We start from the raw sequence: 57,671 nt of genomic DNA, 5'->3' as shown, positions 1-57,671 counted from the left end.
GGAGGTCGCGGGGACCCGGGTCAGTCCTCGCGCTCGGTCGCGGCGGCGACCGCCGCCGCGAGCGGGGTCGCGCCCTCGGACAGCTCGAGCACCAGGCCGGCCGTGCGGGGCTCGTCCAGCAGCCCGACCAGCACGGCGGCCACGTCGTCGCGCGGCACCTGCCCGCGCGGGACCTCCGCGCCCAGGCGCACGTGCCCGGTCCCGGCGTCGTCGGTCAGACCCCCGGGGCGCAGGATCGTCCAGTCGAGGTCCCGGCCGCGGAGGTCGTCCTCGGCGGCGGTCTTGGCGCGCAGGTACGCGGCGAACACCTCGTCGGTGCCGGCCGGCGGCTCCGCGCCCGCGCCGACCGAGGACACGAGCAGGTAGCGCCGCACCCCGGCCTGCTGGGCCGCGTCGGCGAGCAGCGCCGCGGCGCCCCGGTCGACGGAGTCCTTGCGCTCGGCTCCGCTGCCCGGGCCCGCGCCCGCCGCGAACACGACGGCGTCCGCGTCGGCGAGCTGCGCCGCGAGCGCGTCGACGCCCGCGGACTCGAGGTCGAGCAGCACCGCGGTGGCGCCGTCCGCCTCGACGTCGGCGACGTGGTCCGGGTTCCGGACGATCGCGAGCGGCGTGTCACCCCGCTCCGCGAGCAGCCTGCTCAGTCGGCGGGCGATCTGACCGTGGCCTCCGGCGATGGCGATGCGCATGCCCCCACGGTAGGAGCGCGGCCCGGGCGCCGCACCCGCTGCCCGGGCCGCGCGTGCGGCGCCGGTGGCGCCGCACGTCGAGGTGGCCGGTCCCCGGCCCGTGGCAGGGGGCCTTGTCGTGCTCGGACCGGGGGCCGGCCAGTGCCGTCCGACGCCAGGGGGGCGAACGCCGGACGGCTGCGGGACCTCGCGGTGGTCGGTCCCGGGGGACCGGTCCGCGGTGGTCGTCGCACTGCTCACGCTAGGCCCGATCGACACCCGTTCGACGACCGATGAGTAGCATCTCGGGCCTCGTTGGGTGGTGATCCGGCGCGGACTGAGGGGTAGGACGCGCGACCGGGTGGGCACCCAGGTGCTCCCCGGCGCCGGGTGGTGCGGGCGGCTGGGTGCTCGGGAGCGCTCCGGGTGCGCCGGGTCAGGCCGTCCCGGCGGCGGCCTCGAGCGGCTGCAGCCCGGCGAGCCGCCGCCGGATGCTCTGCACGTCGTCCTCGCGCCCGGACGGCACCAGGGACAGCGCCGTGAACGTCTCGGCGGTCGGCAGCAGGTCGCGCGCGAGGTCGCGCAGCGCCTCGGCGACCTCGGCCAGGTCGGCGGCGTGCGCGGCGTCCAGCGCCGGGGCGTCGCCCTGCAGGCCGACGTACAGCACGAAGCCGGCCCGGTCGGCGGCGGCGTCGCCGCGCGGTGGTGCGGGGACGGGCGGGGGTGCGGGGGTGCGGTGACGTGCCACGGGGATCTCCGGGGGGTGCGCGGGGGCCGCTGCGAGCGGCGGCCGGGGTGGTGGTCGGGGGACGGCGGGGCGTCAGGACCAACAGCGCGTGCGGGGCGCTCCCGGGCGTACGCCGACGGACGCCGGGGAGGCGTCGGTCGGGCGTCGGTGGAGGCTCACGCCCCCGATGGTGGCAGCAGCCGTGCCGGGGACCAAGGGCTTTCCGCGCGCGGTCTCAGCGGCCGAGACCGGATGACCGCGGTCGGGGGCGGGACGGACGGCCCCGCTCAGGCGTCAGACGACGCCGTACAGCCGGTCGCCCGCGTCGCCGAGGCCCGGGATGATGTACGCGTTCTCGTCCAGGCGCTCGTCCACGGCCGCGACCACCACGGTCACGTCGCCCCGGTCGCCGACGGCGTCCTCGACGACCTTGAGGCCCTCGGGCGCCGCGAGGAGGCAGACCGCCGTCACGTCGCGGGCCCCGCGGGCGAACAGGTAGTCGATCGCCGCGACCAGCGTGCCGCCCGTGGCGAGCATGGGGTCGACCAGGAAGCACTGCCGGCCGGTGAGGTCCTCGGGCAGCCGGTTGGCGTAGGTGATGGCCTCGAGCGTCGTCTCGTCGCGCTGCATGCCCAGGAACCCGACCTCGGCGGTCGGCATGAGGCGGGTCATGCCGTCGAGCATGCCGAGGCCGGCGCGCAGGATCGGGACCACGAGGGGCAGCGGCTCGGCGATCTTCACGCCGGTGGTGGTGGCCACGGGGGTCACGACCTCGACGGGCTCGGTGCGGACCTCGCGGGTCGCCTCGTACGCCAGCAGGGTCACCAGCTCGTCGACGAGCTTGCGGAACGTGGGGGACGACGTGTCCTTGTTCCGGAGCACCGACAGCTTGTGGGCGACGAGCGGGTGGTCGGCGACGTGCAGGCGCATGGGCTCAACCTACCGTGCGCACCCCGGGACCGACGTCCCGGTCGGCGCGGGGTGACGGGGACCACGATGGCGGGCAGCGCGCGGCGACGGCGCAGCCCCCTGCCTGCACCGTCGCCGCTGCGCACCCAACGCCGCGGGCACCGGGACCGACGAGGGCCCCGAGGAGAGCCCGGGCGGCCGCATGCGCGGACGGCAAAAAGTGCCTCTGACCAGCGCATTCATCCGGCCGAACCCCTCAGGACGGGCCGTCGCCGGTCGAACCTTCCTGCTGTACCCCCTGAAGGAGGAAGGCCTCGACATGGACCGTCACGCCACCCCGCTCCGCCGCTCGCTCGCGACCACGATGGTCGGGGCGGTGGCCGTCGCCGTCGTCGCGGGAGGTGCGGCCGGCGTCGTCGGCCTGCAGGCCCTCGCGGAGCAGCGCGGCACGCTCGCCGACCTGCGCGACACGCAGGTGGAGCTGGTGCAGGCGGCGGGGGAGCTGCAGTCGGGCATCAAGGGGGCCGTCGCCTACAACACCGCGCTGACCCTGGCGCCGGAGGTCAACCCCACCGCCGAGCAGGACCGCGACGCCGAGGTGGCCGCGGCCGACGCCGCGCTCGCGACGCTGCAGGGCCTGGCGATCCCGGCCGACCAGCAGCCCGCGCTCGACGAGGTGGGCACCCAGTGGGGCGTGGTGCGCCAGATCGTGCTGGACGACCTGTCGGCGCTGCCGCCCGCCGAGATCGCCCCCGTGACCGAGCGGTACCAGGCGGCGAACGCCGACCTGACCGACGCCCTCGGAGTGCTGCTGGACGACGCGTACGGCGCGATCGACGCCTCCATCGAGGCCGCGTCCTCGACGAGCACGCGCACCACCGTCGAGGTCGGCGCGCTGATCGGGGTCGGCGCGGTGCTGTCGCTGGGCCTGGGGCTCGGGCTCGGGCGCCGGGTGCGCCGCCGGCTGGCCGCGCTCGAGGACGTCGTCGACGGGATCGCCGCGCGCGACCTGACCCGGTCCTGCGACCTGGGCGGGTCCGACGAGCTCGCCCGGCTCGCGGCGTCGCTCGACGTGGCGCAGGCCGCGGTGCGGGACACCCTCGCGGGCGTCGTTCGGACCACCGACGAGGTGGGGAGCGCGGTCGCCGCGCTGTCCTCGGCCTCGACCCGCGTGGGCGCGGGCTCCGACGCGACCAGCGCGCAGGTCGGCGTCACGGCCGTGGCGGCCGAGCAGGTGTCGCGGAACGTGCAGGCGGTCGCCGCCGGCGCGGAGCAGATGGGCGCCAGCATCCGCGAGATCGCGCAGAACGCGAACGAGGCGGCCCGGGTCGCCGCGCACGCCACCGAGGTGGCGGAGACGGCGAACGGCACGGTCGCGCAGCTCGGCACCAGCTCGACCGAGATCGGCAACGTGGTCAAGGTCATCACCACGATCGCGGAGCAGACCAACCTGCTCGCGCTGAACGCGACCATCGAGGCCGCCCGTGCGGGCGACGCGGGCAAGGGGTTCGCGGTCGTCGCGGGCGAGGTCAAGGAGCTGGCGCAGGAGACGGCGAAGGCCACCGAGGACATCGCGCGCCGCGTCGAGGCGATCCAGGCCGACTCGGACCAGGCCGTGACGGCGATCGGCGAGATCGCCCGGATCATCGGCGACATCAACGACTTCCAGGTCGCGATCGCGTCCGCCGTCGAGGAGCAGACGGCCACGACGGCGGAGATGAGCCGCGGCGTGGCGGAGGCCGCGGCCGGCTCGGGGGAGATCGCGGCCAACCTCACCGGCCTGACCGACGCCACCGCCGACGTGGCGTCCGTGGTCGGCCAGGTCGACACCCAGGTGCGCGGGCTCGCGGGCACCTCGGAGGACCTGCGCACCCGGGTGGCCGCCTTCACGTTCTGAGTGGGGGCGCGCGACCTAGACTGCCGCGGTGCCTGGTCCCGCGCCCGAGCCCGCGGCCGAGCCGCTGCGGCTGGCCGTCCTCGGCCAGGTCCGCGCGGCCGGCCCCGACGGCGCGCTGCTGCCCGTGGCCGGCCTGGGCGCGAACCTGCTGCTGGCGCTCGCGCTCGAGCCGCGCGGGCTGTCGAGCGCCCGTGCGGTGGACGAGACCTGGCCGGACGGCGCGCCGGCGTCGGGCCGCGCGGCGCTGCAGACGCTGGTGTCCCGGCTCCGCGGCGCCCACCCCGGCCTGCTCGCGTCCACCGCCGCGGGCTACGTGCTCGGCGTCGCCCGCGGGGCGGTGGACCTGCTGCGGGGCGCGGACGCGCTCGACGCGGGGCGCGCGGCGCTGGCGGCGGGAGACGCGCCCGCGGCCGCCGCCGGCACGGGGGCCGCGCTCGACCTGTGGGACGGCGAGCCCGGGGCCGGCGCGACGTCCCCCGACCTGGTGGCCGCCCTGGCCGCGCGTGCGGACGGCCTGCGCCGCGACCTGCTGCGGGTGCGCGCCGCCGCGCTGCTCGACCTCGGCGACGCCGGGGCGCTGGCGGCCGCGCAGGACCTGCTCGCGCTCGCGCCGCTCGACGACGGGGCGCACCTGCTGCGGATGCGCGCGCTGCACGCGGCGGGCCGGAGCACCGAGGCGGTCGCGGCGTTCGGCGCCTACCGGGAGCGGCTGCGCGAGGCGCTGGGGTCGGACCCGGCGCCCGAGGTGGCGGCGTTCCACCTGGAGCTGCTGGACGGGGCCGCGCCGGCGCCCGCCGACCGGCCGGTCGCCCGCCCCGCCCCCGCCGCCCACGGGCTCCGCGTCGCGCCCAACGCGCTCATCGGCCGGGACGCCGACGTCGCCGCGGTCGAGGCGCTGCTCGGCGCCGCGCCGGTCGTGACCGTGCTCGGCACCGGCGGCCTCGGGAAGACCCGCCTGGTGCAGGAGGTCGCCCGGCGCGCGGCGGGCGGCGCCCGCGCCGTCTACGTCGCCGAGCTGGCGTCGGTGCGGGACGACCCGGACGTGCTCCCGGCGCTCGCGGGCGCGCTCCAGGTGCCCGAGGGCCCGGCCCGGCGCGCCGGCGTGGCGGACCAGCGGATGCGGCCGCTGGCCGAGCGCGTGCTGGACCGGCTCGGCGAGCAGCCGACCCTCCTGGTGCTGGACAACTGCGAGCAGGTGCTCGAGGGCGTCGCGACCTGGGTCGCGGACGTCGTCGGCACGCTGCCCGGGGTCCAGGTGCTGGCCACCAGCCGCGCGCCCCTGGGGGTGCCGGGGGAGCGGGTGCACCCGCTCGACCCGCTGCCGACCCGCGACGACGACGGCGGCCCGGGCGCGGCGGTCCGGCTCTTCACCGAGCGCGCGACCGCGGTCCGCCCGGGCGTGACGCTGCCCGCGGACGTGGTCGAGCGGCTGTGCGCCCGCCTGGACGGCCTGCCGCTGGCGATCGAGCTCGCCGCCGCGCGGACCCGCTCGCTCACGGTCGTCGAGGTCGAGCGCCGGCTCTCCGACCGGTTCGCGCTGCTGGTCTCCGGCGGCGCCGGGACGCCGGAGCGGCACCGGACGCTCCGGGCGGTCATCGCCTGGTCCTGGGACCTGCTCACCGAGCGCCAGCGGGCGCTGTGCCGCCGGGCCGCGGTGCTGCCGGACGGCTTCGGGCTGCCCGCGGCGCTCGCGGTGGTCGCCGGCGAGTCCGACGAGCCGGCGGTGCTGGACGACCTGGACGCGCTGGTGGCGCAGTCGCTGCTCCGCGTCGAGGAGGAGCCGCGGACCGGCGAGGTCCGGTACCGGATGCTGGAGACGGTCCGCGAGTTCGGGCAGCGCGAGGTCGAGGCGCTCGGCGAGGGGGTCCGGCTGCGGGACGCCGTCCTGGGCTGGGCCCGGGACGTCGCGTCGGGGATCGTCCGACGCGCCGGGAGCCCGGAGCGGGTGCTGCTCGACCCGGTCGGCGACGTCGAGCACGACAACCTGGTGGCGCTGCTGCGGCGGGAGCTCGCGGAGGGGACCCGCCGCCCGGACGCTGTGCTGGCGCTGTTCGCGGTGGTGGGGCTCCGGTGGATGCTGCAGGGCGCGCACGACGAGCTGCAGGACGTGCAGCGCGGCGTCCTGGCGGCGACCGACGGCTGGGTGCCCGACGGCGACGCCGAGCCCGCCGTGCTCGCGCTCGCGCTGCTCGCGGGCACCGAGCTCATGTTCGGCGACCTGCGGGCCGGCGCCCGCGCGCGGCTGGCGGTGCGCCGCGCCGCCGCGGCCGGGGGCCTGCGCCCCGTGGCGCGGATGCTGGCCGACGCCGTCGAGCGGTTCGCCGACCCCGCCGCGCTGGTCCGGCTGCTCCAGGACGCGCGGCGGTCGACCGACCTGCCGAGCCGGCGGCTCGCCCTGCTGGCGTCCTGGTCGCTCGCCGAGAACGACTCCGACGTCGAGGCCTCGATCGGGTACGCGGGCGAGGCCTACCACCTCGCGGTCGACACCGACGACCCGTGGACCGCCGTCATGGCCGCGGTGTCGCTGGCGGGCGCGTACAGCCAGAGCCTGCGGCCGCGGGAGGCGATGGACTGGCTGACCGCCGCCCGGACGGCGCTGGCCGCGCCGCAGATCACGCACCGCGACCTGATGGTGCAGGCGTTCGAGGACAGCCTGGAGCAGGTGTACGGCGTGACGCTGCTCGGCCTGGGCGAGTGGGACGAGGCGGAGCGGGTGTTCGAGGACGTCGCCCGGGCGACGACGGACGTGCGGGACGCCGAGGTGATGTCCGCCCTCGGCCTCGCGGAGGCCGAGCGCGGCCGCGGCGAGGTGGAGCGCGGGCTGGCGCGGTACCGGGCGCTGCTCGCGCGCGCGGCGGGCCGGGACGGGTCGGGGCCGTGGCTGCTCGTCGCCGCCGGGGCGTGCCTCGCCGCGCACGTGCTGGAGGGCCGGGCGGACGAGCCGGCGCTCGCCGAGGCCGTGCGGCGGATCGACGAGGACGACCTCACCGGCCGGGCGGGCTTCACCGACCGGCCGGTGCTCGGCACGCTGCTCACCGGCGTCGGGAGCTGGCGGGTGGCCGTGGCGCCCGAGGACCCGGGCGGGCTGGAGCTGCTCGCGCTCGCCGAGCGGGTCGGCGCCCGGCAGGACTTCCCGTGCGGGGTGCTGGCGCCGCACCTGGCGCTCGCGGCGGCGCGCTACGGCACGGACGCGGTCGAGCGCGCGAGGGCGGCGGCCGCGGCGCTCGGCCACGGGGACGACGTCCTGCGCGCGCTCACGCTGCTGCGCGCGGCGGGGGTGGGGGCGGCCTGATCACCGGCCCCTCCCACCCCCGGCCGCGCGGCGCGGTCAGGCCCGGCGCATGTACGCCCGCACCGTCAGCGGCGCGAACACCGCCACCACCACCGCGGCCCCGAGCAGCGCCCAGCCCGCGTCCGCGGTGATCCCGTTGCCGACCGTCAGGTCGCGCGCGGCGGTCACCAGGTGCGAGACCGGGTTCACGTCGACGAACGACTTCAGCCAGCCGGGCAGCGTGTCCGCGGGGACGAACGCGTTCGACGCGAAGGTCAGCGGGAACAGCACGATCATCGAGATGCCCTGCACCGACGACGCGGACCGGGCGATGACGCCGAAGAACGCGAAGATCCAGGACAGCGCCCACGCGCTGACGATCACGAGCAGCCCCGCGGTCACCACGCCGACGGCTCCGCCGTCCGGCCGCCAGCCCATGATCAGGCCCATGACCATCGTCAGGGTCGTGGCGATCAGGTAGCGGATGGTGTCGGCGAGCAGCGCGCCGGCGAGCGGGGCGATCCGGGCGATCGGCAGCGACCGGAACCGGTCGAACACGCCCTTGTCCATGTCCTCGCGGAGCTGGACGCCGGTGACCACGGACGTGGTGATGACCGTCTGCACCAGGATGCCGGGGATGAAGAACGGCAGGTAGGACTGCACGTCACCGGCGATCGCGCCGCCGAAGATGTACGTGAACATCAGCGTGAACAGGATCGGCTGCAGCGTCACGTCGAACAGCTGCTCGGGTGTGCGGCGGACCTTGAGCAGGCCGCGCCAGCCCATGGAGAACGACTGCCGCACGGTGGCGCCGAGCGTGACGCGGTTGCTGGCGGCGCGGGCCAGGGCCTGCGGGTCGACCGCCGGGCGCGCCGGCCGGGTCGGGGTGAGCGTGGTCATGCGCGGGCCTCCTCGAGGTCGCGGTCCTGGGTGTCCTCGGCCGGCGCGGGCGCCGCGGAGGCGTGCCCGGTCAGCGTCAGGAACACCTCGTCGAGCGTGGGCTCCTGCACGGCGATGTCGTGCAGCGGGATGCCGGCGGAGCGCAGGGCGACCAGCAGGTCGCCGGCGGAGTCGGCGGTGGGGACGGGCGCGGAGAGCCGGCCGTCGGGCGCGCGGGTCGGCTCGACGCCGAGCACCGAGCGGGCGATCCGCAGCGCCTCGGGCTCGTCGGCGGCCTCGGCCAGCCCGATCTGCAGCCGCGAGGTGCCGACGGAGGCCTTGAGCTCCGTGCCGGTGCCCTCGGCCACGAGCTGACCGCGGTCGATCACGGCGATCCGGTCGGCCAGCTGGTCGGCCTCGTCGAGGTACTGGGTGGTGAGCAGGACGGTGGACCCGCCGGCGACGAGGCGCCGCACGGTGTCCCACATCTGCAGGCGGGTGCGCGGGTCGAGGCCGGTGGTCGGCTCGTCCAGGAAGATCAGCGGCGGCTGGGCGATGAGCGAGGCCGCGAGGTCCAGGCGCCGGCGCATGCCGCCGGAGAAGTTCTTCAGCGGACGGGCGGCGGCCTCGGCCAGCCCGAACTCGTCGAGCAGGGCCGCGGACGTGCGCCGCGCATCGGCCCGGGACAGGCCGAGCAGCCGCGCGAACAGCACCAGGTTCTCGGTGGCGGACAGGCTCTCGTCGACCGAGGCGTACTGGCCGGTGACGCCGATCAGCGACCGCACGGCCTGCGCCTCGCGGGCGACGTCCCGGCCGAACACGGTGGCCGTGCCCGCGTCCGGGCGCAGCAGCGTCGCGAGCATGCGGATGGTCGTGGTCTTGCCGGCGCCGTTCGGGCCGAGGAAGCCGTAGACGGCCCCGGTCCGGATCTGCAGGTCGATGCCGTCGACCGCGCGGTTGTCGCCGAACGTCTTGACGAGCCCGCGGGCCTCGACGGCCCACGTGCTGCCGCCGGTGGATGTGGTCATGGTGGTGGTCCTCCCTGGTTGACGCCGACCACTCTCCGGCGGCCCGCTCACACGGCGCTCACGTCCCGCTGACACCGGCCGCGGGCGGGCGTGAGCGCGGGTGAGGTCGGCCCGGGCGCCCGCGCGGCGCCGTGACGTGCGCCGACGGGTGCGCGAGACTCCCGGACAGGTCAAGGGGGTGGCTGGTATGCCGCGCATGGCGGTGGCGGAACGACGGCGCGAGCTGGTGGACGCGGCGGTCCGGGTGATCGCGCGGGACGGCGTGGCCGCGGCGACCACGCGCGCCGTCGTCGCCGAGGCCGGGATGTCGCTCGCGAGCCTGCACTACGCCTTCCCCTCGCGGGAGCACCTCATCGAGGCGGTGATCGCCGAGGTGACCGCGCAGGAGCGCCGGGCCGCGGAGTGCGGGCTGCTCCCCGTGGCGACGGCCGCCGAGGACGGGCCCGCGGGGCCGCCCGCGCTCGAGGAGGTCATCGCGGCCGGGCTGGAGCGCTACGTCGACCTGCTCGCCGAGCGCCCGGAGCGCGAGCAGGCGCTGCTGGAGCTCGCGCTGCACGCGATGCGGACCGGTCAGCGCGGGGCGCTCGTCGCCCAGTACGCGGTCTACCAGGAGTCGGCGCGCGCCTCGCTGTCGACGGCGGCGCTCGCGGCCCGCAGCCGCTGGACGGTGCCGCTCGACGAGGTGGCGCGGGCGCTCGTGATGACGACGGAGGGGCTGACCACGGTCTGGCTCGCGGACCGGGACACCGACGCGGCGCGGCGGACCGCCCGGTTCGCCGCGCGGGCGCTGGCGGCGCTGGCCGAACCGGCGTAGGCCCGGCGCGCGGCGAGGCGCCGGGGCACACTGGGCGGGACACCCGAGTCGAGGAGGCCTCCCGTGCTGACCAGCGTGCACCCGTTCCTGTGGTTCGACACCCAGGCCGAGCAGGCCGCCGCGCTCTACACCTCGCTGATCCCGAACTCCGGCGTGACCGCGACCCGCCGGTACCCCGAGGGCGCCCCGGGCGGGATGGCGGGTCAGGTCATGTCGGTGTCGTTCGAGCTCGACGGCCTGCCGGTCGAGGCGCTGAACGCCGGGCCGCAGTTCCGGTTCACCGAGGCGTTCTCGTTCTTCGTGTCGGTGGACACCCAGGACGAGGTCGACCGGCTGTGGGACGGGTTGACCGCGGGCGGCGGCGAGCCGTCGCAGTGCGGCTGGCTCAAGGACCCGTACGGCCTGTCCTGGCAGATCGTGCCGCGCGTGCTCGACGAGCTGCTCGGCGACCCGGACCCGGCGCGCGCCCAGCGGGCCATGCAGGCGATGCTCGCGATGCAGAAGCTCGACGTGGCGGCGCTCCGCGCGGCGGCCGACGGCTGACCGGGCCGCGGCGACCTACCCTGGGGCGGTGACCGAGACCGCCCCCACCCCCGGCCGGCGCGGACGCGTGACGATGCAGGTGCGGTGGTCGGACGTCGACCTCTTCGCGCACGTCAACAACGCCGCCTACCTCCGGTTCCTCGACGACGCCCGGTTCGCGCTGTTCCCGTCGATGGGCGTCGACCCCGCGGGCCGGCCCACCGACTCGCTGCTCGTCGTCGTGAAGCACGAGATCGAGTACCTGGCCCCGCTGCCGTTCCGGCCCGAGCCCATCGCCGTGGACGTGTGGGTGCCGCGGACCGGCCGGTCGTCGGTCGACTTCGGGTACGAGGTGCTGGACGTGACGGGTCAGGGCGGCGCCGAGCCCGTCGTCTACCTGCGCGCCCGGTCCCGGATGGTGCAGCTCGACCGCGGCACCCACCAGCCGCGGCCGTTCACGCCGGACGAGCGCGCGGTGTTCGAGACCTACCCGGGCGAGGCGCCGATCCTGCACGGCTGGTGACCTCGCGGGCCGCGCGGCCCCGCCCCCCGGTGGGACGTCAGCCCGCGAGCGTCATCCCGAGCGCCGCGGCCAGCGTCCGGGTCACCCCGTTGCGGCTGTTCGCCGGCACCACGTACCGGGCCCGCGCTCGGACCTCCGGGTGCGCGTTGTCCATGGCGCACGACCAGCGCGCTGCGTCGAGCAGGCCGGCGTCGTTGAGGTAGTCGCCGAACGCCATCGTCTGCTCCGGCGTCACGCCGAGCCGGTCCTGCACCCGGCGCAGGGCGTGGCCCTTGTCCGCCGCGGGGCTCATCACGTCGATCCAGTGCTGCCCCGACACGACGACGCGCAGCCGGTCGGCGAGGTCGTCGAACGCCGGCGCGGTGGCCTCCTCGACGGACCCGAAGTCGAAGACGGCGACCTTCAGCACCACGTCGTCCACCGCCGTGACGTCGGGGACCTCCACCAGCCGCGCGTAGTGCCGCCCCGCGTGCTCGGCGAACGCGTCCCCCACCCGCTCGATGTACGCGGCCCGCTGCCCGCACAGCACCAGGCCGACGTCGGCGCCCCGCCCGGCGAGCGCACGGACGCGCGCGACGACCTCGGGCACCGCCTCCGCGGGCAGCGGGTCGGTGGACAGCGTCTGCTCGTGCTGCGCCACGTACGAGCCGTTCTCGGCGATGAACACGAGGTCGTCGCCGCGCGCGCCGAACAGCTCCCGGAGGTTCGCGTACTGCCGCCCGCTCGCCGGGGCGAACGCGATCCCGCGCCGCTCGAGCTCGTCCAGCACCGGCCAGAACGTGTCCGGCACCCGGCCGTTCTCGTCGAGGAGCGAGCCGTCCATGTCGGACACCACGAGGCGCACCTGGTCGACGTCGGGCAGGGCGGGCGGGTCGAGGACGGGCTCGGTGGTCGTCGCGGCGGGCATGTCCCCAGTCTCGCAGCCGCGCCGCGGTCGTCCGTCCGGGTGACGCGGCACCCAGCGCGCGCACAGCCGGGTCACGGGGACCGCCCGCACCCGATACGGTCGTCGGGCACCGAGCCGCGCCGCGCGGCCGGCGCGCAGGGGGCGCGGCGACGTCGCGCACCCGTGCCGCGCCGGCGCCGGACGGCTCCCCACGACCGAGGAGTCCTCCCATGCGCGTCTCGCGCGGCATCGCCGCCCTGTCCCTGACGGCCGTCGCCGTCCTGGGCCTGTCCGCCTGTTCCTCCGACTCCGAGAAGGCCGACAAGCCCGCCGCCGGGGCCGAGGCTTCCGCCCCCGCCGAGGAGGTCGCCGAGGTCGACTCCGACTTCGACCTCACGAAGGACGACTTCGTCGAGCGCGTCACCGCCGCGGCCCAGGCCGCCGGCACCGTCACCATGGACATGACCACCACGGGCTCCGGCGTCACGCAGACCGCCTCCGGCGTCATCCGCTACACCGACGGCGCGCAGGACCTGGCCATGACGATGGAGGTCCCGGGCGCGGGCACCATCGACTTCAAGATGGTCGGCGGCGTCGTCTACATGCAGATGCCGGAGCTCACGGGCGACAAGTACCTGCAGATCGACCCGGACGACACCAGCAACCCCCTCTCGCAGTCGTTCGCCGGCATGGAGGGCCAGTTCGACCCGACCGGGACGCTCGCCGGTCTCGGCGACGCGGTGAAGTCGTTCGAGAAGGTCGGCGAGCCGCAGGAGGCGGGCGGCGCCCTCGCGCAGGAGTACGCCGTCGTCATCGACTCGGCCGCGCTGTCCGACCCGGCCGTCGCCGAAGAGCTCGCCGCCGCGGGCACGTCCCTGCCGCCGGAGCTGACCTACAGCTACTGGATCGACGCCGACGACCAGATGCGCCGCGTGACCACCGAGGTCGCGGGCGTCAGCACGGACGTCACCTTCTCGGGCTGGGGCGAGCCGGTCGAGATCACGGCGCCGTCCGCGGACCAGCTCACGGACATGAGCAGCCTCGGGTTCTGAGCACCCCGCTCCGGCGACGGGCCGGGCACGCCTGTCCGGCGTGCCCGGCCCGTCGGCTGTGAGCCACGCCTCGCGCGTTCGCCCGGCCGATCCGCTCAGGGCGCCGCCGCCCGGGCCGATCCGGACGTCGGCAGGGGCCGGGCGAGACGAGGTCGGCGGTATGGGTGCGGTGGCGAACGGGCGGAACCGGTGGAGCGGGCTCCGGGCGAAGGTCCTGGGGGTCGCGGCGATCGGCGTGACGACGGCGGTGGTCGCCGGCGTGGGGTCGCAGGTGTTCCTCGGCCGGGTGTCGGCGGCGAACGAGCGGCTGGCCGGGCTGCAGGAGGTGTCGACCGAGGTCGGCGAGGTCCGGACGATGAACGCGGACGTGTCGGGCTGGCAGGTGGCGTACGCGTGGGACACCCGCCGGATCGGCGGCCCGGAGGCGGTCGACGCCGCCAGCGCCAACCGCGCGGGCTACCTGGACTCGGTGCAGACGCTCCGGGCGGCGCTCGACGCCGTCGACACCGACCGCCTGACGGCGGACGAGGCCGCGACGTTCGAGCGGGTCGCCGCGCTCTGGGAGGACTTCTTCGCGGTCGACGACCAGGTGGTCGCCGCGTACCAGGAGGGCACGCCCGAGGCGCTGGACGCCGGGGACGCGCTCGTGACCGGCGACGGCTACGACGTGTACTACGCGATCGGCGACGCGACCACGGAGCTCCTCGGCTCGCTGGGCGACCGCACCGTGCAGGCGACCGAGGACGCCGCGTCGGCCGCGGCGACCGGGCGCGTCGTCACCGCGGCGCTGCTCGTCGCGGGCGTGGTGGCCGCGCTGCTCGCCGGGCTGCGGGTGTCGGGGAGCATGGCCCGCGCGGCGTCCCGGGTGCGGGCGTCGGTCGAGGCGATGGCGACCGGCGACCTGACCCGGGAGCCCGGCGTGCGGTCGCGCGACGAGCTGGGCGAGATGGCGACCGCGCTCGCGTCGGCGCAGACCAGCCTCCGGGCCACGATGGCCGGCGTCGTCGAGACCTCGCAGGCGGTCGCGGCCGCGGCGGAGGAGCTGTCGGTGGCGTCCTCGCAGGTGGCCGCCGGCTCGGACGAGACGAGCGCGCAGGCCGGCGTCGTCGCGGCGGCCGCGGAGCAGGTGTCGCGCAACGTGCAGACGGTGGCAGCCGGTGCGGAGGAGATGGGCGCCTCGATCCGGGAGATCGCGCAGAACGCCTCGCAGGCGGCGAAGGTCGCCGGGCAGGCGACGGACGCCGCGGCCGTGACCAACGACCAGGTGGCGCGGCTCGGGGCCTCGTCGCAGGAGATCGGCAACGTGGTGAAGGTGATCACCTCCATCGCCGAGCAGACGAACCTGCTGGCGCTCAACGCCACGATCGAGGCGGCGCGCGCCGGGGAGGCCGGGAAGGGCTTCGCCGTCGTGGCGGGCGAGGTCAAGGAGCTCGCGCAGGAGACCGCCAAGGCCACCGAGGACATCGTGCGGCGGGTCGAGGCCATCCAGGGCGACACCGCCGGTGCGGTCGCGGCGATCGGCGAGATCGCGGGGATCGTGGCGAGCATCAACGACTACCAGCTGACGATCGCCTCGGCCGTGGAGGAGCAGACCGCCACGACGACCGAGATGTCCCGCTCGGTCGCCGAGGCCGCCACCGGGTCCGGCGAGATCGCGGTCAACATCACCGGCGTGGCATCGGCGACGGCGACGTCCTCGCAGACCCTCGGGCAGATGGGCGACGCCATCGGCGAGCTCGCGCGGATGTCCGAGGACCTCCGCGCCCGGGTCGCGCGCTTCACGTACTGACAGCGCGGCGGGCGTCGAGGGCCCCGTGAGGGGCTCAGCGGATGCGGTCGGCCAGCAGGCGGGCGAGCACCGGCACGTGGCTCAGCGCCACCTCGCGCGTCGCGGTCACGAGGGTCACGGGGCCGGAGGACGCCACGTCCGCCAGGTGGGCCAGCGCCTCGGCGCCGTCGCCGTCGGCCAGCTCCGCGGCGTACCGGCGGGCGAACTCGTCGTGGACCTCCGCCCGGTGCCCGTACCACCGGCGCAGCTCCGTGCTCGGCGCGACCCGCGGCAGCCACTCGTCCACCCGGGGGTCGTCCCGCCGTACGCCCCGCGGCCACAGCCGGTCCACCAGCACGCGGCGGCGGGTGCCGTCGGAGGGCTCGTAGACCCGCCCGACCTCGACCTCGTCCACGGTCCCCATCCTGCCGCGGACCCGGCGCCGTCACGCCAGGGGCGAACACGGGACGCCCGACGCACCCCCCGCCGTTAGCATCGAACAACGCCGCCTCGCCGTGCGTGGGAGACCGGGCCGCAGAGCCCGACCGCGCCGGCGAGCACGCCGCTCGTGAGGAGTGCACATGTTCGAGAGATTCACGGACCGAGCCCGTCGCGTGGTCGTCCTCGCCCAGGAAGAGGCGCGGATGCTCAACCACAACTACATCGGCACCGAGCACATCCTCCTGGGTCTCATCCACGAGGGGGAGGGTGTCGCGGCCAAGGCGCTCGAGTCGCTCAACATCTCGCTCGACGCGGTGCGCGCCCAGGTGCAGGAGATCATCGGCGAGGGCCAGCAGGCCCCGAGCGGGCACATCCCGTTCACGCCGCGTGCCAAGAAGGTGCTGGAGCTGTCGCTGCGCGAGGCGCTGCAGCTCGGCCACAACTACATCGGGACCGAGCACATCCTGCTCGGCCTCATCCGCGAGGGCGAGGGCGTCGCGGCCCAGGTGCTCGGCAAGCTCGGCGCCGACCTGAACCGCGTCCGCCAGCAGGTCATCCAGCTGCTGTCCGGCTACCAGGGCAAGGAGCCCGTGGCCGCCGGCGGCCCGCAGGAGGGCCAGCCCTCGGGCTCCGCCGTCCTCGACCAGTTCGGCCGCAACCTGACGCAGGCCGCGCGCGAGGGCAAGCTCGACCCGGTCATCGGGCGCGAGAAGGAGATCGAGCGGGTCATGCAGGTGCTGTCCCGCCGCACCAAGAACAACCCGGTGCTGATCGGCGAGCCCGGCGTCGGCAAGACGGCGGTCGTCGAGGGCCTGGCCCAGGACATCGTCCGGGGCGACGTGCCGGAGACGCTGAAGGACAAGCAGCTCTACACGCTGGACCTCGGCGCCCTGGTGGCCGGCTCCCGGTACCGCGGTGACTTCGAGGAGCGACTGAAGAAGGTCCTCAAGGAGATCCGCACCCGCGGCGACATCATCCTGTTCATCGACGAGATCCACACCCTCGTGGGTGCGGGGGCCGCCGAGGGCGCGATCGACGCCGCGAGCATCCTCAAGCCGATGCTGGCCCGCGGCGAGCTGCAGACCGTCGGCGCGACGACCCTGGACGAGTACCGCAAGTACGTGGAGAAGGACCCGGCCCTCGAGCGCCGGTTCCAGCCCATCCAGGTCTCCGAGCCGAACCTGCAGCACGCCATCGAGATCCTCAAGGGCCTGCGCGACCGGTACGAGGCGCACCACCGCGTGTCGATCACCGACGGCGCCCTCGTGGCCGCCGCCACGCTGGCCGACCGGTACGTCAACGACCGGTTCCTGCCGGACAAGGCGATCGACCTGGTCGACGAGGCCGGCGCCCGCCTGCGGATCCGCCGCATGACGGCCCCGCCGGAGCTGCGCGAGCTCGACGAGCAGATCTCGGACACGCGCCGCGACAAGGAGTCGGCGATCGACGAGCAGGACTTCGAGAAGGCCGCGCGCCTGCGCGACCAGGAGAAGCAGCTCGGCCTCAAGCGCCAGGAGAAGGAGAAGGCCTGGAAGTCGGGCGACCTGGACGCGGTCGCCGAGGTCGACGAGGAGCTCATCGCCGAGGTGCTGGCGCTGGCCACCGGCATCCCGGTGTTCAAGCTCACCGAGGAGGAGTCGAGCCGGCTGCTCAAGATGGAGGACGAGCTGCACAAGCGGGTCGTCGGCCAGGAGGCGGCCATCAAGGCGCTCTCCCAGGCCATCCGCCGCACGCGTGCGGGTCTGAAGGACCCGAAGCGCCCCGGTGGGTCGTTCATCTTCGCCGGTCCCACCGGCGTCGGGAAGACCGAGCTGGCCAAGGCGCTCGCCGAGTTCCTGTTCGGGGACGAGGACGCGCTGATCCAGCTCGACATGTCCGAGTTCTCGGAGAAGCACACCGTCTCGCGGCTGTTCGGCTCGCCCCCCGGCTACGTCGGGTACGACGAGGGCGGCCAGCTCACGGAGAAGGTGCGCCGTCGGCCGTTCTCGGTCGTGCTGTTCGACGAGGTCGAGAAGGCGCACGCGGACATCTTCAACTCGCTGCTGCAGATCCTCGAGGACGGTCGCCTGACCGACTCGCAGGGCCGGGTGGTCGACTTCAAGAACACCGTGATCATCATGACCACCAACCTCGGCACCCGGGACATCGCCAAGGGCGTCCAGACCGGCTTCCAGGCCGGCGGCGACCTGTCGACGTCGTACGAGCGCATGAAGGCCAAGGTCAACGACGAGCTCAAGACGCACTTCCGTCCGGAGTTCCTCAACCGCGTCGACGACGTGGTCGTGTTCCCGCAGCTCTCGCAGCCGGAGATCTTCGCGATCGTCGACCTGATGATCGCCAAGCTCGACGCCCGCCTGCGGGACAAGGACATGGGCATCGAGCTCACCGAGGCGGCCAAGAAGCTGCTCTCGGAGAAGGGCTACGACCCGGTCCTGGGCGCCCGGCCGCTGCGCCGCGCGATCCAGCGGGAGATCGAGGACGCGCTGTCCGAGAAGATCCTGTTCGGCGAGCTGCACGCGGGTCAGCAGGTGATCGTGGACGCGCACGGCGAAGGCATCCTCGGCGAGTTCGTGTTCCGCGGCGAGGAGCGCGGTCCGCGCTCGAAGGAGCCGGTGGGCGCGGGCGCCCGCACGGCCGGGACGCCGGGCTCCGGCACGGACGTCCCGCCGGCGCCGCCGATCGCGTCGTCCGGTGACGGCGGCACGGGCCTCATGCCCGCCTGACGCACCGACCCACGACAGGGCCGGGTCGCACCCCACGGGGTGCGGTCCGGCCCTTCGTGCGTCCCGGGCCGGCCGACCCGCGCACGGGCGGGTGACCAGGGCGAACGGCCCCCGGGAGCGGTTCACCCGGTCGTGCGACCGGGGCCTGGGTGCCTGCACCCACCGGTCCCAGGAGGGCCTGGAGGAATACGCCTACCGTGGCGAGCATGCCGGGACAGGTGACGCTGAGCGACGTGGCCCGCGAGGCGGGCGTCTCCCTCGCGACGGCCTCGCGCGCCCTGAACGGCTCCGCGAACCGCACCGTGGGCGAGGACCTCCGCAAGCGGGTGCACGCCGCCGCCACGCGGCTGCGCTACTCCCCGGACGGCATCGCGCAGGCGATGGCCCGCGGGCGCACGACGTCGCTCGGGCTGGTCGTGCCCGACATCGCCGACCCGTACTACGCCGCGATCACCGCGGGCGTTGCCGAGGCCGCCGACCTGGCGGGCCTCACGCTGACCCTCGCCTCGACCGGCGGGGACGCCGCGCGCGAGGTGGAGATCGTCCGGCAGCTGGAGCGGCAGCGGGCGCGTGGTGTCGTGCTGGCGGGCGGTCGCGCGGGCGACGCGGCGCAGGACGAGCCCGTGCGGGCCGCGCTGGAGTCGTTCCGGGGCATCGGCGGCGCGGTCTCCGCCGTCGGCGGCGACGCCCTCGGCGTGAACAGCGTCGTGCTCGCCAACCGCGACGGCGCCGCGGACCTCGCCCGCGCGCTGCACGAGCGCGGCTACCGGCGGTTCGCGGTGCTGGGCGGGCCCGAGGGGCACGCCGCGACGGACGACCGGCGGGACGGGCTCCTCGCGGCGCTGGCCGGGCTCGGCGCGCCGGTGCCGGCGTCGCGGGTGCTGTCGGCCGCGACCACCACGCGCGACGGCGGCCACGAGGCGATGTCGCGCCTGCTCGCCGCGGGCGTCGACGACGTCGACGCGGTGTTCGCGGTGACGGACGTGATGGCCGCCGGCGCCCTCGCCGCGGCGCACGCGGCCGGGGTGCGGGTCCCGGACGACCTCGCCCTCGCCGGGTTCGACGGCGTCGAGGTGCTGCAGGACGTGCTGCCCGGGCTGACGACCGTGCGGCTGCCGCTCGCGCAGATCGGGCAGGAGGCGACCCGGCTCGCGCTGCGACCCGCCGCGGCCGAGGCCGAGCTCGTGCCGCTGGCGGGCGACGTCGTGCTCCGCGGGTCCACCCCGGGGATCCCCGCCCGCTGACCGGTACGGTCGGGCACGTGGACGCGACCGGGCTGCACGTGGCCGACAGCGGGTCCGGGCCGGTCGTGCTGCTGCTGCACGGGAACGGCGAGGACGGCGCCTCGCTCGCGCCCGTCGCCGCCGACCTGGCGCGGGACCACCGGGTGCTGGCGCCGGACGCGCGCGGGCACGGGCGGTCGCCGCGCGGGACCGGGCCGCTGACGATCGCGCGGATGGCGGACGACGCGGCGGGGGTGCTCGCGGCGGTGGGCGGTGCCGCGGACGTCGTCGGCTACTCGGACGGGGGCAACGTCGGCCTCATGCTGGCGCTCCGGCACCCCGGGCTCGTGCGGTCGCTGGTCGTCTACGGCGCCAACGTCGACCCGGGCGGCCTCACCGCCCGCGCGCGGGCGGAGGTCACGGCGGCCTGGCTCGGGCAGCGGGCGCGCGGCCTCGTCGACCCGGCGGCGCGGGCGCGGGCCGAGGTGACCGACCTGATGGTCCGGCAGCCGCGCATCCCGCTGCGGGCGCTCGCGCGGGTGCGGGTGCCGGTGCCGGTGCTGGTGGCCGCGGGCGAGCACGACGTGATCCGGCGCGCGCACACCGAGGCGGTCGCGGCGGCGCTGCCGGCGGGGGAGTGCGTGGTCGTGCCGGGCGCGGACCACGGGCTGCCGATGTCCGACCCGGAGGCGTTCGTGCGGCTGGTGCGGGGGTTCTGGGCGGCGCACGCGGGCTGACGCGACCACGCAGGCTCCGGGTGGAGCGTTCTGCCCGACACGCCCGGCGCGTCCGGGCAGGACGCTCCACCCGAGTCCGGTCGCGGGCGAGGCGGCGGCGCGGTGCCACCCGGATCAGGAGACCGCGAGGGCCGCCAGCAGGTCCGCCACCTCGACCGGCCGCCCCGGCAGCGGGTCCCCGCCCGGCCGCAGCGCCGCCCGCAGCAGCGGCGCGCGCCGCGCGAGCAGCGCCGCGTTCAGCTCGTCCGGGAGCCCGGGCAGCGGGCGCAGCGCGGACGCGAAGGTCAGCAGGATCTCCGGGACCCCGATGTCGTCCCGCACGAGCCCGAGCCGCTGAGCGGTCCGGACGACCTCGCCCGCGGTGAGCGCCGTGGCCGTGCGGCGCTCCACGAGCTCCGGGGTGAACACGTCCGCGTCGCGGGCGCGCGGGACCAGCACGGGCAGCAGCAGCGGCAACCCGGACTCGAGGAAGCCGGTGAGGAACTGCTCCCACGCCGCGTGCGGGTCGTCGCCCGCGAGCCCGGCGTCGGCCCGGTCGAGCAGGCCGCCGACGTGGGCCAGCCGGTCGGCGACGACGGCCCGCACCAGCGCGGACCGGTCGGGGAAGTGCCGGTAGACGGTGCCGACGCCCACGCCGGCGGCGCGGGCCACCGCCTCCATCGGCTCGTCAAGCCCCCGCGCCGAGTACAGGGTGCGCGCGGCGTCCAGCACCCGCTGCCGGTTCCGTGCCGCGTCCGCCCTCACCGGCTCAGGATAGGTGACCTTAACCGGAATCGGAGGTTCCGGTTCGGTGCTACCGTGGGACGTGGACGGGCGCCGTCGGAGACGCCCCGATACCGGGAGGCGAGCGCCGTGCGCGCCATGATCCTCAAGGAGTTCCGCGAGCTGCGCCGGGACCGCCGGACCGTCGCGATGCTGGTCGTCCTGCCGCTGCTGCTGCTGACGATCTTCGGCTTCGCGGCCAACTTCACGGTCGACAGCCTGACCACGCTGGTCGTCGGGCCGGGCGCGCAGGAGGCGGCGGACCGGATCGCCGGCTCGCCCGCGGGCGGCACGCTCGACGTCCGGGACGTGCTTCCCGGCGACGACCGGGCGGACGCCGTCGACGCGCTCGCCGCCAACCGGTACGACGTCGCGGTCGTCACCGGGGAGGGGGCGTCCGCGGTCCCGGAGGTGCTGATCGACGGCACGAACCTGTTCGCCGCCCAGGCCGCGAACGTCGTGGTCGCGCGGCTCGGCGACGCCGTGCAGCCCGAGATCCTGTTCAACCCCGACCTGGAGACGTCGTGGGTCATGGTGCCCGCGCTGATCGGCCTGATCCTCACGTTCATCGGCACGATCATCACCAGCATCGGCCTGGTGAAGGAGCGGGCGGCCGGCACGCTGGAGCAGCTGGCGGTGATGCCGTTGCGACCGATCGACGTCATCGTCGGCAAGATCGCGCCGTACTTCCTGCTCGCGGCGCTCGACCTCGTCGTCGTGACGGTGCTGGGGATGCTCATCTTCGGGGTGCCGTTCACCGGGAACGTGGCGCTGTTCGCCCTCGCGGGCGCGATCTTCCTGTTCGTGGTGCTCGGCATCGGGGTGTTCATCTCGACCGTGTCGCAGAACGCGGGGCAGGCGATCCAGGCCGCGATCCTCGTGCTGCTGCCGCAGATCCTGCTGTCCGGGATCATCTTCCCGCTCGACGCCATGCCGCTCGGGGTGCGCTGGATCGGGTACTGCCTGCCGCTGACCTACTTCACGCAGGTGTCCCAGGGCGTGATGCTGCGTGGCGCCGGGATCGACGCGCTGTGGCTGCCGATCACGGTGCTGGCCGGCATGGCCGTGCTGGTGTTCGGCGCCGCGGTCTGGCGGTTCCGCGCGTCGATCACGCCCCGCCGGCCGCGGGGCGCGGCGGCCGCCGAGCCCGCTCCCGCCGCGCCGGCCGAGGTCGGGCGGTGACCGCCGTGGCGACGACGGCGCCCTGGGGCGTCCGCGACGTGACGGTGCGCTGCGGTGGGCACGTCGTGCTCGACGCGGTCACGCTGCCGGTGCCGGCGGGGGAGATCACGGCGGTCGTGGGCGGCGACGGCGCGGGCAAGACCACGCTGGCCCGCCTGCTGGTCGGGCGCGAGGTCGCCGACAGGGGCGAGGTGCGGCGCGCCGACGCGCGCCGCACCGGCTTCCTGCCCGCGACGTCCGGGGTGTGGGCCGACCTGAGCGTGGCGGAGAACGTCGACCTGGTCGCGCGCGCCTACCGGCTCGACGCCGCGACCGGCCGCGACCGCGCGGACCGGCTCCTCGGCGCGGCCGGGCTGGCCGACGTGCCGCGCCGCCTGGGGCGGGAGCTGTCCGGGGGCATGCGGCAGAAGCTGGGGTTCTGCCTCGCGATGCTGCCCGACCCGGAGCTCGTGGTGCTCGACGAGCCGTCCACCGGCGTCGACCCGGTGAGCCGGGTCGACCTCTGGCGGATGCTGTCCGCCGCGGCGGCCGGGGGCACCGCGGTCCTGGTGACGACGACGTACCTCGACGAGGCGGAGCGCGCGGCGACGGTGCTGGTGCTGGACGGCGGGGTGGCGGTCTACCGCGGCGACCCGGCGGAGGCGGCGTCCCGGGTTCGGGGGTCGATCGCGGTCCGCGCGGTCGGAGCGGACACCCGCCTGGGGGGCCCGGCGGCGGTGCCGGTCGGGGCGGTGCCGGGCGCGGAGTGGCGCCGCGGGGGCGCCGTGCACGCGCTCGTCGCGCCCGGAGAGGGCGAGGCCCCGTCCGACCTCGAGGACGCGGTGATCGCGCTGACCCTGGAGCGGCGCGGCGCCGAAGCCCCGCCCGCTGCCGCACACCCCGCGCACCGAGCGGGTGCTCGACACGTCGAGCGAGTAGCCGCCGACTACTCGCTCGACGTGTCGGTTGCCCGCTCGGCGCATGTGCACGAACGCGCCGGGGGCCCCGCCGCCGCGGCCGCCGCCCCCGCGGCGGTCGAGGCCGCGCACGTCGTCACCGCCTTCGGCGGGTTCCGCGCCGTCGACGACGTCTCCCTGACCGTGCGTCCCGGCCAGGTGCTCGGCCTGCTCGGCGCGAACGGCGCCGGCAAGACGACGCTCATCCGCACCGTGCTGGGCCTGCTCGCCCCGACGTCCGGCACCGTGCGGGTGCTCGGGGGCGCGCCGTCCCGGGACGTCCGCCGGCGGATCGGCTACGTCCCCCAGGGACTCGGGCTCGCGGCCGACCTCACGGTGGCGGAGAACCTCGCGTTCGTGGCGGCGGCGTACGGGCTGGACGAGGTCCCGGAGCCGCCCGCCGACCTGGCCGCGCAGCGGGACCGGCTGGTCGGTTCGCTCGGGCTGGGCCTGCAGCGGCGGCTCGCGTTCGCCGCGGCGCTGTCGCACGCGCCGGAGCTGCTGGTCCTGGACGAGCCGACGTCCGGCGTCGACCCGCTGGCCCGCGCGGCGCTCTGGGACACCGTGCACGAGCAGGCCGAGGCGGGCGTCGCGGTGCTCGTGACCACGCACTACATGCAGGAGGCCGAGCAGTGCGACGCGCTGGTGCTGCTGTCCCGCGGCCGGCGGGTCGCCGCGGGGACGCTCGCGGACGTGCTGGACGGGACCACGGCGGTCGAGGTCGAGGCCCTGGACTGGCAGGCGGCGTTCGGGGCGCTGAGCGCGGCGGGGCTCCCGGTGACCGTGGCCGGCCGCGCCGTGCGGGTGGCCGGGGCCGACGCCGACGAGGTCGCCGGGGCGCTCGCCGCGGCGGGCGTGCGCGGCGACGCCCGCCCCGTGCCCGCGCGGCTGGAGGAGGTGCTCACGCTCGGCTCGCGCTGAGCCCTCGGCGCGCGCGCCCGCCCGTCAGCGGAACGCGCCCACGGCCTCCGGGTACGCCTCGGCCAGCTCCCGCGTCTCCGCCGCCTGCGGGTCGGACAGCAGCGACCGCATCGACCCCGACTCCACGATCCGGCCCTCGCCGAGCACGTGCACGGTGTCGGCCAGCCGGTCGACCAGCCGCAGGTCGTGCGACACCACGAGCAGCCCGACCCCGGTGGCGGCGATGGCGGCCACCTGGTCGGCGACGGCCTCGCGGAGCGCCGGGTCGAGCGCGGTGGCCGGCTCGTCCAGCACGAGGATCTCGGGGCGCGTCGCCAGCGCGTCGGCGAGCGCCAGCCGCTGCTTCTCGCCGCCGGACAGCGAGTGCAGCGTCCGGTCGAGGAACCGCGGCTCCAGGCCCACGCGCGCGAGCACGTCCTCGGGCTCCAGCCCGGTGGCCCGCCCCGCCTTGCGGGAGTCGTTCAGCGTGGACTGGAGCACCTTGGCGACCGACGTGCGGCTGTCGACGCCGACCAGGCCCTCCTGGTGCACGGCGCGCACGGTCGAGCGGAACGCCTTGGTCTCCTTGCGGGACATCTTGGTCACCGGCCGGGCGCCGTAGGTGGCGCGGCCCTGGGTCGGCTTGTGCCGGCCGAGCAGCACCTGCACGAGCGTCGACTTGCCGGCGCCGGAGCGGCCGATCAGGCCCACGGTCTCGCCCGGGGCGACGGACAGCGAGGCGCCCTGGAGCACCGCGGCGCCGCCGTAGCCCGCCCAGACGTCGTGCGCGGCGAGCGCGGCGCTCATCGGGTCACCTCCCGCGCGGCGTCGGTCCGGTCGGCGTGGTCGTGCGGCGTACCCACAGCGTGTCCCTTCGAGCGATGACGGCCGTCGTGACAACGGCCGAGCCCCCCGCGAAGTTTCCGCGAGGGGCTCGGTCGGGCGCAAACGAGCGCGTCAGGCCCGCGCCTCCCGGCGGCGCGCCGGGGGCAGGTCCTCCATGTCCTCGAGCTCGACGCCCTTGGTCTCCGGGACCTTGCCGAGCACGAAGAAGAACGACAGACCGGCGAACACCGCGTACATCAGGTACGGCCCCGTCGCGCCGAAGGTGTCGAGCAGCGGCGGGAACGTCACCGTGATGACGAAGTTCGCGATCCACTGCGCGGCGGCGGCGACGCCCAGCGCGGCGGCGCGGATCCGGTTGGGGAACATCTCGCCGAGCAGGACCCAGACCAGCGGGCCCCAGGACGCGCCGAAGAACACGACGAACGCGTTGGCGGCGATGAGCGCGACCGGGCCCCATGGCGACGGCAGCGAGACGTCCTCGCCCGACCCGGACGCCTGCGTGAACGCCAGCGCCATGATCGCGAGCGAGATCGTCATGCCGGCCGAGCCGGTCAGCAGGATCGGGCGGCGGCCCACCTTGTCGATGAGGGCGATCGCGATGAACGTGACGGCCACGTTGGTCACCGACGTGATCGTGGAGACGAGGAACGACTGGCTCTCGTCGAAGCCCACGGCCTGCCAGAGCGTCGTCGAGTAGTAGAAGATCACGTTGATGCCGACGAACTGCTGGAAGACCGACAGCAGGATGCCGACCCACACCACCGGCAGCAGGCCGAACCGCGGGCCGCGCAGGGTGGCCTGCGCCTCGAGCGCCTTGTCCTTCTCGATCGTCTTCTCGATCTGCGCGACGCGCTCGCGGGCGTCCTCGTCCGGTCCGAGCACGCTCTCCAGCACGGCGACCGCCTCGTCCCGGCGGCCCTTCGCCACCAGGTAGCGCGGCGACTCGGGGATCCGCAGCGCGAGGATGCCGTAGACGGCGGCGGGCACGACGGCGACGAGGAACATCCAGCGCCAGGCCTCCCAGCCCAGCCACAGCTCCTCGGACGCGCCGCCCGCGGCCTCCTGCAGCAGCTGGTCGGACAGCAGGGCGGCGAAGATGCCGAGCGTGATCGCGAGCTGCTGCAGCGAGCCGAGCCGACCGCGCAGCGCGGCGGGGGCGATCTCGGCGATGTAGGCGGGGGCGATCACCGAGGCGATGCCGATGCCGACGCCGGCGAGGACGCGCCAGATGATCAGGTCCCAGACGCTGAACGCGATCGCGGACAGGATCGAGGACACGAAGAACAGCACGGAGCCCAGCACCATCACCTTGGTGCGACCCCAGTGGTCGGCGAGCCGGCCGCCCGCCCAGGCACCGACGGCGCAGCCGAGCAGCGCGACGGCGACGGCGAACCCGGTGAGGGTCGCGCCCAGGTCGAACTGGCCCTGGATCGCGTCGACGGCGCCGTTGATGACGGACGAGTCGAACCCGAACAGGAACCCGCCGACCGCGGCGGCGACCGCGAGGCCGATCGCCTTGTTGTGCGACGGGTGCCTCCCCGTCGAGGGTCGGGCACTGCCTTCGGCCATGACGTCTTCTCCTTGCTCCGCTCGTCCTGCGAAGAGAACACCTGGGCCGGAGCACGTCGTCGGGCGCCGGTCGAGGCGTTCTCACCTTTCACCCGCGCAGCGCATCCCGCACCCGGAGGGCCGGGCCGCGGTGCGCGGCGGGAACCGTAACCCGTCCCGCGGCGGACCGCCCGCCGGCGGGGACCGACCGCGACGCGCGCCGCGATCCGGCGGACAATCGACGGGTGACCCCCCACGACCGCCCGCGGTTCCGCCGCCCCGCCATGCTCGACCCGCGCGACGCCGACCAGCTGCCCGGCGACATGGACCCGGCGCTGCGGTCGCAGGTCGCGCACACCACGGCGGCGGCGATCGTGCACCGCGGACGGGCCGAGGGCGAGGAGGACCCGGCGCTCGTCGAGCGGCTGGTGCGCCTCGTCGAGACCGAGGGGCTGGACGTCGTGGCGGCCCTGTGGTCGGACAGCCCGGCGACGACCCTGCCCGGCACCCTGTGGCGGCTGTACGTGCTGCGCGAGTGGGTGCGCCGGGACCCGGCGACCCTCGCCGACCGGTACCGCCTCGGGCTCGACGCGGCGCCGGTGCACCACGTGGTCGTCGGGGTCGTCAGCCCGCCCGGGCCGGAGGAGCTGCGCGTGCTGCTCGACGCCGTGCTGTCGGGCGTGTGGACCGGCGACCTCGCGGTGACCCTGGAGCGCGGCGCGGCGTTCTGCCGGGTGCTCGCGACCGGGGCCGCCTTCGACGCCGACCACCTCGACCTCACGGGCGACGACGCCTCCGCCCGCCTGACGCGCAGCGCGGGGTCGCTCGTGCGGACCGCGGAGGAGCTGGAGCAGGCGGCGCACCTGTGGCGGTCCGGCTCCCTCGAGTGAGCCGCGCGGGGTTGTTCCCGCACCGGCCGTGGCGATGCTCACCCGTCCGCGCCCAGGACGTGGCCCCCGGCGGCGCGTAAACTCGTAACCGACGCCGGGCCGCGGTAGCCCCGGGCTCCAACTCAAGCCGCTCCGAGCGGCCTCGCGCCGAGAGGCGCTTCCCGGTCCGGCGTCCTCACCCTCCCGCCCGGCCTCGGCGTGTGACCTCCGTCCCACGCGCGGGCCGGGCGGTCGTGCGTCACGCTGAGGATGCTGTGCGTTCACCCTGGGTTCACTTGCGGGGTTGTGAGTTCACCCCGCGGCTGCCCTAGCCTGTGCCTGACCAAGCCCATCTCCTGCGGAGCTTCTCGTGCGCCTGCGCCTCACCCCGCGCGACACCTCGTTCTTCGACCTCCTGGCCGCGTCGGCGGCGCACCTGGTCACCGGAGCCAACCTGCTGGCCGAGCTGCTGGGCGCGGACCGCGCGACCCGCAAGGCGCTCGCCAAGCAGATGAGCGACGCCGAGCACCTCGCCGACGAGGCGACCCACCAGATCATGCGGCGGCTCAACCAGACGTTCGTGACCCCGTTCGACCGGGACGACATCTACGGACTGGCGTCGGCGCTGGACGACTGCATGGACTTCATGGAGGAGGCCGCCGACCTCATCGTCCTGTACAAGATCGACGAGCTCCCCCCGAGGGTCGCCGACCAGGTGCAGGTGCTGCAGCGCTCGGCCGAGCTGACCGCCGAGGCGATGCCCCGGCTGCGCTCGATGGAGAACCTCGCCGAGTACTGGGTCGAGGTCAACCGCCTCGAGAACCAGGCCGACAAGTCGCACCGCAAGCTGCTCGCGCAGATGTTCGACGAGATCACCGACCCGATCCTCCTGATGAAGCTCAAGGAGGTCGTCGAGAAGCTCGAGGACGCCGCCGACGCGTTCGAGAAGGTCGCGAACATGGTCGAGACCATCGCGCTCAAGGAGTCCTGAGTCCCGGTGGAACTCGCGCTCGTCGTGGTCGTGGTCGCCCTGGCCCTCGGCTTCGACTACACCAACGGCTTCCACGACGCCGCCAACGCCATCGCCACCTCGGTGTCGACGCGCGCGCTGACGCCGCGGGCCGCGCTGCTCATGGCCGCGGTGATGAACTTCACCGGCGCCCTGCTCGGCACCGAGGTCGCGGAGACGATCGCGACCTCGATCGTCGACCTCGGCGACGCGTCACCGCACCAGGCCCTCGTGGTCGTGCTCTGCGCGCTGGTCGGCGCGATCGTGTGGAACCTCATCACGTGGTGGTTCGGCCTGCCGTCGTCCTCGACGCACGCGCTCATCGGCGGCCTCGTGGGCGCCGGCCTCGCGGGCGGCCTGATGATCTACGGCTCGGCGATCGTCGACAAGGTCGTCCTGCCGATGATCTTCTCGCCGCTGATCGGGTTCTTCCTGGCGTTCCTCGTCATGGTCGGCCTGCTCTGGCTCATCCGGAACGCGTCGCCGTCGCGGACGACCCGGCGGTTCCGTCTGGCGCAGACCGTCTCGGCCGCCGCGATGGCGCTCGGCCACGGCCTGCAGGACGCGCAGAAGACGATGGGCGTGATCTTCATGGCGCTGCTGACCGTCGGCTGGGCGAACCCGGACGAGGGCATCCCGCTCTGGGTGAAGCTCGCCGCCGCCACCGCCATCTCGCTCGGCACCTACTCCGGCGGCTGGCGCATCATGCGCACCCTCGGCCGCAAGATCATCGAGCTCGACCCGGCCCGCGGGTTCGTCGCCGAGTCGGTCTCCGCGGTGGTGCTCTACGTGAACGCGTTCGCGCTGCACGCGCCGGTGTCGACCACGCACACGATCACCTCGGCGATCATGGGCGTCGGCGCGACCAAGCGGCTGTCCGCGGTCCGCTGGGGCGTCGCGAAGAACATCGGCATCGCGTGGGTGCTCACCATCCCGGCGGCCGCCGCGGTCGCCGCGCTCGTGTACTTCATGCTGAGCCCGTTCCTGAACTGACCGGGGAGACCGGGGTGCCGTCGGGTCCGATGACCGTGCCCGGGTCGACGGCCTCGCCGTAGGGCGGGGCGGGGTCGAAGTACCCGAAGCGCACGCGAGAGAGGTCGCACGGGGTCGTGCCGCCACCGGGAGGGATCTCACGGCCGAAGCTCGACGGCCAGATCTCGCTGTCGGCCCGATACATGCTCCACCTGGCGGTGATCCCGGTGCGAGGTGGGTCGTGGACGTCCTCGGCGGAAGCGGCTCCCCATGTCTCGGGCACGCATACCCGGATCGTCGCGCCCAGGTCGTCGGGTGCCACGTCCAGGATGATCTGCGGGCGAGGGCCGGGGAAGTACTCGACCGGACGGTGGGCCGGGTCGTCGGGGTCGAGCGCCCGTCGCAGCTCCGCGGCCCGCTTCTGGGCGCTGCCCCGGATGGCGCTCTGGGGTGCGAAGGTGGCCAGGCGGGGGTCGGAGTAGTTGTGGTGATACTCAGCTGCCGAGGCCAGCAGGTCGTACCGGCGGAGGGCGAGCACCCACTGGTCGTCGGCCCAGGGCCCGTCGTCGGGGGTGCCGTAGGGCCAGGTGATCGCGGGGACGTGGACCGGCCCGTCAGTCTCGGCGGGGGTGGGTTCCGCGCTGCCGCGCGGGGGCACCGCGGAACGCGCCCAGGGGTGCCACACCATGACGGCGACCACGAACGCCGCACCGAGCGCGCCGAGCACGAGCGTGCGACGGCGCCGGGCCACCGGGCTCAGCCTCCCGTCGGCGAGCGGAACGCGTCGCGCGTGTCCGTGTAGATCCGCATCGCCTGGTGCTCGGACCCGTCCAGCAGCTCGGCGAGCTGCGCGGCCACGCGCCGCGCCGCGACGTCCTCGCGGAGCTGCTGGTCGTCGATCGAGCGGAGCGCCTGGTCGTACTGGGACACCCACGTGGTGCCGAGCCGCCCGGCGACCTGCGCCGCGGCGGCCGCCCCGACCGCGAGCGCCGGGTGGCTGACGATGAGGGCGGCGGCCGCCTCGGCCGAGCCGAGCAGGCCACCGGTGACGCCGGTGCGGAACTCGTCGCGCAGCTCGGCCTGCGTGAGCGCGTGCTGCGAGGTCGCCCCGACTGCGGCGCCGTGCCAGGCCAGCACGCCGTCCAGCGTCTGCTGGCCCGTCGCGCCGGACCCGAGGAGCGCGTCCTGGACGCCGACGACCGCTGCGACGAACGAGTCCCGGACGGCCGGGTGCTGGGTCACGCTCGTCAGCACCGCGGCGATCAGGTGGCGGGAGACGGCCGCTCGGGCATGCGGCCCCTCGGTCGTGATCAGGAGCACCTGCGGGTCGCCCTCGCGACTCCACCCGGTCAGGGCGTCCTCGGTCAGGCTCCGCGTCAGCGCCGCGGCCTGCCCGACCACAGCGTCGGCGAGGTGCCAGGCCGCGCCCTCGGTCACGTCACCCGGCCGGAACGCCAGGTTCCGCGACAGCGCCAGGAACACCTGGCCGTTCACCTCCTGCTGCCAGGTCCAGACTTCGGGGTCGATCGGGTCGGACAGCGCGCCCCCGGTGGCGCGCTGCACCGCGGCCCACAGGGCGGCGGCACCCTCGAACCCGCCGACGGACGAGTCGCGCACCGCGAACAGGTACTCCACCCGCGTGTGCACCGGGATCTCGCCCTTGTCAATGCGTTCCCCACCGGTCAACCACGCGAGCGCGGCGTCGGGGTAGCGGGCCAGGGTCCCGAGGACGTGGTTGCCCACGTCGGCCTTCTCGGGCGCGCCGAGCGGGGTGCTGCCCGCGGCGCCGTGCAGGAGCAGCAGCCCGCCGCCGACGGCTGCGGCGAGCATCGGCCCCTCGGAGCGCTCGTACGCCTCCAGCGCGTCGGCGGCAGCCGTCGCGAGCGTCGCACTCATCGGGTGCACCACCGGGTCCCCGAACAGGAACGCGAGCGCCCCGGCGGCGTCGTCCGCTCCGAACAGCCCGGCGACGAACCGTCGTGCGTCCCGGTCGGACCACAGCGTCGACCCGACCGACAACCCGGCCCGGAGCCGGACGGCCAGGTCGACGACCTCGTCGTGGTCCAGCGCGACCGCCAGGACGGAGTCGCCGAGCAGCTGGACGAGCTGCGCGGTGCGGTGCCCGCCGAGCGTCCGGAAGACCCGGGCCATCACAGCGGGGTCGTCCGCCCAGCGCCCGACCAGGAGGGTCATGCGCTCGAGGTCGTCCTGCGTCAGCCTGCCGGCGCGCAGGGGTCCCGTGATCGCGCCGAGGATCATCTCGGCCACTGCGTCGGCATCGACCGCACCGGGCGTGCGGATGCCCGACCGGGAGAGGGTCGCGCCCAGCGCGTCCCAGTCGTGCACCTGCACCGGTTGCAGATCGGTGGAGGCGAGCGCGTCCGCGACGCGACGCTCCTCCGCGAGGTCGGCGAGGACGTCCCGTGCCCGGCGGACGTCTGCGACGGCGCACTCCCACCGGAGGCGCGCGGCGGCAGCCGCGTCGGCGTCCTGCCGGCCGAGCGGCGTCGTCGTGAGCGACGGCGGGCGTGCGGCGGTCGGTCCCTGCTCGGCGAGCGTGCTCCGCGCTGGACCGGCACGGTCCGCGATGTCCTGCACCCGCGCCACGTACACCCGGAGGGCGCTCGCTCGCGCGTCGGTCTGGTCGGCGAGCGCGTGCACGTCCGCGCGCAGGGACCCCAGGCGGCCGCGCCACACCCGTGCGGCCGCACCGGTCCAACCCGCCGTCGACGAGCTGATCCCGGGGAGCAACGCGCCCAGCTCGGTGAGGTGGCGGGCGATCGCGTCGAGCTGCGCGGCCAGACCGCTGAGCCCGTCGAGGTCGCCGGCGCCGGGATCGGTGGTGGTCCACGCCGTCATGGGCGGACCTCTGCCGCGAGGCCGGCGTCGACGCGGTCGAGCTCCGCCTGGGCGGCTCGCGCTCCGTCACCGGCGCGGACGAGCTCCGCCGCGGCCGCGAGGACGCACGCCCCGACGGTGGCGTTCACGGCCCTCGCCGCCTCGGCGACCGCACCGCTGCCGCACCCGTCCACGTCGGCGGCCCAGGGGCTCGGGAGCGTGTGGCCGTACCCGGCGAGCCGTGAGGCGGCGGCGTCGACGGCAGCGCGATCGGTGGTCAGGTCTGCCATGGCACGTCCTCGTCGTCGGCCGGTGGGTCCTCGTGGCGACCGTAGGGTGTCGCCCAGTCCGTGGGTGTCTGAACGCGGCGGTGAGTGGCGCGCCCTAGGTGCTGCCCGAACGTTCCCGAACGGGTGCGAACTGGACATTCGCGACGGGGACGCGATTCACTCGTCCCATGACTGCGAAGAACCTGACCGCGCGCTGGATGTCCGCTGTGTCCCTGGCGGCCGGCGCTGCGCTCGCCCTGTCCGCCTGCGGCGCGGGCGACGGCCAGCGCGACGAGGCGTCCGGGGAGATCACCGAGGCGGCCGACGTGAACGTCTTCTCCCTCGAGGTCGGCGACTGCCTGAACGTGGCCGACGTGACCGAGACCCAGGTCGAGTCGCTGCCGACCGTCCCGTGCAGCGAGCCGCACGACGGCGAGGTCTACGCCGAGACCCGCCTGAAGGGTGACGAGTACCCGGCCGACATCGACACCCAGGCGGAGCAGTTCTGCTACGACGCGTTCGAGCCGTTCGTGGGCATGGCGTACGAGACCTCGACGATCGGCGCCGGCCCGCTGACCCCGAGCGAGGTGTCGTGGGCGGACGGCGACCGCGAGGTGCAGTGCATCCTCATGGTCGAGGAGCCCGTCACCGGGACGCTCGAGGGCGCCGCGGTCTGAGGCACCCCGCTCCCACGCGACGCACGACGGCGCGCCGCCCCTCGCCGGGGTGGCGCGCCGTCGTCGTGCGTGGGGGCGTCAGCTGCCCAGCGGCGTGTGCAGCTCGACGTCCTCGACGCGCACCTCGTCCGGGGCGTCGCGGTCCGTCCGCACCACGTGGCACACGAGCACCTGGCCCGGCCGCAGGTACGGGTTCTCGGCGGGCAGCCGGTCGCGGACGTCCTCGGGCGCGTGCGCGCGCACGACGTCGAGCACCGTCGGCAGCACCGGCCGGTGCGTGCACAGCGCGAGGTCGGACCGGGTGCGCAGCACGGCGGCCACCGCGTCGGCGGTCTTCTCCGGCGAGTCGGCGTGCTCCGCCTCGGTGAGCGGCTCGCGCCGGTCCGGGGTCAGCCCCGCCGCCGTCGCGTACGGCTCGACGGTCGCGCAGCACCGCAGCCACGGGCTCGTGACCACGTCGGCGACCCCGTAGGCGGACAGCACCGGCACCAGCGCCCCGGCCTGCAGCCGGCCGACGTCTGTCAGCGGGCGCGTGCCCTCCTCGCCCTTCCACGACGACCGGCTCTTGGCGCGGCCGTGCCGGACGACCAAGACCGCGCGGGTGTCCAGCGTCCCGGCCTCGTGCGCGGCGACGAGCGCGTCGAGCGGGATGCGGTCGTCCTCGCGGGTCAGGCGCTTGCGCGCCACGTCGACGTCCGCCCAGCGCACGGCGTCGATCTCGTCGCGCGACGCGTGCACGGCCGGCGGGCGGGCGTGCACCGCGGGGCGGTCGGGGCGGCCGGCGACCTGCGCCGCCCAGTAGTGCACCCGCTTGCGCCGCCCGTCCGCGAGCTTGTACTCCAGCCCGGGCAGGGGGCGGCCGAGGACGATCTCGAGCCCGGCCTCCTCCTCCACCTCGCGGACCGCGGCGGTGGTCACGTGCTCCCCGGGCTCGAGCTTGCCCTTCGGCCAGGACCAGTCCTTGTACCGCGGGCGGTGCACGAGGACGACCTGCAGGCGGCCCTGGCGGACGCGCCAGACGAGGGCGCCCGCCGCACGGACGAGCGCGGTCGGCCCGGCGCTCACCGGCCCGAGCCCAGGCGGCGGCGCTGGCGGTAGATCAGCGTGGACTGGAGGTCGCGCAGCGGCCCGTCCGGTCCCTGCGCGTGCCGGGTCCAGGCGCCGTCGGGGCCGAGGTGCCAGGACGAGGTCTCGTCGGCCATCGACTCGTCGAGCAGGCCGACCAGCTCCGCGACCTGGTCCGGGTCCGAGAGCCGGACCAGGGCCTCGACGCGCCGGTCGAGGTTGCGGTGCATGAGGTCGGCCGACCCGATGTAGACCTCCGGGCCGGGCAGCAGGGTGCTGCCCTCGCGGCCGATGTCGGCGACCTCCTCGGTGACCCCGGCGTCCGCGGCGAACGCGTAGACGCGGGAGTGCTCCAGGAACCGGCCGAGGATCGAGCGCACCCGGACCGTCTCGGACAGCCCCGGGACGCCCGGCCGCAGCGCGCAGATGCCGCGGACGCACAGGTCGACGGGGACGCCCGCCTGCGAGGCGCGGTACAGGGCGTCGATGGTCTCCTCGTCGACCATCGAGTTGACCTTGAGCTTGATCCACGACGGCCGGCCCGCGCGCGCGGCCTCCGCCTCGCGGTCGATGCGCTCGATCAGTCCCGAGCGCACGGACCGGGGGGCGACCAGCAGCCGGTGGAACCGCGACTTCGGCGCGTAGCCCGACAGCTGGTTGAACAGCCGGGTCAGGTCCTGGCCGACGTCCGGGTCGCAGGTGAGCAGGCCCAGGTCCGTGTAGATCCGCGCGGTCTTCGGGTTGTAGTTGCCGGTGCCGACGTGGCAGTACCGGCGCAGGCCGTCCGACTCCTGGCGCACGACGAGCGACAGCTTCGCGTGCGTCTTCAGCCCGACGATGCCGTAGACCACGTGCACGCCGGCCTGCTCCAGCTTGCGGGCCCACTCGATGTTGGCCTGCTCGTCGAACCGGGCCTTGATCTCGACCAGGGCGAGCACCTGCTTGCCGGCCTCGGCGGCGTCGATCAGCGCGTCCACGATCGGGGAGTCGCCCGACGTCCGGTACAGCGTCTGCTTGATCGCCAGCACCTTGGGGTCGGCGGCGGCCTGCTCGAGGAAGGTCTGCACCGACGTCGAGAACGAGTCGTACGGGTGGTGCAGCAGGATGTCCCGTGCTCGGATCGCGGCGAACACGTCCGTCGGGTTGGCGCTCTCGACCTCGGCCAGGAACCGGTGCGTCGTCGGCACGAACCGCGGGTACTGCAGGTCCGCGCGGTCCAGGTCGGCGATGAGGTTGAGGCCGGTGTGGTCCAGCGGCGCGGGCAGCTCGTAGACCTCGTCCTCCGCGACGCCGAGCTCGCGGACCAGCAGCGACCGGATGCGCGGGCTGATCGAGTCGGCGATCTCCAGGCGGACCGGCGGGCCGAACTTCCGGCGCAGCAGCTCCTTCTCCATCGCCTGGAGCAGGTTCTCCGCGTCGTCCTCCTCGACCTCCACGTCCTCGTTGCGGGTGACGCGGAACGTGTGGTGCTCGCTGACCTCCATGCCGGGGAACAGCTGGTCGAGGTGCTGCGCGATGACGTCCTCGACCGGGACGAACGACATGGGGCCGCGGTCCGAGGCCGAGCCGGACGCGTCGGTCGGGCGCCCGCGCCAGTCGACGGCGATGTACCGGGGGAGCAGCGGCGGCACCTTGACCCGGGCGAAGTGCTCCTTGCCGGTCGACGGGTTCACCACGACGACGGCAAGGTTCAGCGACAGGCCCGAGATGTACGGGAACGGGTGCGCCGGGTCGACCGCCAGCGGGGTCAGCACCGGGAAGATCTGCTTGCGGAAGTACTTGCGCAGCCTGTCCTGCTCGGCCTCGCCCAGCTGCTCCCAGCGCACGAGCGTGATGCCCTGGGTCGCGAGCTCGGGCTGCACCTGGTCGGCGAACACCTGCGCGTGCCGGGCGGCGAGCTCGTGCGCCCGCTGGCTGATCGCCTCCAGCACCTGGCGCGGGCTCAGGCCGGAGGCCGCCGTGACGGCCAGGCCGGTGGCGATGCGGCGCTTCAAGCCGGCGACCCGGACCATGAAGAACTCGTCCAGGTTGGACGCGAAGATCGCGAGGTACCGCACCCGCTCCAGCAGCGGCTGGGTCTCGTCCTCCGCCAGCTCCAGGACCCGCTGGTTGAACGCCAGCCAGCTGACCTCGCGGTCGAGGAACCGGTCGGCGGGCAGCGGGGCCTCGGGCGCGGGCTGCTCGCCGCGGGTGCCGTCGCCCATCTCGATGTGCTCGGCGATGTGCGCGGCGAGCTCGGGGGCCAGGGTGCGGGGGCGCGCCGGCGCCGCGGGCGTCGTGGTCTGGCCGTCCGCCTCGGCGGTGGCCGGCGTGCTGGCCGCGCGGGTCCGCGAGGCGGCGGTGCGGGTGCCGGTCGACCGGGTGCCCGTCCGGCCCGTGCTCGTGCTGGTGCGCCCCGCGGCGGTCGTGGCGGCCGTGGCGGCGGGCGCGGTGCGGCGGGCGCGCGGCTTGCGGGGCGCGCCGTCGGAGGCGGTGGCGTCGGTCATCCCCACATGGTGGCACGACCATTCGAACAGCACGTGGCGGCGGAGAAACGGGCCAGTGGCGCGCAAACACGGGCTCCCCAGCACCTTCGCGCGCGCTTCAGGAGCGTTGCGCGACCACCTCGGCCACGGCGTCGCCTCGACGTGCTTGCGACGAGCAGAGCCGCTGGCTGGCGGGCCCACCACCATGGCCGGCTTCATCGGTCTCGGCGCCGGCACGGGGATGGTCTCCGGCTGGAACTGCACCGGCACGCCCCAGTCGGGGTCGCCCGGCTCTCGCCGGGCGCGCACGATCGCTCCGCACGAGGGGCACCTGAAGAGGACCTCGACGAACTGGTGACGGGTGCACACCCGTCAACAGCGCCGTCCCGCACGACTCGCACACTGCGTCCACGCCGCCGTCCACGGTGCTGCTGAATATCGGCGCGACATCGGCCACGAACAGCGGGAAGCCGTCGACAGCGCCTCGGTGCTCGGCGAGCACGAGACGCCCAACGTCACGACCTGGCGCCGAAACTGCCCCGTCGGTTGGTCCCGGGTCGTGCTCGCTCGTCCCCTTTGAGCCGTCCATCTCCGGAGCGTGGCACACGGTGTGTTCCGTGTGCTGGCGAACGAGACGAGGTCACCCCGACGTCGGCGCCATGCCGGTGCGTTACGTGCGAAGTGGTCCCGGGAAGTGAGTCATCCCCTACTGTCCGCGACTAGAACCACTTGTCGATCGCGAGCTCGACCAGCTTCGGCACCTGCACCAGGAACGCGCCCCACGCCACCGCACCCAGACCCGCCACAGGGCCGGGAAGCGCCCACGTCCGACGCGGTTCGGACTGCCGCACCTGCAGGTTCTCCCCCCGCACGAACTCGACCGCGAAGACCCGGACAGCAGGACGCGGATCGACCCCCTCGGTCACATCCATCCAGATCGCCCGACTCGCCAACGGATCGATCCCGGCCCGCTTGCTCGCAGCGTCCACGTGCCGTAACCCGTAGATCTGCTGCTTACGACGGCGAAACCCGATCGGCTCGGCCCCTACACTCGCCCGAGCGATCAGGCGTAAGCCGTACGCCACCTGATCCACCGGCGCACCCAACCGCGCAGCGACAGCGTTGACCCAGCGGCTCAACCTTGGCCAGAACGTTGTGAATAGGCCTGCGGCCAGGACGATGAGCGCGGCCACGGAAGTCTTCGCCGATGCTGACACCCCTGGAGTGCGGACTACGGCGTTCATGATCAAGGCGGCGATGTACAAAGTGGAGAGCAGCGCGTAGCGGGCGAGCGTCTGCCACAAGGGGAGCGCCTGAGCGCGCCACAAGAAATCGCGCTCCTCAGAGGTCATCCCGGACGTCAACAGGCCGATGCGCGCGAGTTCCGCGCGCACGAGACGGTCACGTCCGAACGAGGCCCCAACCAGCGCGTACGCGCGCCGCCAGATCGCGCGCGCAAGACGGCCGCCTCTGACGGCGCGCGCCGCTGTTGCATCGCCTGCGTTCACCGGTGGGGACACCGTCTCCGACAGGACCGTCACGCCTCTGACCACCTCTCACGCGCCGGGTTAGCCCCTCTGATCCCCGCTCTTCGGGGATGATGACGGCAGCTCCGCGTCTCGGTCCAACCCGTCACCCGTACGCTCGGCAGCTTCATGCCCGATGGTCGAGGCGGGCCTGATCCGACTCCGCATCAGCGGCGGTCTCGCCGTCGCGATGGGGCCGCGACCGCGTCTCGAAGTTCACCACCGCACAGGCCAAGCACCTCGTCGACGTGTGCGCGGCCGCCAGACGGACCTTCGAGGGATCGCCCCCGCCGCCGCGGTGGGTACCGGGCGCATCGAGCGCCGGCACCCACCACCAAGGCCCAGGCCCCGGACCCCGGCCCGACGAACGGTCACGCCTACGGCGCGCGGGACCCATCACCGCCAGCTTCGGCTACCACCCGAGCCATCCACCGCGGCCTACCCCGCAACGCCGTTCTCGCTACGACACCGGTGCCGGCGACAGCCGGGCGCCGGTGACGCCGGCCGCCCGGAGGTCGCGTGCGATCGCGGCGCTGACGACAACCGTCAGCACGGCGATGCGGGAAGGCATGTGCACGACACGGCCGTACCCCACGATCTCTCGCGCGGGGGTGTGCCAGGTCGTCATCCCGTGACCGGCGAGCTTGGCCGGCGAGTAGAAGTAGCGCCCGGGCGTGCCGTGCCGGGGAGATCGCTCGGTGAGCTCTTCGTCCAGGACGTCGTGGTGAACGGGGAAGTGCGGGGTCCAGTACGTCAGTTCCTTTCCCTCGCCGTGCTTGAGCGTCCCGGGCAGCCACTGCACCTCGTCCTTCGGGCCGAGGTGCGCGTCGAGCACGTCCCGCACGCGGGGGCTGACCAGACGCACCGAGTCCATGGTGAAGACGAGGTCGAACGGCTCACGAGTCGTCGACAACCATCGCCACTTGGGCACGCCGGCGCCGTCGATCCGCCCTGGCCCGCGCAGCCGTCGCGCCAGCTCGTCGCCGTGCCCGTCTGGTTCGGCGCCGAGCGAGGCGTCGTCTGATGCGTCGGCGGACAGCTCGTACCACTGAGGCTGCGTGTGCTCGAGAGCGGGGAATCTCACGTCATCTCCACTTGTAGTAGTCCCGGCACTTCCAGTATGCCGCTCGCACGACTGTCGGGTCTTCCAGCACGACGTCGACGACCTCCCGCTGGAACTCTGCGAGGAATACGGTCGTTTGCTGATCTGTCGGGAATTGCTGGGCATAGTCGTCCGCTTCCTGCATGCGCTCTATCACCCAGTTGTGGTAGTTCCAGGGGTGGGGCCCGGCGTGCGGCATGGAGTGCAGGTTCCATGCGCCCGCCTTCACGTTGAGGCCGTATTTGTTGGCGATCGATTGGAACTTCCGTCCCCACAAGCCGTAGTGCGTGGCCATGTGATGGTCTTCGCGGTCCATCGAGTCGATGAGTTGTTGCCGTCCCACGTCGTCCAGGCAGTTGGGCGGTGGTCGAACTCCGCTCCCTGACGGGTTGGGTTGAGGTTCGGGTTCGCTCTCGGGGCCTTCTTCGTCTAGACACGTTCCGTCGGTTGCGAGCTGGCTGCAGTCGGGTTCGAGGATGGTGATCGGCTGGCCGTCGGCGGATTCGACGAGTGCATCGACCAGGGGCGCCAGGTGGTCGGGTGAGACGCGCAGGATCCACTGCAGCGCGGTCGAGATCCCCAGGTGCTCGCACACGAGCACCGCATCGGGAACGGAGATCGCGGGCACGCGCGGGCGCACGGCTTCCCCGAGGGCGGCGCACGCGTTCAAGCCGTACCGGTCTGCCAGGCGTCCGGTCGCGCGCGCTACCACCTGGGTGCTGAGCTCAAGGGGGGGCCACTCGACGTACGTGCTTGAGCCGTCGCCACCGATACGGGCGTTCGGGAGCACGGTTCCGGGGTCCCTGTACACCGAGCAGTAGTGCAGCGCTACCTCGTACGGACCCCATCGACATTCGAAGTCGTCGGCTCGGGAGCGGAGTACGTACCAGTCTGCGCAACGTGACGCTGTCGCGAGCTCGCCGCAGCTCTCGTTAGTGACTCGGTTCCAAAGTTCTACATAGCACGTATCGGTGATGCACTGCGGGTAGTCCTGGGGCATCGCGCGGACCCACTCAGGAGCGGTCGTGGGATCGGTGACGGTTTCCGGCCTTCCTCCCGCGGGCGTCCACGTCGAACCGAAACCCCACACTACGGAGCCGGTCGGGCAGTTCAAGGGGGTGAGCGGCACACTGCTCGACGAGGCTATTGAAGCCTGGACATCGGCAGAGTACGTGCCTCCGTCGGAGCACCAGATGGTCCGCGTAAACGTGCCCCATCCTGCTGATCGACCCGTGGGCGCCGCCGGGTCATATGGTGGTAGCCATGAGGGCGCATAAGTTGTCAAAGGCGGCGTCGCCGCGGCCGCTACCAGCGCGTCCAGTGCGCTGTATCCGGTGATACCGTTTACAACTATGGCGTTAGGGCCGCATGAGTAGGTGGTCGTCACTGTGCCGGTTACGCGAACTGCGAGTGACCCGCCCACTTCAAATGGTGGCTGCTGCCCTTGCGCCAGCACCTCGCTCGAGCAGCCGAAGCGCATCTTCCAGAAGTTGCCCTGCGCCGTCCCTGACGGGTGATTCACCGTTTCGACGACCGTTACGTCATGCCGATCCGCCGAGACCGTGACCGAGTCGACCGAGTAAGTCAGTCCATATGGTCCCGAAGCGTACGAAAAAACTGGAGGAGAGTCCCAACCGGGAGGGATTCCGAACCCCGGCGTCAGCCCCGAGACGGAGGTTCCTGGCGGAAGCCCGATGTCGAGGTTGCCGTCGATCCACCCGTTAACCGAGACTGCAGCCGCTACTCCAGCTGTGCCGCCAAGAGCCGAGGCGCCGAAGGACACCCCGCCGATGCTCGGAGCCGTGCTGGCTGTTGCTGCAACAGCGGTTCCGGCGGCACCCGTCCCGGACTCAACGGCGGCGAGGGTCGCGAGGCCCTGAGGGCAGAGCGAGCCGCAGAAAGCGGACGCTGGCGGCGCGAGTGTCGGGTGGAGCAGTGAAAGCGTCAGGACCGCAGTCAGGCCAGCCGCGACACGACGTCGCAGTGCCACGATCAGCTCCTCTCAATGCCGTGAACGGGTTCTCACCTGGCAAACTAGAGCCGATCGGTCGTCTCCGGTGCGAGTTCGTGAACGTACACACGTCCGGAGCAGCGGGCGGACCCAATCACTGTCACGCGCCGCCCGGCACGATGCGCAGGTGCGCGCCGCCGCGGCCGTGGCGCGACCTCGGTGCAGGGGGCCGACGCGAGGACATGTGGTGTGTCCGATCCCGAACCGGTCGGGGCCGTCCTTGCTCAGATGACCTTCGAATCGACCCCGTCACCTGACGCATTCGCCGCGCGGTGGTTCGGTTGGGACCTGGGCGATCGGCCGGTGCAGCTGCCGATCGACTGGCGGTCACGCGTCGCACGCCTCGTCGAGTACGGCTTGGACGTCGACGAACTCGAGGAATGTGTCGACACGGCTCGTCGCGCTCTCCACGTCCAGCCAGTGCGTCGCTTCGCCTATGCGATCGCGGTTGGAGAGAGGTTCGCCCGCGACCGACTCAGCGCAACGAGGCAACGGCGCACGCCGAGAGGCGTCAGCTCCGGCCCGTACGTCCTGACAGCGTCTGGACGCGTGCATCGAGCGGATTGCAGACACTGCAGGGCGCCAACGTGGCCAGTGTCCGCGCCGCGTGGTCGATCGTCCCGTTCCGCCCATGCCGCATCTGCCTGTAGGAACTCAAACGGCTCGCGCGCTCGGCCCACGTGTCGGCCCGAAGCGCCGATCCACACCCACCCCGTCACCCGGCTGTGATCACGGTCTGCCATCTTCGGCCGAAGCGCGACGGCGCGCTAGCTGGATGACGGCAGGTCAGAGTCCGCAAGGCCCGCAGCGCGACCCGGTGCCAGCCCCAGCTTCTGGCTATGGCCTGTGGGCCGGGCTTAGACGTTCGGAGCTGCTGGATCGTCATCTCCGGAGTCGGCTCGGGCTGAGGCGGCGAGGAGCTTGTCGTCGGCATCGCGCACCATCTCCCAGAGCACGGTGCAGGTGACGAGGGAAACCATGTTGTCGGTCTCCCCTGTGCCGGTCAGCAAGGCGACCATGACCTCAAACTGCGAGTGCAGCGCCATGCTGAGAGGTTCGGCTAGGCAGATGAGGGTACGGCCGGTGAGGTAGCGAACCCGACCCTTGCCAACGAGTGCCGTGTTCAACTCGAGGCTCCGCGCGGTCGCGTGCACGTCGTGGCCATAATGGAGCGATGCGCTCGCCCGCGGGGACCTCGGAATTCTCCGGTTCGCCGGCGCCGAAGGACCGCCTGCTTCGTGACTGGTGGTGGTGGCACCAGGAGGTGTCCGACGGGTGACCGAAGGGCGACCCGGGGCCTCAGCCCACGCGGTACACCACGTCCACCGCCGACCGCTCGAACCCCGCGGCGCGGTAGACCCGGATCGCCGGCGCGTTGTCGCCCTCGGTGTAGAGCACCACGCGCGGCACCCCGCGGTCGGCCAGGTGCGCCAGCATCCGGGCGGTCAGCGCGGGCCCGAGCCGCCGGCCCTGGGCCGCGGGGTCGACGCCGAGGGCGTAGATCTCGCCCTCGCCGGGCTCCGCGACCTTGGTCCAGCCGAAGCCCAGCAGCGTGCCGCCCTCCTCGGCCACCAGGAACCCCTCCGGGTCGAACCACGGCTCGGACTCGCGAGCCTCCAGGTCGGCGCGGGTCAGCCGGCCCTGCTCGGGGTGCTGCGCGAAGGCCCGCGCGTTCACGGCGACCCAGGCGTCCTCGTCGCGGCCCGGCTCGAACGCGCGGACCGTGACGCCGGTCGGCAGCGGGGCCGCGTCGGGGTCGGGCGCGGTCAGCGGGTCGAGGGCCATCTGCCACAGCTCGCGCACGACCGGCAGGCCGCGCGACGTCGCCAGCGCCCGGGCCGGGGCGACGTCGCCGTGCGCCCACACGGACACCGCGTCTCCGCCGCGGTCGCGCGTCACGGCCAGGGCGGCGTCGAGCAGGGCGGTGCCGGTGCCGCGACGCCGCGCGTCCGGGTGCACGACGACCTCGGCGGTGGCGAGCGCCGGGTCGCGGAGGTCGACCTGGGCGCAGCCGGTCGGGGCGTCCGCGTCGCCGGCCAGGAGGTGCACGACGTCCGGGCCGCCGCCGGTCAGCCAGAGCAGGGGCTGCTCGGACAGCGGGGCGACGCCGTCGTGGGCCGCGGCTGCGGCGGCGAGGTCGCGGACGGCGGCGGCGGTGGCGGCGGGCAGGGCGCCGGGACGGCGGGTGAGATCGGGCACGGCCTCATCCCACCACGCGGGGCGCACGCGCCGAGCGCGGTCGGTGCCGCCGAGCGCGGTGGCTGGAGGTGCCGCGGTCGGCGCGATCCGCCGCGCTCGGCGCGGACGACCGCGGTCGGCGCGCACGACGGGGCGCCGCCCGGGGAACGACCGGCGGCGGCGCCGCGTTGCACCAGGCATGCCCGACGAGAACCCGACCCCCGCCTCGGCGGACGTCGTGGTCGTCGGAGCCGGGCAGGCCGGGCTCGCCGTGGCGGCGCACCTGGAGCGCTCGGGCTTCGTCCCGGCGGCGCCGACGGACTCCGACCGCCCCGCCCCCGGACGCCGCGCGGCGCGCCCCGCCGCGGACGGCCGCCCCACCTACGTCGTGCTCGACGCGGCCGCCGGACCGGGCGGCGCCTGGCGCGAGCGCTGGCCCGGCCTGACGATGGCCACGGTCAACGGCGTCTACGAGCTGCCCGGCCGCCCGCTGCCGACGTTCGACGCCGACGAGCCCGCGAGCCGCGCCCTGACCCGGTACTTCGGCTCCTACGAGCGCGACCTCGGCCTCGCCGTCCGGCGGCCCGTCGAGGTGCGCCGCGTCCGGGACGTCGGCGGACCGGGGCGGCTGCTGGCCGTCGAGACCGAGGAGACCGAGCGGGTCCCGGTCGCGGCGCGCGACCCGGACGACGGCCTCGGGGGCGGCGTCGGCGCCTGCCGGGCGGAGGCCGCGACCACGCGCCGCCGGGTGGCCCGGACCTGGCACGCGCGCGCCCTGGTGAACGCGACCGGGACGTGGACCCGGCCGTTCTGGCCCACCTACCCGGGCGCCGGGTCCTTCGCGGGCATCCAGCGGCACACCCACGACTACCGGTCGCCGGAGGAGTTCGCCGGCCGCCGGGTGCTCGTCGTGGGCGGTGGCATCTCCGCGGTGCAGCACCTGCTCGCGATCCACCCCGTGGCGGCGTCGGCGACCTGGGTCACCCGCCGCCCCCCGGACTGGCGGGACGCCGAGTTCAGCCCGGAGCTCGGGCGCGAGGCGGTGACGCGGGTCGACGAGCGCACCCGGGCCGGGCTGCCGCCGCAGAGCATCGTCGCCGCCACCGGCCTGCCGCTCACCGACGCGTACCGGGACGGCATCGCGCGCGGGGTGCTGGTCGCGCGGCCGATGTTCGCGCGGCTGGTGCCGGACGGGGCCGAGTGGGACGAGGCCGGTGCGCGCGGGCCGCTCGCCGACGGCTGGGTCACGGGCCCCGACCACGTCGAGGCGGACGCGGTGCTGTGGGCCACCGGGTTCCGGGCGGCGCTCGACCACCTGCGGCCGCTCGGGCTGCGGGGCAGCGGCGGCGGGATCGTCATGGACGGCACCCGCGTGGTCGCCGACCCGCGCGTCCAGCTGGTCGGGTACGGGCCGAGCGCGAGCACGGTCGGCGCGAACCGCGCCGGCCGCGCCGCGGTCCGCCAGCTCCGCCGCTACCTCGGCGTCTGACGACCGCCCCGCCAGACCGCCGAGATGGCAACTCTCGGCTGCGTCCGAGGGCTGGCGCACAGTCGAGAGTTGCCATCTCGGCGGGAGAACGGGCGGGTGTGGGGCGTCAGGGGCGGGGCGTGTGCGTGCGGTGGGCCGCCGTGGCGAGCGCCGCGAGCAGCGCCAGCAGGGTGCCGGCCAGCAGCGCCATGGCGGTCGACTGCGGGAGCGCCCGGGCCAGGAGGCCCAGGCCCATGGCGGGCAGGCTCAGCCCGAGGTACGCGACCAGGAACAGCCCGGCGAGCGCCTCGCCCCGCTGGTGCGGCGCCGCCGCCGCGGCGATCGTGCCCGACGCGGCCGCGAACAGCAGGCCCGCGCCGGCCCCGGTGACGAGCCCGCCGACGAGGAACACGTCGAGGCGCTCGGCCAGCATCCCGGCGGTCAGCACCACCAGGCCGGCCGCCTGCGCCGCGAGGCCCGCCCGCAGCCGCGTCGCCGGGCGCACCCGGGTGGTCGCCGCCTGGACCGCGGCCGCGGCGCCGAAGACGACGAAGACCACCAGCCCCGCGAGCAGCCGCGACGTGTGGTGCAGCGTGCCGCCCACGAACCCCGGCGCCACCGACGTGAACACCCCGAACACCGCGAACGACGCGAACGCCGCCGCGTACGCCAGACGCTGCGCCGAGGGGTCGCCGCCGGCCCGGCGCGGTCGCTGCGGCCGGTACGCCGGGCGCACCGCGGGACGGCTGACCGTCTCCGGCGCGATCAGCACGCCGACGACGCCCAGCAGGAGCAGCGCGACGAACACCAGGTAGGGCAGCCGCAGCGGGGCCACCCCCGTCTGCGCGAGCGCCCCCGCGGCGAGCGCGCCCGCGCCGAGGCCGCCGATGTTCGCGACGACGGCGACGACCTGCGGCCGGTGCCCCGCGTCCCCGGGGCGGTGCACGGCGTGCAGCTCGGCGAGGTGGGCGGTCGCCGTGGCGGTGAGCATCCCGACGCCGAGACCGCTGACGAACCGGGCGACCAGCAGCGTCGCGAGCTCCGTGCCGGACAGGAACAGCGCGGCGGCGGCGAGCTCGAGCGCCAGGGCGGGGAGCAGCACGCGCCGGCGGCCGAGCCAGTCGGACACGTGCCCGGCCAGGACCAGCGCGAGCGCGACGCCGACCGCGTACGCGGCGAACACGACCGTGACGGTGAACGTCGAGAACCCGTCCGCCGCCTGGTACAGCGGGTAGAGCGGCGCGGGGACGGTGGAGAACGCCATCGTGGCGAGGAACGCCGCGGCGACGAGCCAGAAGCCGGCGCGGTGCCGGCCGGGGGAGGCGGCGGGTCGGGGGCGGGTGCTGCGGGCGTCCGAGGGGCGCGCGGGGTGCTCGCGGCCGGGGTGCGCGGGCGCGGGCGTGCGGGACGTCCGGCGGGAGCGGGGGAGCGTGGGGGTGGACATCGGGCGGCCGTCCTCTCGGTCGGGTGCGTGCTCCGCCCACCGTGCGCCCGAAGGGGTCATCGCGTCCAACACTGGTTCTCGCTGACGGCCATCGACGACATCGATAGCATCGACGCATGGAGCTCCGGCAGCTCGGCGCCTTCGTCGCCGTCGTGGAGGAGGGCACGTTCACCGCGGCGGCCGGGCGGCTGCTGCTCGTGCAGTCCGCCGTGTCCGCGTCGGTCCAGGCGCTGGAGCGTGAGGTCGGCGCGCCGCTGCTCACCCGCGGCGCGCGCCGGGTCGCGCTGACGGACGCGGGCGCCGCGCTGCTCCCGCACGCCCGAGCCGCGCTCGACGCGGCCAGGGACGCCCGCGAGGCCGTGGCCCTGGTGCGGGGCGGGCTGTCCGGGACGGTCCGGGTCGGGACCATGCCGTCGGTGGGGCTCGTCGACGTGCCCGCGCTGCTGGGTGCGTTCCACCGCGCGCACCCCGGCGTCGCGCTCCGGCTCAGCGCATCCACCTCGGGGTCGGCGGGGCTGGCGGCGGCGGTGGCGGACCGGCACCTGGACCTCGCGTTCGTGTCGCTGCCCTCCGGGGTGCCCCCGGGTGTGCGGCTGCTCGACCTCGCCTCGGCGCCGATGGACCTGCTGGTGCCGGCGGGGCACGACCTCGCGGCACGGGACGGTGGCCGGCCGGTCGACCTCGGCGAGCTCGCCGGGCTCGACTTCATCGACTCGCCGGCGGGGTACGGCAACCGTGCGGCGACCGACGCGGCGTTCGCCGCCGCGGGGCTGGAGCGCCGGGTGACGGTGGAGGTCGCCGACATCGGCACCGTGGCGGGCTACGTGCGGCACGGGCTGGGGGTCGCGATCGTGCCCCGGTTCACCGCCGAGGCCGCGCCCGACCTCCCGGCGGTCGCGCTCGCCGCCGGGCCGCGCTGGCCGCTGGCGCTCGCGGTGCCGCGGGACCGGCAACCGTCGGCGGCCACGGCCGCGCTGGTCCGGCACGTGCGCGACCACGCCGCGGGCTGACTGCAGCGGGCTCGTCGGCTCAGGCCGGCGGCGGGCAGCCGCAGGACTCGCGCCGCACCACCCGCACGGGCAGCCGGTGCGACTCCGGCTCCTCCGCCGGCGCCCCCGCGTGCCGCACCAGCACCTGCACGGCCAGCCGGCCCATCGCCGCCATCGGCTGCCGCACGGTCGTGAGCGACGGGCGCGCCAGCCGCCCGGCGAGGATGCCGTCGAACCCGGTGACCACGACCCGCTCCGGCACGGGCACCCCGCGCGCGGCGAGCAGGTCGAGCACGCCGAGGGCGAGCTGGTCGCTCGCGCACACCAGCGCCCGCGGCAGCCGGTCCTCGGTGGCGAGCGCGGCGAGCACCTCGAACCGGTGCGGCTCGGCGAGGTCGGTGGGGTCGAGCGGCTCGGCGGGCTCGGGCAGCCCGGCCGCGGCGACGGCCTCCCGGAACCCGGCGAACCGCTCGCCGTAGTCGGGGGTGGTCAGCCGCCCGACGAAGCCGAGGTCGCGCAGCCCGTGGTCCCGGACCAGGTGGTCGACGACGTCGCGCATCCCGGCGCGGTTGTCGACGCCGATGTGGTGCAGGCCGTCGGCGACCGGCGGGGTGCTGAACGCGACGACGGGGATGCGCCGCGCGACGTGCTCCAGGGTGCCGACCGGCGTCGGGCCCGGGAACACGGCGAGGCCGTCGACGCGGCCCGCGACCTCGGTCACGGACGCCCCGGACCCGCTGCCGCTGCTCAGCAGCAGGGCCTGGCCGCGCTGCCAGCACTCGAGCTCGAAGCCGCGCTGCACCTCGTCCACGTACAGCGGGAACGCGCGCGGGTCGGCGTCGGGGTCGGTGTCGTCGACCGGCGTCGGGGTGGCGACCGGCAGCGCGCCGTCGGCGCCCTTCTGGGGGGCCGCGAGCATGAGGTCGAACGAGTACAGGCCGAGCGCCCCGGTGCGCCCGTGGGCGAGCCCGCGCGCGCTGGCGTTCGGCACGTAGCCGAGCTCGCTCGCGGCGACGAGCACCGCGGCGCGCGTCGAGTCGCGCACCCGGTCGGGCTGGCGGAAGGTGAACGACACGGTGGCGATCGACACCCCCGCGCGCTCGGCGACGTCGTAGACGGTCGGTCGTCGCGGCACTGCACCACCTCCTCGGGGCCCCGCACGATGGTAGGGGTTCCGGTGGCCCCGGCCGGGCCCCCTTGCGCCGGCTCACTCTATGCGCTTAACTCCAGTGAACATCTAAGCGCATAGAAGCGCGAGGCGCCCGCCGCACGCGCCACCCGTCCGTTCGAGGAGGAACGAACCATGATCCGTCCCGCTGCGCGCGTCGCCGTGGTGACCGCGCTCGCCGTGACCGCGCTGACCGCGTGCGGCCGCTCCGACGACACCGGCGGCGGCGCCACCGACGCCGCGACGCTGTCCGAGGGGGCCGCCTCCGGAGAGCTCACCGTCTGGGCCATGGGCGCCGAGGGCGAGGCGCTGCCCGACTTCGTCCAGGAGTTCACCGACGCCAACCCGGACGTCGACATCGAGGTCGTGCCGATCCCGTGGGACGCGGCGCGCGACAAGTTCCAGACCGCGATCGCCGCCGGCACCACCCCGGACGTCGCGATGATGGGCACCACCTGGATGGCCGAGTTCGGCGACGCGTTCGCCGCGGTCCCGGACGCCATCGACACCAGCGGCATCTTCGAGGGCTCGCTCGGCACGGCCGAGCTGGACGGCACCGCGATCGGCGTGCCCTGGTACGTGGACACCCGCGTCCTGTACTACCGGACCGACCTCGCCGAGCAGGCGGGCTGGACCGAGGCGCCGGCCACGCAGGAGGACCTCAAGCAGATGGCCGCCGACATGCAGGCCAAGGCGGGCGCCGACTACGGGATCCGGCTGCAGTCCGCGGGCAACGACTCGTTCCAGGGCTCGCTGTGGGCCCCGTGGTCGAACGGCGCGAGCCTGATGAACGACGACCAGACCGAGTGGACGCTCGACACCCCGGAGATGGTCGAGGCCTACGACTACTACACGTCGTTCTTCTCGGACGGCGTCGCGAACGCCTCGGCCGACCGCAGCGCCGGCGCCCAGGAGGCCGAGTTCGTCGCCGGCACCACCCCGATGCTCATCGACGGCCCGTTCATGATGGGCCAGCTCGCCACGCTCGGCGGCGAGGGCTTCGAGGACAAGTACGCCACCGCGCGGATCCCGGCCGGCGACTCGTCGACCTCGTTCGCGGGCGGCTCGAACCTCGTCGTGTTCCAGGACTCCGACAACGTGGACGCCGCGTGGAAGCTCGTCGACTGGCTGACCCAGCCCGACGTCCAGGTGCAGTGGTACGACGTGACCGGCGACCTGCCGTCGCAGCAGTCCGCGTGGGACGACCCGTCGCTGGCCGACGACCAGAAGCTGGCCGTGTTCGGCGAGCAGCTCGAGGACACCCAGGCCCCGCCGGTGAACACCGCGTGGGTGCAGGTCGGCGCGGCCGCCGACTCCGTGCTCGAGCGGATGACCGTCAGCGGCGAGGCGCCCGAGGAGGCCCTCGCGGCGCTGCAGCAGCAGGCGACGTCGATCGGCGTGGGCTGACCCCATGACCACCACAGCCGCACCCCGCCCGGCCGGGTCCACGCGACCCGGCCGGGCGGCGGCGCCCCCCTCCCGCGGGCCGGCCGCCGCGCGCCGCCGGCGCCAGGGGATGGTCGCGTGGATGTTCGCGCTGCCGTTCGTCCTGGTGTTCGGGTTCTTCATGCTCGTGCCGCTGGTGTCGTCGTTCGCGATGTCGTTCACGGACTTCACCTCGCGGGACGTGCGCACGCCGTTCGCGGTGAACTTCGTCGGGCTGGACCAGTACGTCGCGCTGTTCGGCGACGCGCGGTTCCTCAAGTCCCTCAGCGTGACCGGCACGTTCGTGGTCGTCGGCATCCCGGTGACGATGGCGGTCGCCCTCGCGCTCGCCGTGGCGCTGAACTCGGGCATCAGCCGGTTCCGGTCGGCGTTCCGCGTCGGGTTCTACGCCCCGGTCGTGACCAGCATCGTCGCGGTGTCGGTCGTGTGGCGGTACATCCTGCAGCCCGACGGCCTGCTCAACACGGCGCTCGGCTGGGTCGGGATCGAGGGGCCGAACTGGCTGAGCTCGACCACCTGGGCGCTGCCGTCGCTGATCCTCATGGCCGTCTGGCGGAACGTCGGCACGCTCATGGTGATCTTCCTGGCCGGCCTGCAGGCCGTGCCCGCCGAGGTCCAGGAGGCCGCGGTCATGGACGGCGCGTCGCCGTGGCGCCGGTTCCGCAGCGTGACCCTGCCGCTGCTGCGCCCGACGCTGCTGCTCGGCGCGGTGCTCATCTCGGTCGGCTACCTGCAGTTCTTCGAGGAGGCCTTCGTGATGACGCAGGGCGGCCCGCTCGACTCCACGCTGTCGACCGCGTTCTACACGTTCGAGCAGTTCGGCTTCGGCAAGTACGGGTTCGCCTCCGCGGCGTCCTACGTGCTGTTCCTGGCCATCGCGCTCATGAGCCTGCTGCAGTTCCGGCTGCTGCGGTCGCAGGACTAGGGGGAGCCATGTCCACGATCACCCCGCCGTCGCCGCACCCGGCCGTCGACCGGCTCGCGCAGCCGTCGCCGCCCCGCCGCCGCCGGCTCACCGGGCGCGCGCTCATCTACTCCGTGCTCGTCGTCGGCGTGCTGCTCTGGCTGCTGCCGTTCGTCTGGATGGTGCTCGGCTCGGTCAAGACGCAGCGCGAGATCCTCACCAAGCCGCCGACGATCTGGCCGCAGGACCCGACGTTCGACAACTTCGGGCGGTGGTTCACCGACCTGAACTTCGGGCAGTTCTTCACCAACTCGGTGGTCGTCGCGGTCGTGACCGTGCTCGGGAACCTGCTGTTCTGCTCGATGGTCGGCTACGCGCTGGCCAAGATGGACTTCCCGGGCAAGAAGGCGCTGTTCGCGCTCGTGATGATCATGCTGATGGTCCCGGGCGTCGTGACCTTCGTGCCGCTGTTCGTGCAGGTCACCTCGCTGGGCCTGCTCAACACGTACCCGGCGCTGATCCTGCCGTTCCTCACCCAGCCGCTCGGGGTGTTCCTCATGCGGCAGTTCATGCTCGGCATCCCCGAGCCGCTGATGGAGGCCGCCCGGATCGACGGCGCCGGCGAGCTGCGGATCTTCGCGCGAGTCGTCATGCCGCTGTGCGGGCCGCCGCTCGCGACGCTCGGCATCCTCACGTTCCTCGGCTCGTGGAACAACTTCCTGTGGCCGCTCGTCGCGGCGCAGAGCCAGGACATGTACACGCTGCCCGTCGCGCTGTCCCTGTACTCCACGGGCCAGCAGGCGACCGACTACGGCCTGCTGCTGGCCGGCGCGGTGCTGGTCATCACGCCGATCCTGCTGCTGTTCGTCGCGCTGCAGCGGTACTTCGTCCAGGGCATCGCCACCGTCGGCCTCAAGTGACCCCGAGGCGCCGGGCCCGCCCGGCGCCTCACGAACCACCCGCACCACCGGAAGGACCCGCATGTCCGTCAGCCGCCAGTTCCCCGAGGGCTTCCTCTGGGGCGCCTCCACCGCCGCGCACCAGGTCGAGGGGAACAACGTCAACTCCGACTGGTGGGTGCGCGAGCACGCGCCGGGCACCGACCTCGCCGAGCCGTCCGGCGACGCCGCCGACTCCTACCACCGGTACCCCGAGGACATCGCGCTGCTCGCGTCGCTCGGGATGAACTCGTACCGGTTCAGCATCGAGTGGGCGCGCATCGAGCCGGAGCAGGGCTTCGTGTCGAAGGCGCAGCTCGCGCACTACCGCCGCATGGTCGACACGTGCCGCGTGCACGGCCTCACGCCGTCCGTGACGCTGCACCACTTCACGCACCCGCGCTGGTTCGCGCGGCTCGGCGGCTGGCGGAACCCGGACGCCCCGGCGCTGTTCGAGCGGTTCACCGAGATCGCGCTGCCCGTCCTCGGCGACGACGTCGAGTGGGTGTGCACCATCAACGAGCCCAACATGGTCGCCATGACCCGCGGCGAGGAGGGCACCGAGATGACGGCGTCCCGCCTCCCGGCGCCGGACCCGCAGATCACCGACGCGCTGATCGAGGCGCACCGCCGGTCCCGCGGGGTGCTGGCGCAGCTGCCGCAGGTGCGGTCGGGCTGGTCGGTCGCCACGCAGGCCTACCACGCGGCGCCCGGCGCCGAGGAGGCCACGAAGGCCTACGGGTACCCGCGGGAGGACATCTTCCTCGACGCCGCGAAGGGGGACGACTGGATCGGCGTGCAGGGCTACCTGCGCACGTTCGTCGACCCCCAGGGCAACCCGCTGCCCGTCCCCGAGGGCGCCGAGACCACGCTGACCGGCTGGGAGTACTTCCCGCCCGCCATCGGCATCGGCATCCGCAACGCCTGGGAGCGCACCGGCGGCGTGCCCGTGGTGGTGACCGAGAACGGCATCGCCACGCAGGACGACGCCCGCCGGATCGACTACACGCACGACGCGCTGGTCGGCGTGCACGAGGCCATGGCCGACGGCATCGACGTGCGCGGGTACCTGCACTGGTCGGCGCTCGACAACTACGAGTGGGGCTCGTACGCGCCGACGTTCGGGCTCATCGCCTGGGACCGGGACACGTTCGAGCGGACCCCGAAGCCGAGCGCGCACTGGCTGGGCGAGATCGCCCGCACGGGGACGCTGACGCACCCGTCGCGCTGACGCGCGCGGGCGCCGGTGCGCCGAGATAGGACGTCCCCGGCGAGATAGGGCCGTGGGGCGTCCTATCTCGGCGCGGCGGTCCTATCTCGGCGGGTGAGGGGCGACGGACCGGTCGGGGTCAGCGGGCGGCGGCCGGCTCCGGGTCCCGGGTCGGGGCCGGCTCGGTCGCCGGCTCGTCGTCCGTGAACAGGTCCTCCGCCTGGGCGGTGTTGTACTGCGCGCGGTCGAGGATGCCCTCGCGCTTCGCCACGATCGTCGGCACCAGGGTCTGCCCGGCGACGTTCACCGCGGTGCGGCCCATGTCGAGGATCGGGTCGATCGCGAGCAGCAGGCCCACGCCGGCGAGCGGCAGCCCGAGGGTCGACAGCGTCAGCGTCAGCATGACGATGGCGCCGGTGAGGCCGGCCGTCGCCGCGGAGCCGACGACGGACACGAACGCGATCAGCACGTAGTCGAGCACCGACAGGTCGATGCCGAAGATCTGCGCGACGAAGATCGCCGAGATCGCGGGGTAGATCGAGGCGCAGCCGTCCATCTTGGTCGTGGCGGCCAGCGGCACGGCGAACGACGCGTACTCCGACGGCACGCCGAGGTTCCGCTCGGTCACGCGCTGCGTCACGGGCAGGGTGCCGATCGACGACCGGGACACGAATGCCAGCTGGATCGCCGGCCAGGCGCCGCGGAACCACCGGGCCACGCCGAGGCCGTTCGCCCGCAGGATCACCGGGTAGACCACGAACAGCACCAGCGCGAGGCCGACGTACACGGCGATCGCGAACCGGCCGAGCGACGCCAGCGAGTCCCAGCCGTACGACGCGACCGCGTTGCCGACCAGGCCGAGGGTGCCGAGCGGCGCGAGGCGGATGACCCACCAGAGCACCTTCTGGATCACGGCCAGCGCCGACCGGACGAACGTGAGGAACGGCTGCGCCTTCGACCCGGTGCGCAGGACGGCGATGCCGACGACGATCGCGATGACGACGATCTGCAGCACGTTGAAGCTGACGGACGTGCTGAGCGACCCGTCGTCCGCGGCGGTGGTGCTCGCGCCGAGACCGAGCGGGTTGCCGGGGATCAGGCCGTCGAGGAAGTCGGTCCACGAGCCGGTGCGGCCCGGCTCCTTCGCGTCGTCCAGGCTGATCGTCGTGTGGTTGCCGGGCTGCAGGACAAGGCCGAGGCCGATGCCGATGACCACGGAGATCAGCGCGGTGATCGCGAACCACATCAGCGTCCGCCAGGCCAGGCGCGCGCCGTTGGCGACGTTCTGCAGGTTGGCGACGGACGCGACGATCGCGGCGAAGATCAGCGGCGGGACGATCGCGCGCAGCAGCGTGACGAACGACGAGCCGACGGTGTCGAGCGTGCTGGTGAGCCAGTTCGGCGACTCGGCGTCGGTGCCCGCGTCCACGGGTCCCATCGCGAGCGCGACCCAGCCGAGCGCGACGCCCAGCACGAGCGCCGCGATGATCTGGAAGCCGAAGTTGCCGAGCAGGGTGCGGGCGCGCGAGCGCTCCCGCACCGCAGGGGCGGTGGAGGACATGCAGCAGCCTTTCGCGGGCGCGCGTCGAGGTGCGCCCGTGGGGTGGGAGGAGGCCCGCGCGACGCGGGCGAGGGGGGACGGAGGCGGCTGCTCAGCGACAGAGCGCGCTGGCGACCCGGCGCAGGTCGACGGCGCGACGCGCGGTGAGGTCCCACCCGGTCACTGACGCCCCCTGCTGCTCCGGTCCCCGCCGGCCGAGGCCCCGCCCGGTCGGGCGGCGGCGGACCGACGCGTGCCCCGCACGTCGGCGGGGCACGCGGCCAGTCTACGGCGGGCGCGCCCGGTCAGCCCTTCGGCGCCGCCAGCCCCTGCTGGATCAGGTCCATCACCGACGAGTCGGCCAGGGTCGTCGCGTCGCCCACCTGCCGGTGCTCGGCGACGTCCCGCAGCAGGCGGCGCATGATCTTGCCGGACCGGGTCTTGGGGAGCTCCGGGACGACGAGGATCGTCCGCGGCTTGGCGATCGGGCCGATCTGCTGGGCCACGTGCGCCCGCAGCTCCGTCGCGGTGTCCTCCGGCGACTGCTCGGCCGCGCCGCCGCGCAGGATCACGAACGCCACGACGGCCTGCCCGGTGGTGTCGTCGTGCGCGCCGACGACGGCCGCCTCCGCGACGGACGGGTGCGACACCAGCGCCGACTCGATCTCGGTCGTGGACAGCCGGTGCCCGGACACGTTCATCACGTCGTCGACCCGGCCCAGCAGCCAGATGTCGCCGTCCTCGTCCTTCTTGGCGCCGTCGCCCGCGAAGTAGATCCCGGGGAACCGCGCCCAGTAGGTGTCCCGGAACCGCTGCTCGTCGCCCCAGATGCCGCGGAGCATGGCCGGCCACGGCTCGGTGAGCACGAGGTACCCGCCCGAGCCGTTCGGCACCGGGTGGGCGTCGTCGTCGATGACGTCGGCCGCGATGCCGGGCAGCGGGGTCTGCGCGGAGCCCGGCTTGGCGACGGTGACCCCCGGCAGCGGGCTGATCATGATCGCGCCGGTCTCGGTCTGCCACCAGGTGTCGACGACGGGGGTGCGGTCGCCGCCGATGACCCGGCGGTACCAGGTCCAGGCCTCGGGGTTGATCGGCTCGCCGACCGAGCCAAGCACCCGGAGGCTCGACAGGTCGAACTGGCCGGGCACCTCCTCGCCCCACTTCATGCAGGTCCGGATGGCCGTCGGCGCGGTGTAGAGGATCGACACGCCGTACTTCTGCACGATCTCCCACCACCGGCCCCGGTGCGGGGTGTCGGGGGTGCCCTCGTAGATGACCTGGGTCGCGCCGTTGATCAGCGGTCCGTAGACGACGTAGGTGTGCCCGGTGACCCATCCGACGTCGGCCGTGCACCAGTAGACGTCGGTCTCGGGCTTGAGGTCGAAGACGTTGAGGTGCGTCCACGCCGCCTGGGTCAGGTAGCCGCCCGTGGTGTGGAAGATGCCCTTCGGCTTCCCGGTGGTGCCCGACGTGTAGAGGATGAACAGCGGGTGCTCCGCCTCGACGGCGACCGGCTCGTGCGTGTCGGACGCGCCGTCGACGGCGTCGTGCCACCAGACGTCGCGGCCCTCGGTCCAGGGCACCTCCTGCCCGGTGCGGCGGACGACGAGCACGTTCCGGACGACGTCGCCGCTGCCCTTGGCGAGCGCCTCGTCCACCGTGGGCTTCAGGGCGCTCGGGGCGCCGCGCCGGTAGCCGCCGTCGGCCGTGATGACCACGCGGGCGTCCGCGTCCAGGATCCGGGTGTGCAGCGCCTCGGCCGAGAACCCGCCGAACACCACCGAGTGCGGGGCGCCGATCCGGGCGCACGCCAGCATGGCGATGACGGTCTCGGGGATCAGCGGCAGGTAGATCGCGACCCGGTCGCCGGTCTGGACTCCGAGCGCCGTGAGTGCGTTCGCCGCGCGGGACACCTCGCGCTGCAGGTCCGCGTAGGTCAGCGTGCGGGTGTCGCCGGGCTCGCCCTCGAAGTGCAGCGCGACGCGGTCGCCGTGGCCCGCCGCGACGTGCCGGTCCACCGCGTTGTACGCGGCGTTGAGCCGGCCGTCGCCGAACCACCGGGCCCGCGGGGCGCCCGACCAGTCGAGCACCTCATGGAACGGCTCGGCCCAGTCGAGGAGCGAGCGCGCCTGCTCGGCCCAGAACTCGAGCCGCGCGGAGTTGGCCCAGGCGTAGAGCTCGGCGTGCGCGTTCGCCTGCGCGGCGAACGCCGGGTCGGGCGGGAACCGGCGGTCCTCGGTGAGGAGGTTCTCCAGGCCCGGCGCCGGTGCGTCCGGGGTGGTGCTGTCGCGGGCGGTGCCGTCCGCGGGGGTGGGGGCCCCGTCGGGTGCGGACTGCGGGGTGGAGCTGTCGAGGGCCACGTGTGCCTCCAGCGCAACGACGTCGGTGCGATCTGGCGCGGCTCGGATGCCGCGTCTCTCGGCACTCTAGTAGGACTTTCGTCCCTGGCGAGTGCGGTCCGCGGCCGGTCCCGGGGCCGTGGCCCCGGGTGGCGCGGGTCAGGCCCGGGGCAGCCAGCGCCGGCGCGCGGCGGCCAGGACCAGGCCCGCGACCAGCAGCAGCGCGCCGACGACGAACACGGACCCGGACGTCGCGGTCACGGTCGCCCGCACCACGGAGTACTCCGTGCCGTCGGTGGCGATCCACCGCACGATGTCCACGTGCGTCGTCGCGGGCACGTACAGCAGCACGACGCCCACCACCGAGGCGACGAGGCCCGCGGTGACCGGGACGGCGGGCGTCCACAGGCCGAGGCCGAGCACCACCGCCAGCACCAGCACGCCGGCCGTCACCAGCACCACGCCGAGCAAGTCGTAGGAGGCGTCCCAGCCGGGCGCCTGCGCGGCCAGCACGCGCGACTGCCCGAACAGGACCGTCCAGACCCCGATGGCGCCGACCACCAGCCCGACCAGCGCGCCGAGCACGTGCCGGAGCGCGCCGCCGCCGGGGCGGTGCGCGGGCTCGGCGACCGGCTCGGGGGCGCCCGCGGCGGCGCGGCGACCCCGGGACCGGGTCGTGTGCTCGTCCTCGGGCGCGGTGTGCTGCGCGCCGGGGATGGCGGGGGCTGCCGGACCGGCCGGTGCCGGGGCGGACGGGTCGCCGTACGGCACCGTGGCGTCGGAGGGCCCGGTGCCGGGGAGACCGGCCTCGGGGGCGGCGGTGGTCGCGCCCTGGTCGCGGGTCAGCACCGCGGCGGCGCGCGCCTCGGCCCCGCGGATGCTCGTGCGCCGCACGGGGTCGGTCGGCGTCGGCGCGGCCGCGCCGGGGGCGACACCGCCCGCCGGGGTCGTCGGGAGCGGGGCGGTCGGTGCGCCCGCGCCGTCGGCGGCGAACCGCGCGGAGCCC

Annotated in this window: 47 protein-coding genes and 1 pseudogene; 22 read left to right on the top strand and 26 right to left on the bottom strand. The window is 74.6% G+C overall.

Features of this window, described 5'->3' with window-relative positions:
* Positions 1-20 precede the first annotated feature (20 nt).
* The 3 genes from J5O08_RS08405 to upp all read right to left on the bottom strand — a co-directional run bounded on the left by J5O08_RS08405 (position 21) and on the right by upp (position 2,322).
* The gene (locus tag J5O08_RS08405) at positions 21-686 is read right to left on the bottom strand and encodes an NAD(P)H-binding protein (protein WP_147795273.1); all 666 of its coding nucleotides are present in this window, start codon (positions 684-686) and stop codon (positions 21-23) included.
* 415 nt (positions 687-1,101) lie between these two features.
* Complete coding sequence (locus J5O08_RS08400) at positions 1,102-1,413, bottom strand: hypothetical protein (protein WP_218706422.1); 312 nt, start codon at positions 1,411-1,413, stop codon at positions 1,102-1,104.
* 273 nt (positions 1,414-1,686) lie between these two features.
* On the bottom strand, positions 1,687-2,322 hold the full coding sequence (gene upp / locus J5O08_RS08395; RefSeq protein WP_147795275.1) for a uracil phosphoribosyltransferase: 636 nt from the start codon (positions 2,320-2,322) through the stop codon (positions 1,687-1,689).
* A gap of 298 nt (positions 2,323-2,620) precedes the next feature.
* On the opposite strand from upp, the gene J5O08_RS08390 reads away from it, so the two are divergent.
* On the top strand, positions 2,621-4,198 hold the full coding sequence (locus J5O08_RS08390) for a methyl-accepting chemotaxis protein (protein WP_218706420.1): 1,578 nt from the start codon (positions 2,621-2,623) through the stop codon (positions 4,196-4,198).
* A gap of 28 nt (positions 4,199-4,226) precedes the next feature.
* Positions 4,227-7,490, top strand: a complete 3,264-nt coding sequence (locus J5O08_RS08385) for a BTAD domain-containing putative transcriptional regulator (protein ID WP_218706419.1) — start codon at positions 4,227-4,229, stop codon at positions 7,488-7,490.
* A gap of 36 nt (positions 7,491-7,526) precedes the next feature.
* On the opposite strand, the gene J5O08_RS08380 is transcribed toward J5O08_RS08385, so the two are convergent.
* Together J5O08_RS08380 and J5O08_RS08375 are read right to left on the bottom strand one after the other, a co-directional pair.
* Positions 7,527-8,369, bottom strand: a complete 843-nt coding sequence (locus J5O08_RS08380) for an ABC transporter permease (protein ID WP_147795278.1) — start codon at positions 8,367-8,369, stop codon at positions 7,527-7,529.
* Complete coding sequence (locus J5O08_RS08375; protein WP_218706418.1) at positions 8,366-9,376, bottom strand: ATP-binding cassette domain-containing protein; 1,011 nt, start codon at positions 9,374-9,376, stop codon at positions 8,366-8,368. The genes J5O08_RS08380 and J5O08_RS08375 overlap by 4 nt, the downstream gene beginning before the upstream one ends.
* Before the next feature lie 187 nt (positions 9,377-9,563).
* On the opposite strand from J5O08_RS08375, the gene J5O08_RS08370 reads away from it, so the two are divergent.
* The 3 genes from J5O08_RS08370 (at position 9,564) to J5O08_RS08360 (ending at position 11,235) form a co-directional block, all read left to right on the top strand.
* Positions 9,564-10,190 (top strand): TetR/AcrR family transcriptional regulator, encoded by a 627-nt coding sequence (locus J5O08_RS08370; protein ID WP_255589486.1) that lies wholly within the window; start codon positions 9,564-9,566, stop codon positions 10,188-10,190.
* A 63-nt stretch (positions 10,191-10,253) separates the two neighbouring features.
* A complete protein-coding gene (locus J5O08_RS08365; RefSeq protein ID WP_374225949.1) occupies positions 10,254-10,733 on the top strand; it encodes a VOC family protein in 480 nt (159 codons plus the stop codon).
* Between the two features lie 28 nt (positions 10,734-10,761).
* Positions 10,762-11,235, top strand: coding sequence for a thioesterase family protein (locus tag J5O08_RS08360; protein ID WP_308281483.1), 474 nt, complete (start codon positions 10,762-10,764; stop codon positions 11,233-11,235).
* A 37-nt stretch (positions 11,236-11,272) separates the two neighbouring features.
* Here the strand turns inward: J5O08_RS08360 and J5O08_RS08355 are convergent, their stop codons facing one another.
* A complete protein-coding gene (locus tag J5O08_RS08355) occupies positions 11,273-12,142 on the bottom strand; it encodes a Cof-type HAD-IIB family hydrolase (RefSeq protein WP_218706417.1) in 870 nt (289 codons plus the stop codon).
* Between the two features lie 209 nt (positions 12,143-12,351).
* Between J5O08_RS08355 and J5O08_RS08350 the strand changes: the two genes are divergently transcribed.
* Positions 12,352-13,173 carry a hypothetical protein gene (locus J5O08_RS08350; protein WP_218706416.1) on the top strand — a complete coding sequence of 274 codons (822 nt, stop codon included), beginning with the start codon at positions 12,352-12,354 and terminating at the stop codon, positions 13,171-13,173.
* Positions 13,174-13,333: 160 nt separating this feature from the next.
* Positions 13,334-14,962 carry a methyl-accepting chemotaxis protein gene (locus tag J5O08_RS08345; protein WP_218706415.1) on the top strand — a complete coding sequence of 543 codons (1,629 nt, stop codon included), beginning with the start codon at positions 13,334-13,336 and terminating at the stop codon, positions 14,960-14,962.
* Positions 14,963-14,996: 34 nt separating this feature from the next.
* Here J5O08_RS08345 and J5O08_RS08340 read toward each other — a convergent pair whose 3' ends face one another.
* Positions 14,997-15,365: a DUF488 family protein gene (locus J5O08_RS08340; RefSeq protein ID WP_218706414.1), complete on the bottom strand. Its 369-nt coding sequence runs from the start codon at positions 15,363-15,365 to the stop codon at positions 14,997-14,999.
* 157 nt (positions 15,366-15,522) lie between these two features.
* Between J5O08_RS08340 and J5O08_RS08335 the strand changes: the two genes are divergently transcribed.
* From J5O08_RS08335 to J5O08_RS08325, 3 genes are all read left to right on the top strand, one after another.
* Positions 15,523-18,105, top strand: coding sequence for an ATP-dependent Clp protease ATP-binding subunit (locus tag J5O08_RS08335; protein ID WP_217616425.1), 2,583 nt, complete (start codon positions 15,523-15,525; stop codon positions 18,103-18,105).
* Positions 18,106-18,311: 206 nt separating this feature from the next.
* A complete protein-coding gene (locus J5O08_RS08330; protein ID WP_218706413.1) occupies positions 18,312-19,349 on the top strand; it encodes a LacI family DNA-binding transcriptional regulator in 1,038 nt (345 codons plus the stop codon).
* Between the two features lie 17 nt (positions 19,350-19,366).
* The gene (locus J5O08_RS08325; RefSeq protein ID WP_218706412.1) at positions 19,367-20,065 is read left to right on the top strand and encodes an alpha/beta fold hydrolase; all 699 of its coding nucleotides are present in this window, start codon (positions 19,367-19,369) and stop codon (positions 20,063-20,065) included.
* Between the two features lie 114 nt (positions 20,066-20,179).
* Here J5O08_RS08325 and J5O08_RS08320 read toward each other — a convergent pair whose 3' ends face one another.
* A complete protein-coding gene (locus J5O08_RS08320) occupies positions 20,180-20,809 on the bottom strand; it encodes a helix-turn-helix domain-containing protein (protein WP_308281481.1) in 630 nt (209 codons plus the stop codon).
* Positions 20,810-20,926: 117 nt separating this feature from the next.
* On the opposite strand from J5O08_RS08320, the gene J5O08_RS08315 reads away from it, so the two are divergent.
* Together J5O08_RS08315 and J5O08_RS20890 are read left to right on the top strand one after the other, a co-directional pair.
* The gene (locus J5O08_RS08315) at positions 20,927-22,009 is read left to right on the top strand and encodes an ABC transporter permease (protein WP_255589496.1); all 1,083 of its coding nucleotides are present in this window, start codon (positions 20,927-20,929) and stop codon (positions 22,007-22,009) included.
* Positions 22,006-23,865, top strand: a complete 1,860-nt coding sequence (locus J5O08_RS20890; protein ID WP_308281480.1) for an ATP-binding cassette domain-containing protein — start codon at positions 22,006-22,008, stop codon at positions 23,863-23,865. The genes J5O08_RS08315 and J5O08_RS20890 overlap by 4 nt, the downstream gene beginning before the upstream one ends.
* Positions 23,866-23,889: 24 nt before the next feature.
* Here J5O08_RS20890 and J5O08_RS08300 read toward each other — a convergent pair whose 3' ends face one another.
* Positions 23,890-24,651, bottom strand: a complete 762-nt coding sequence (locus J5O08_RS08300; RefSeq protein ID WP_218706410.1) for an ABC transporter ATP-binding protein — start codon at positions 24,649-24,651, stop codon at positions 23,890-23,892.
* Between the two features lie 150 nt (positions 24,652-24,801).
* Positions 24,802-26,259, bottom strand: a complete 1,458-nt coding sequence (locus J5O08_RS08295) for a sugar porter family MFS transporter (RefSeq protein ID WP_218706409.1) — start codon at positions 26,257-26,259, stop codon at positions 24,802-24,804.
* Positions 26,260-26,522: 263 nt separating this feature from the next.
* Between J5O08_RS08295 and J5O08_RS08290 the strand changes: the two genes are divergently transcribed.
* From J5O08_RS08290 to J5O08_RS08280, 3 genes are all read left to right on the top strand, one after another.
* The gene (locus J5O08_RS08290; RefSeq protein ID WP_147797069.1) at positions 26,523-27,128 is read left to right on the top strand and encodes a hypothetical protein; all 606 of its coding nucleotides are present in this window, start codon (positions 26,523-26,525) and stop codon (positions 27,126-27,128) included.
* Positions 27,129-27,477: 349 nt separating this feature from the next.
* Entirely contained in the window at positions 27,478-28,098 is a 621-nt protein-coding gene (locus J5O08_RS08285; RefSeq protein ID WP_217616419.1) for a DUF47 domain-containing protein, read from the top strand.
* 6 nt (positions 28,099-28,104) lie between these two features.
* Entirely contained in the window at positions 28,105-29,109 is a 1,005-nt protein-coding gene (locus tag J5O08_RS08280) for an inorganic phosphate transporter (RefSeq protein WP_218706408.1), read from the top strand.
* On the opposite strand, the gene J5O08_RS08275 is transcribed toward J5O08_RS08280, so the two are convergent.
* From J5O08_RS08275 to J5O08_RS08265, 3 genes are read right to left on the bottom strand one after another with little or no spacing between them, the layout of a single operon-like run.
* A complete protein-coding gene (locus tag J5O08_RS08275) occupies positions 29,084-29,839 on the bottom strand; it encodes a hypothetical protein (RefSeq protein WP_218706407.1) in 756 nt (251 codons plus the stop codon). The two genes, J5O08_RS08280 and J5O08_RS08275, sit on opposite strands and share 26 nt — an antisense overlap.
* Before the next feature lie 5 nt (positions 29,840-29,844).
* Positions 29,845-31,947, bottom strand: coding sequence for a hypothetical protein (locus tag J5O08_RS08270; RefSeq protein ID WP_218706406.1), 2,103 nt, complete (start codon positions 31,945-31,947; stop codon positions 29,845-29,847).
* Positions 31,944-32,216, bottom strand: coding sequence for a hypothetical protein (locus J5O08_RS08265; RefSeq protein ID WP_218706405.1), 273 nt, complete (start codon positions 32,214-32,216; stop codon positions 31,944-31,946). The genes J5O08_RS08270 and J5O08_RS08265 overlap by 4 nt, the downstream gene beginning before the upstream one ends.
* A 167-nt stretch (positions 32,217-32,383) precedes the next feature.
* Between J5O08_RS08265 and J5O08_RS08260 the strand changes: the two genes are divergently transcribed.
* On the top strand, positions 32,384-32,872 hold the full coding sequence (locus J5O08_RS08260; protein ID WP_218706403.1) for a septum formation family protein: 489 nt from the start codon (positions 32,384-32,386) through the stop codon (positions 32,870-32,872).
* A 78-nt stretch (positions 32,873-32,950) separates the two neighbouring features.
* On the opposite strand, the gene J5O08_RS08255 is transcribed toward J5O08_RS08260, so the two are convergent.
* The 7 genes from J5O08_RS08255 to mshD all read right to left on the bottom strand — a co-directional run bounded on the left by J5O08_RS08255 (position 32,951) and on the right by mshD (position 43,240).
* Positions 32,951-33,937 (bottom strand): NUDIX hydrolase, encoded by a 987-nt coding sequence (locus tag J5O08_RS08255; RefSeq protein WP_217616416.1) that lies wholly within the window; start codon positions 33,935-33,937, stop codon positions 32,951-32,953.
* On the bottom strand, positions 33,934-36,141 hold the full coding sequence (locus J5O08_RS08250) for an RNA degradosome polyphosphate kinase (RefSeq protein WP_218706444.1): 2,208 nt from the start codon (positions 36,139-36,141) through the stop codon (positions 33,934-33,936). Before J5O08_RS08250 ends, J5O08_RS08255 begins: the two co-directional genes overlap by 4 nt.
* A 980-nt stretch (positions 36,142-37,121) precedes the next feature.
* Entirely contained in the window at positions 37,122-37,943 is an 822-nt protein-coding gene (locus J5O08_RS08245) for a hypothetical protein (protein WP_218706402.1), read from the bottom strand.
* A 445-nt stretch (positions 37,944-38,388) separates the two neighbouring features.
* The gene (locus J5O08_RS08240; protein ID WP_218706401.1) at positions 38,389-39,012 is read right to left on the bottom strand and encodes a hypothetical protein; all 624 of its coding nucleotides are present in this window, start codon (positions 39,010-39,012) and stop codon (positions 38,389-38,391) included.
* A gap of 1 nt (position 39,013) precedes the next feature.
* Positions 39,014-39,820 (bottom strand): AHH domain-containing protein, encoded by an 807-nt coding sequence (locus J5O08_RS21595; protein WP_218706400.1) that lies wholly within the window; start codon positions 39,818-39,820, stop codon positions 39,014-39,016.
* A 2,078-nt stretch (positions 39,821-41,898) separates the two neighbouring features.
* Positions 41,899-42,087: a hypothetical protein gene (locus J5O08_RS08230; protein WP_218706399.1), complete on the bottom strand. Its 189-nt coding sequence runs from the start codon at positions 42,085-42,087 to the stop codon at positions 41,899-41,901.
* Between the two features lie 253 nt (positions 42,088-42,340).
* Positions 42,341-43,240 (bottom strand): mycothiol synthase, encoded by a 900-nt coding sequence (mshD, locus tag J5O08_RS08225; RefSeq protein WP_308281478.1) that lies wholly within the window; start codon positions 43,238-43,240, stop codon positions 42,341-42,343.
* A 178-nt stretch (positions 43,241-43,418) separates the two neighbouring features.
* Between mshD and J5O08_RS08220 the strand changes: the two genes are divergently transcribed.
* Positions 43,419-44,708 (top strand): NAD(P)-binding domain-containing protein, encoded by a 1,290-nt coding sequence (locus J5O08_RS08220; protein WP_218706397.1) that lies wholly within the window; start codon positions 43,419-43,421, stop codon positions 44,706-44,708.
* Between the two features lie 106 nt (positions 44,709-44,814).
* Here J5O08_RS08220 and J5O08_RS08215 read toward each other — a convergent pair whose 3' ends face one another.
* Positions 44,815-46,131 carry an MFS transporter gene (locus J5O08_RS08215; RefSeq protein ID WP_218706396.1) on the bottom strand — a complete coding sequence of 439 codons (1,317 nt, stop codon included), beginning with the start codon at positions 46,129-46,131 and terminating at the stop codon, positions 44,815-44,817.
* Positions 46,132-46,247: 116 nt separating this feature from the next.
* Here J5O08_RS08215 and J5O08_RS08210 point away from each other — a divergent pair, with 116 nt between their 5' ends.
* A complete protein-coding gene (locus tag J5O08_RS08210) occupies positions 46,248-47,141 on the top strand; it encodes a LysR family transcriptional regulator (protein ID WP_218706395.1) in 894 nt (297 codons plus the stop codon).
* A 19-nt stretch (positions 47,142-47,160) separates the two neighbouring features.
* Here the strand turns inward: J5O08_RS08210 and J5O08_RS08205 are convergent, their stop codons facing one another.
* Entirely contained in the window at positions 47,161-48,255 is a 1,095-nt protein-coding gene (locus tag J5O08_RS08205; RefSeq protein WP_218706394.1) for a LacI family DNA-binding transcriptional regulator, read from the bottom strand.
* A 168-nt stretch (positions 48,256-48,423) separates the two neighbouring features.
* Between J5O08_RS08205 and J5O08_RS08200 the strand changes: the two genes are divergently transcribed.
* From J5O08_RS08200 to J5O08_RS08185, 4 genes are all read left to right on the top strand, one after another.
* A complete protein-coding gene (locus J5O08_RS08200; protein ID WP_218706393.1) occupies positions 48,424-49,695 on the top strand; it encodes an extracellular solute-binding protein in 1,272 nt (423 codons plus the stop codon).
* A gap of 4 nt (positions 49,696-49,699) precedes the next feature.
* Positions 49,700-50,659 carry a carbohydrate ABC transporter permease gene (locus J5O08_RS08195; protein WP_218706392.1) on the top strand — a complete coding sequence of 320 codons (960 nt, stop codon included), beginning with the start codon at positions 49,700-49,702 and terminating at the stop codon, positions 50,657-50,659.
* An 8-nt stretch (positions 50,660-50,667) separates the two neighbouring features.
* On the top strand, positions 50,668-51,558 hold the full coding sequence (locus J5O08_RS08190) for a carbohydrate ABC transporter permease (RefSeq protein ID WP_218706391.1): 891 nt from the start codon (positions 50,668-50,670) through the stop codon (positions 51,556-51,558).
* A 61-nt stretch (positions 51,559-51,619) separates the two neighbouring features.
* Positions 51,620-52,807 (top strand): glycoside hydrolase family 1 protein, encoded by a 1,188-nt coding sequence (locus J5O08_RS08185; RefSeq protein ID WP_218706389.1) that lies wholly within the window; start codon positions 51,620-51,622, stop codon positions 52,805-52,807.
* A gap of 118 nt (positions 52,808-52,925) precedes the next feature.
* On the opposite strand, the gene J5O08_RS08180 is transcribed toward J5O08_RS08185, so the two are convergent.
* From J5O08_RS08180 to J5O08_RS08170, 4 genes and pseudogenes are all read right to left on the bottom strand, one after another.
* A complete protein-coding gene (locus tag J5O08_RS08180; protein ID WP_218706388.1) occupies positions 52,926-54,347 on the bottom strand; it encodes a dicarboxylate/amino acid:cation symporter in 1,422 nt (473 codons plus the stop codon).
* 91 nt (positions 54,348-54,438) lie between these two features.
* Complete coding sequence (locus tag J5O08_RS21850; RefSeq protein WP_374225953.1) at positions 54,439-54,510, bottom strand: putative leader peptide; 72 nt, start codon at positions 54,508-54,510, stop codon at positions 54,439-54,441.
* Between the two features lie 121 nt (positions 54,511-54,631).
* Entirely contained in the window at positions 54,632-56,581 is a 1,950-nt protein-coding gene (gene acs / locus J5O08_RS08175) for an acetate--CoA ligase (protein ID WP_255589489.1), read from the bottom strand.
* 243 nt (positions 56,582-56,824) lie between these two features.
* A pseudogene (locus J5O08_RS08170) lies at positions 56,825-57,671 on the bottom strand (hypothetical protein); the annotation flags it as partial.

The sequence above is a fragment of the Cellulomonas sp. PS-H5 genome (assembly GCF_019265565.1).
In the GTDB taxonomy this organism is placed as follows: domain Bacteria; phylum Actinomycetota; class Actinomycetes; order Actinomycetales; family Cellulomonadaceae; genus Cellulomonas.
The sequence above is the reverse complement of the archived record's forward strand: the minus strand, read 5'-3'. Positions and strand labels throughout refer to the sequence as shown.

What these genes read in the sequence shown, in the direction of transcription:
- J5O08_RS08210 (WP_218706395.1), top strand. Translation starts at nt 46,248, where the DNA reads ATGGAGCTCCGGCAGCTCGGCGCCTTCGTCGCCGTCGTGGAGGAGGGC.
- J5O08_RS08340 (WP_218706414.1), bottom strand. Translation starts at nt 15,365, where the DNA reads ATGGGGACCGTGGACGAGGTCGAGGTCGGGCGGGTCTACGAGCCCTCC.
- J5O08_RS08380 (WP_147795278.1), bottom strand. Translation starts at nt 8,369, where the DNA reads ATGACCACGCTCACCCCGACCCGGCCGGCGCGCCCGGCGGTCGACCCG.
- J5O08_RS08350 (WP_218706416.1), top strand. Translation starts at nt 12,352, where the DNA reads ATGCGCGTCTCGCGCGGCATCGCCGCCCTGTCCCTGACGGCCGTCGCC.
- upp (WP_147795275.1), bottom strand. Translation starts at nt 2,322, where the DNA reads ATGCGCCTGCACGTCGCCGACCACCCGCTCGTCGCCCACAAGCTGTCG.
- J5O08_RS08215 (WP_218706396.1), bottom strand. Translation starts at nt 46,131, where the DNA reads ATGTCCACCCCCACGCTCCCCCGCTCCCGCCGGACGTCCCGCACGCCC.
- J5O08_RS08250 (WP_218706444.1), bottom strand. Translation starts at nt 36,141, where the DNA reads ATGGGCGACGGCACCCGCGGCGAGCAGCCCGCGCCCGAGGCCCCGCTG.
- J5O08_RS08200 (WP_218706393.1), top strand. Translation starts at nt 48,424, where the DNA reads ATGATCCGTCCCGCTGCGCGCGTCGCCGTGGTGACCGCGCTCGCCGTG.
- J5O08_RS08375 (WP_218706418.1), bottom strand. Translation starts at nt 9,376, where the DNA reads ATGACCACATCCACCGGCGGCAGCACGTGGGCCGTCGAGGCCCGCGGG.
- J5O08_RS08405 (WP_147795273.1), bottom strand. Translation starts at nt 686, where the DNA reads ATGCGCATCGCCATCGCCGGAGGCCACGGTCAGATCGCCCGCCGACTG.
- J5O08_RS08220 (WP_218706397.1), top strand. Translation starts at nt 43,419, where the DNA reads ATGCCCGACGAGAACCCGACCCCCGCCTCGGCGGACGTCGTGGTCGTC.
- J5O08_RS08295 (WP_218706409.1), bottom strand. Translation starts at nt 26,259, where the DNA reads ATGGCCGAAGGCAGTGCCCGACCCTCGACGGGGAGGCACCCGTCGCAC.
- J5O08_RS08230 (WP_218706399.1), bottom strand. Translation starts at nt 42,087, where the DNA reads ATGGCGCTGCACTCGCAGTTTGAGGTCATGGTCGCCTTGCTGACCGGC.
- J5O08_RS08330 (WP_218706413.1), top strand. Translation starts at nt 18,312, where the DNA reads ATGCCGGGACAGGTGACGCTGAGCGACGTGGCCCGCGAGGCGGGCGTC.
- J5O08_RS08370 (WP_255589486.1), top strand. Translation starts at nt 9,564, where the DNA reads ATGCCGCGCATGGCGGTGGCGGAACGACGGCGCGAGCTGGTGGACGCG.
- J5O08_RS08300 (WP_218706410.1), bottom strand. Translation starts at nt 24,651, where the DNA reads ATGAGCGCCGCGCTCGCCGCGCACGACGTCTGGGCGGGCTACGGCGGC.
- J5O08_RS08290 (WP_147797069.1), top strand. Translation starts at nt 26,523, where the DNA reads ATGCTCGACCCGCGCGACGCCGACCAGCTGCCCGGCGACATGGACCCG.
- J5O08_RS08195 (WP_218706392.1), top strand. Translation starts at nt 49,700, where the DNA reads ATGACCACCACAGCCGCACCCCGCCCGGCCGGGTCCACGCGACCCGGC.
- J5O08_RS08345 (WP_218706415.1), top strand. Translation starts at nt 13,334, where the DNA reads ATGGGTGCGGTGGCGAACGGGCGGAACCGGTGGAGCGGGCTCCGGGCG.
- J5O08_RS08270 (WP_218706406.1), bottom strand. Translation starts at nt 31,947, where the DNA reads ATGACGGCGTGGACCACCACCGATCCCGGCGCCGGCGACCTCGACGGG.
- J5O08_RS08260 (WP_218706403.1), top strand. Translation starts at nt 32,384, where the DNA reads ATGACTGCGAAGAACCTGACCGCGCGCTGGATGTCCGCTGTGTCCCTG.
- J5O08_RS08190 (WP_218706391.1), top strand. Translation starts at nt 50,668, where the DNA reads ATGTCCACGATCACCCCGCCGTCGCCGCACCCGGCCGTCGACCGGCTC.
- J5O08_RS08265 (WP_218706405.1), bottom strand. Translation starts at nt 32,216, where the DNA reads ATGGCAGACCTGACCACCGATCGCGCTGCCGTCGACGCCGCCGCCTCA.
- J5O08_RS08185 (WP_218706389.1), top strand. Translation starts at nt 51,620, where the DNA reads ATGTCCGTCAGCCGCCAGTTCCCCGAGGGCTTCCTCTGGGGCGCCTCC.
- J5O08_RS08180 (WP_218706388.1), bottom strand. Translation starts at nt 54,347, where the DNA reads ATGTCCTCCACCGCCCCTGCGGTGCGGGAGCGCTCGCGCGCCCGCACC.
- J5O08_RS08390 (WP_218706420.1), top strand. Translation starts at nt 2,621, where the DNA reads ATGGACCGTCACGCCACCCCGCTCCGCCGCTCGCTCGCGACCACGATG.
- J5O08_RS08315 (WP_255589496.1), top strand. Translation starts at nt 20,927, where the DNA reads ATGATCCTCAAGGAGTTCCGCGAGCTGCGCCGGGACCGCCGGACCGTC.
- J5O08_RS08355 (WP_218706417.1), bottom strand. Translation starts at nt 12,142, where the DNA reads ATGCCCGCCGCGACGACCACCGAGCCCGTCCTCGACCCGCCCGCCCTG.
- J5O08_RS08335 (WP_217616425.1), top strand. Translation starts at nt 15,523, where the DNA reads ATGTTCGAGAGATTCACGGACCGAGCCCGTCGCGTGGTCGTCCTCGCC.